This window comes from Microbispora bryophytorum, assembly GCF_006874465.1.
GTDB classification, from domain to species: Bacteria; Actinomycetota; Actinomycetes; order Streptosporangiales; family Streptosporangiaceae; genus Microbispora; species Microbispora bryophytorum.
Genome location: NZ_VIRL01000033.1, coordinates 1 through 54,250, shown reverse-complemented (window position 1 = coordinate 54,250; position 54,250 = coordinate 1). Strand labels below are relative to the sequence as shown.

40 protein-coding genes and 1 pseudogene are annotated in these 54,250 nt (G+C 71.0%); 15 read left to right on the top strand and 26 right to left on the bottom strand.

The genetic code is table 11. The annotated features are described in order from the left end of the window. The 4 genes from FLX07_RS34590 to FLX07_RS34575 all read right to left on the bottom strand — a co-directional run. A partial coding sequence (locus FLX07_RS34590; RefSeq protein WP_142575952.1) for a hypothetical protein occupies nt 1-304 on the bottom strand: 304 nt, incomplete at its 3' end. A gap of 852 nt (nt 305-1,156) precedes the next feature. Further along, on the bottom strand, nt 1,157-1,888 hold the full coding sequence (locus tag FLX07_RS34585; protein ID WP_142575950.1) for a YcnI family copper-binding membrane protein: 732 nt from the start codon (nt 1,886-1,888) through the stop codon (nt 1,157-1,159). A 102-nt stretch (nt 1,889-1,990) separates the two neighbouring features. Continuing rightward, the gene (locus FLX07_RS34580; RefSeq protein WP_142575948.1) at nt 1,991-2,581 is read right to left on the bottom strand and encodes an MFS transporter; all 591 of its coding nucleotides are present in this window, start codon (nt 2,579-2,581) and stop codon (nt 1,991-1,993) included. A 283-nt stretch (nt 2,582-2,864) separates the two neighbouring features. Next, entirely contained in the window at nt 2,865-4,613 is a 1,749-nt protein-coding gene (locus tag FLX07_RS34575; protein WP_142575946.1) for a glycoside hydrolase family 27 protein, read from the bottom strand. An 887-nt stretch (nt 4,614-5,500) separates the two neighbouring features. On the opposite strand from FLX07_RS34575, the gene FLX07_RS34570 reads away from it, so the two are divergent. Then, the gene (locus tag FLX07_RS34570; protein ID WP_142575945.1) at nt 5,501-7,366 is read left to right on the top strand and encodes a bifunctional copper resistance protein CopD/cytochrome c oxidase assembly protein; all 1,866 of its coding nucleotides are present in this window, start codon (nt 5,501-5,503) and stop codon (nt 7,364-7,366) included. A 32-nt stretch (nt 7,367-7,398) separates the two neighbouring features. On the opposite strand, the gene FLX07_RS34565 is transcribed toward FLX07_RS34570, so the two are convergent. Continuing rightward, nucleotides 7,399-9,117, bottom strand: a complete 1,719-nt coding sequence (locus FLX07_RS34565; protein WP_142575943.1) for a DEAD/DEAH box helicase — start codon at nt 9,115-9,117, stop codon at nt 7,399-7,401. Nucleotides 9,118-9,452: 335 nt separating this feature from the next. Here FLX07_RS34565 and FLX07_RS38180 point away from each other — a divergent pair. Further along, nucleotides 9,453-10,415 (top strand): annotated as a pseudogene (locus tag FLX07_RS38180) (MFS transporter); the annotation flags it as partial. Nucleotides 10,416-10,456: 41 nt separating this feature from the next. Here FLX07_RS38180 and FLX07_RS37290 read toward each other — a convergent pair. Both FLX07_RS37290 and FLX07_RS34550 read right to left on the bottom strand, forming a co-directional pair. Beyond that, on the bottom strand, nt 10,457-11,899 hold the full coding sequence (locus FLX07_RS37290; RefSeq protein WP_142575939.1) for an acyltransferase family protein: 1,443 nt from the start codon (nt 11,897-11,899) through the stop codon (nt 10,457-10,459). 80 nt (nt 11,900-11,979) lie between these two features. After that, nucleotides 11,980-14,667, bottom strand: a complete 2,688-nt coding sequence (locus tag FLX07_RS34550; protein ID WP_142575938.1) for a glycoside hydrolase family 3 protein — start codon at nt 14,665-14,667, stop codon at nt 11,980-11,982. A 331-nt stretch (nt 14,668-14,998) separates the two neighbouring features. Here FLX07_RS34550 and FLX07_RS38175 point away from each other — a divergent pair, with 331 nt between their 5' ends. Beyond that, the gene (locus tag FLX07_RS38175; protein ID WP_142575936.1) at nt 14,999-16,393 is read left to right on the top strand and encodes a lectin; all 1,395 of its coding nucleotides are present in this window, start codon (nt 14,999-15,001) and stop codon (nt 16,391-16,393) included. A gap of 59 nt (nt 16,394-16,452) precedes the next feature. On the opposite strand, the gene FLX07_RS34540 is transcribed toward FLX07_RS38175, so the two are convergent. The 5 genes from FLX07_RS34540 to FLX07_RS34520 are packed head-to-tail and all read right to left on the bottom strand — an operon-like array spanning nt 16,453 to nt 21,883. After that, nucleotides 16,453-17,271 carry a sugar phosphate isomerase/epimerase family protein gene (locus tag FLX07_RS34540; protein ID WP_229689981.1) on the bottom strand — a complete coding sequence of 273 codons (819 nt, stop codon included), beginning with the start codon at nt 17,269-17,271 and terminating at the stop codon, nt 16,453-16,455. Nucleotides 17,272-17,288: 17 nt separating this feature from the next. Further along, nucleotides 17,289-18,518: a substrate-binding domain-containing protein gene (locus FLX07_RS34535; RefSeq protein WP_142575932.1), complete on the bottom strand. Its 1,230-nt coding sequence runs from the start codon at nt 18,516-18,518 to the stop codon at nt 17,289-17,291. Beyond that, complete coding sequence (locus FLX07_RS34530) at nt 18,505-19,446, bottom strand: ABC transporter permease (protein WP_142575930.1); 942 nt, start codon at nt 19,444-19,446, stop codon at nt 18,505-18,507. The genes FLX07_RS34535 and FLX07_RS34530 overlap by 14 nt, the downstream gene beginning before the upstream one ends. Then, nucleotides 19,443-20,441, bottom strand: a complete 999-nt coding sequence (locus FLX07_RS34525; protein WP_142575928.1) for an ABC transporter permease — start codon at nt 20,439-20,441, stop codon at nt 19,443-19,445. Before FLX07_RS34525 ends, FLX07_RS34530 begins: the two co-directional genes overlap by 4 nt. Next, complete coding sequence (locus tag FLX07_RS34520) at nt 20,438-21,883, bottom strand: sugar ABC transporter ATP-binding protein (protein WP_142575925.1); 1,446 nt, start codon at nt 21,881-21,883, stop codon at nt 20,438-20,440. The genes FLX07_RS34525 and FLX07_RS34520 overlap by 4 nt, the downstream gene beginning before the upstream one ends. A gap of 272 nt (nt 21,884-22,155) precedes the next feature. On the opposite strand from FLX07_RS34520, the gene FLX07_RS34515 reads away from it, so the two are divergent. Then, nucleotides 22,156-23,319, top strand: a complete 1,164-nt coding sequence (locus tag FLX07_RS34515) for an ROK family protein (protein WP_142575958.1) — start codon at nt 22,156-22,158, stop codon at nt 23,317-23,319. 87 nt (nt 23,320-23,406) lie between these two features. On the opposite strand, the gene FLX07_RS34510 is transcribed toward FLX07_RS34515, so the two are convergent. After that, nucleotides 23,407-24,048, bottom strand: a complete 642-nt coding sequence (locus FLX07_RS34510) for a hypothetical protein (RefSeq protein WP_142575923.1) — start codon at nt 24,046-24,048, stop codon at nt 23,407-23,409. Nucleotides 24,049-24,138: 90 nt separating this feature from the next. Next, a complete protein-coding gene (locus tag FLX07_RS34505; protein ID WP_167748502.1) occupies nt 24,139-28,047 on the bottom strand; it encodes a ThuA domain-containing protein in 3,909 nt (1,302 codons plus the stop codon). A 358-nt stretch (nt 28,048-28,405) separates the two neighbouring features. Between FLX07_RS34505 and FLX07_RS34500 the strand changes: the two genes are divergently transcribed. Continuing rightward, entirely contained in the window at nt 28,406-28,810 is a 405-nt protein-coding gene (locus tag FLX07_RS34500; protein ID WP_142575919.1) for a hypothetical protein, read from the top strand. Beyond that, nucleotides 28,797-30,974 (top strand): MMPL family transporter, encoded by a 2,178-nt coding sequence (locus FLX07_RS34495; protein ID WP_142575917.1) that lies wholly within the window; start codon nt 28,797-28,799, stop codon nt 30,972-30,974. Before FLX07_RS34500 ends, FLX07_RS34495 begins: the two co-directional genes overlap by 14 nt. Here FLX07_RS34495 and FLX07_RS34490 read toward each other — a convergent pair. From FLX07_RS34490 to FLX07_RS34460, 7 genes are all read right to left on the bottom strand, one after another. Beyond that, nucleotides 30,961-31,707 carry an alpha/beta hydrolase gene (locus FLX07_RS34490; protein ID WP_208762544.1) on the bottom strand — a complete coding sequence of 249 codons (747 nt, stop codon included), beginning with the start codon at nt 31,705-31,707 and terminating at the stop codon, nt 30,961-30,963. The two genes, FLX07_RS34495 and FLX07_RS34490, sit on opposite strands and share 14 nt — an antisense overlap. A gap of 64 nt (nt 31,708-31,771) precedes the next feature. Beyond that, complete coding sequence (locus tag FLX07_RS34485; protein ID WP_142575913.1) at nt 31,772-32,518, bottom strand: copper homeostasis protein CutC; 747 nt, start codon at nt 32,516-32,518, stop codon at nt 31,772-31,774. 25 nt (nt 32,519-32,543) lie between these two features. Then, nucleotides 32,544-33,494 (bottom strand): asparaginase, encoded by a 951-nt coding sequence (locus tag FLX07_RS34480; RefSeq protein ID WP_208762543.1) that lies wholly within the window; start codon nt 33,492-33,494, stop codon nt 32,544-32,546. Further along, nucleotides 33,481-34,329, bottom strand: coding sequence for an amino acid ABC transporter permease (locus FLX07_RS34475; RefSeq protein WP_142575912.1), 849 nt, complete (start codon nt 34,327-34,329; stop codon nt 33,481-33,483). The genes FLX07_RS34480 and FLX07_RS34475 overlap by 14 nt, the downstream gene beginning before the upstream one ends. Further along, nucleotides 34,326-34,970, bottom strand: coding sequence for an amino acid ABC transporter permease (locus FLX07_RS34470; RefSeq protein ID WP_142575910.1), 645 nt, complete (start codon nt 34,968-34,970; stop codon nt 34,326-34,328). Before FLX07_RS34470 ends, FLX07_RS34475 begins: the two co-directional genes overlap by 4 nt. After that, nucleotides 34,970-35,899 (bottom strand): glutamate ABC transporter substrate-binding protein, encoded by a 930-nt coding sequence (locus FLX07_RS34465; protein ID WP_142575908.1) that lies wholly within the window; start codon nt 35,897-35,899, stop codon nt 34,970-34,972. Before FLX07_RS34465 ends, FLX07_RS34470 begins: the two co-directional genes overlap by 1 nt. 22 nt (nt 35,900-35,921) lie before the next feature. Continuing rightward, nucleotides 35,922-36,650: an amino acid ABC transporter ATP-binding protein gene (locus FLX07_RS34460; RefSeq protein WP_142575906.1), complete on the bottom strand. Its 729-nt coding sequence runs from the start codon at nt 36,648-36,650 to the stop codon at nt 35,922-35,924. 104 nt (nt 36,651-36,754) lie between these two features. Here FLX07_RS34460 and FLX07_RS34455 point away from each other — a divergent pair, with 104 nt between their 5' ends. The 3 genes from FLX07_RS34455 to FLX07_RS34445 all read left to right on the top strand — a co-directional run bounded on the left by FLX07_RS34455 (nt 36,755) and on the right by FLX07_RS34445 (nt 40,676). Further along, nucleotides 36,755-37,897 (top strand): ROK family protein, encoded by a 1,143-nt coding sequence (locus FLX07_RS34455; protein WP_223854366.1) that lies wholly within the window; start codon nt 36,755-36,757, stop codon nt 37,895-37,897. A gap of 27 nt (nt 37,898-37,924) precedes the next feature. Then, nucleotides 37,925-38,590 carry an HAD hydrolase-like protein gene (locus FLX07_RS34450; RefSeq protein WP_142575904.1) on the top strand — a complete coding sequence of 222 codons (666 nt, stop codon included), beginning with the start codon at nt 37,925-37,927 and terminating at the stop codon, nt 38,588-38,590. Between the two features lie 331 nt (nt 38,591-38,921). Beyond that, complete coding sequence (locus FLX07_RS34445; RefSeq protein ID WP_142575902.1) at nt 38,922-40,676, top strand: YncE family protein; 1,755 nt, start codon at nt 38,922-38,924, stop codon at nt 40,674-40,676. A 91-nt stretch (nt 40,677-40,767) separates the two neighbouring features. Here the strand turns inward: FLX07_RS34445 and FLX07_RS34440 are convergent, their stop codons facing one another. From FLX07_RS34440 to FLX07_RS34430, 3 genes are all read right to left on the bottom strand, one after another. After that, a complete protein-coding gene (locus FLX07_RS34440; RefSeq protein ID WP_142575900.1) occupies nt 40,768-42,498 on the bottom strand; it encodes a glycerol-3-phosphate dehydrogenase/oxidase in 1,731 nt (576 codons plus the stop codon). 87 nt (nt 42,499-42,585) lie between these two features. Beyond that, nucleotides 42,586-44,103: a glycerol kinase GlpK gene (gene glpK / locus FLX07_RS34435; RefSeq protein WP_142575898.1), complete on the bottom strand. Its 1,518-nt coding sequence runs from the start codon at nt 44,101-44,103 to the stop codon at nt 42,586-42,588. A 63-nt stretch (nt 44,104-44,166) separates the two neighbouring features. Then, complete coding sequence (locus FLX07_RS34430) at nt 44,167-45,000, bottom strand: MIP/aquaporin family protein (protein WP_142575896.1); 834 nt, start codon at nt 44,998-45,000, stop codon at nt 44,167-44,169. Nucleotides 45,001-45,288: 288 nt separating this feature from the next. Here FLX07_RS34430 and FLX07_RS34425 point away from each other — a divergent pair, with 288 nt between their 5' ends. The 4 genes from FLX07_RS34425 to FLX07_RS38625 all read left to right on the top strand — a co-directional run bounded on the left by FLX07_RS34425 (nt 45,289) and on the right by FLX07_RS38625 (nt 50,948). Further along, nucleotides 45,289-46,068, top strand: a complete 780-nt coding sequence (locus FLX07_RS34425) for an IclR family transcriptional regulator (RefSeq protein WP_142575894.1) — start codon at nt 45,289-45,291, stop codon at nt 46,066-46,068. Nucleotides 46,069-46,114: 46 nt separating this feature from the next. Further along, a complete protein-coding gene (gene glpK / locus FLX07_RS34420) occupies nt 46,115-47,638 on the top strand; it encodes a glycerol kinase GlpK (protein WP_142575892.1) in 1,524 nt (507 codons plus the stop codon). A 93-nt stretch (nt 47,639-47,731) separates the two neighbouring features. Then, the gene (locus FLX07_RS37280; protein WP_208762542.1) at nt 47,732-48,448 is read left to right on the top strand and encodes a TetR/AcrR family transcriptional regulator; all 717 of its coding nucleotides are present in this window, start codon (nt 47,732-47,734) and stop codon (nt 48,446-48,448) included. Nucleotide 48,449: 1 nt separating this feature from the next. After that, nucleotides 48,450-50,948, top strand: a complete 2,499-nt coding sequence (locus FLX07_RS38625) for a PEP/pyruvate-binding domain-containing protein (RefSeq protein ID WP_142575890.1) — start codon at nt 48,450-48,452, stop codon at nt 50,946-50,948. Between the two features lie 154 nt (nt 50,949-51,102). Here the strand turns inward: FLX07_RS38625 and FLX07_RS34405 are convergent, their stop codons facing one another. Next, a complete protein-coding gene (locus FLX07_RS34405; RefSeq protein WP_142575889.1) occupies nt 51,103-51,303 on the bottom strand; it encodes a hypothetical protein in 201 nt (66 codons plus the stop codon). Nucleotides 51,304-51,485: 182 nt separating this feature from the next. On the opposite strand from FLX07_RS34405, the gene FLX07_RS34400 reads away from it, so the two are divergent. Together FLX07_RS34400 and FLX07_RS34395 are read left to right on the top strand one after the other, a co-directional pair. Continuing rightward, on the top strand, nt 51,486-52,184 hold the full coding sequence (locus tag FLX07_RS34400) for a methyltransferase domain-containing protein (RefSeq protein ID WP_142575887.1): 699 nt from the start codon (nt 51,486-51,488) through the stop codon (nt 52,182-52,184). Nucleotides 52,185-52,279: 95 nt separating this feature from the next. Next, nucleotides 52,280-53,533 carry a PP2C family protein-serine/threonine phosphatase gene (locus FLX07_RS34395; protein ID WP_142575884.1) on the top strand — a complete coding sequence of 418 codons (1,254 nt, stop codon included), beginning with the start codon at nt 52,280-52,282 and terminating at the stop codon, nt 53,531-53,533. A gap of 64 nt (nt 53,534-53,597) precedes the next feature. Here the strand turns inward: FLX07_RS34395 and FLX07_RS34390 are convergent. After that, on the bottom strand, nt 53,598-54,250 hold a 653-nt coding region (locus FLX07_RS34390; RefSeq protein WP_142575882.1), incomplete at its 5' end, for an RICIN domain-containing protein.

Genomic DNA, 54,250 nt, shown 5'->3' with positions numbered 1-54,250 from the left:
ACGCCAGATCGAACGCCGAGTCCGCCCGGCGGCGCGACCACACCAGCGCCGCCCGCGCCTCATCGGGAGCGAACTCATCGGGCACGTGCAGGCGGACCACGCTGTCGCCGGTGAACTGCTCGCGCAGTCCGACCTCCAGCAGCGCGTGCAGGAAACGCGCCCGCTCGTGACAGGACTGCCGGTAGGCGGCCTTGAGCACCTCCACCGTGTCGAACCCCGACACCTGCTCCACATCGATCCCCGCCAGCACCCGGGCCAGCCCGGCCCCCGGCGGCATCACCGCCAGCCCTGCGGGAATCGCCACCGGCGCCCCGTCCGCCCCACACCAAGACGACCCCGCGGCAGCAGACGACGAACCCGGCCCGCACCCAGACACGCACCCAGGAGCAGACACAGGCCCGGACCCAGGAGCGGACACGGGTGCGGACACAGACGCGGACCCAGGCCCGGATCCAGGAGCGGACACGGGTGCGGACACGGGCGTGGACACAGGAGCGGATGAAGGCGCGGGCGAAGGCGCGGACACGGTGCGGGACCCCCGGGAGCGGAGACGAAGGCGACTGAACGACTCCCGGCCGCCCGGACCGGGACTTCCCTCACACAGACTCGGCTCAACACACGGCGTACGGCCACCAAGGGCCCGCCCACTAGGCTCACCTGTAACGGCTGCCCTCACCCTATCTCGAACAGACTATCGACTCCAACCTCCCACCAGTACAAACGTGGAGTCACAGCCACTTGCAAGGGATGGCGCCGGCCGCGAATGGAAGGGCGTTCTCTGAGGCAGCGTGCGACAGGCCGGCGTCGGCGTCAACGCTGACGTGGGCGCCGCGGGGCCTCAACGCAGACGTGGACGTGGGCCTCGACGCCGACGCTGACCTGAGCTGGCGTGGGCGCGGGCCTCAAGGCTGACGCCGACGTGGGCGTGGGCCTTAACGCTGACGCTGACGTGGGTGTCGGTGTGGGTGTTGGCGTGGGCGCGGGCCTCAAGGCTGACGCCGACGTGGGCATGGGCCTCAACGCTGACGCTGACGTCGGTGTCGGTGTGGGTGTTGGCGTGGGCCGGGGCGGCCGGGCAGCTCGGGCAAGGCACGCCCAGAGAAGAGGGAGCCCGTTCCGGGTCGCGTGACCCGGAACAGGCTCCCTGTAGGGCGGCTTAGCCGCGGGAACGGCGCAGGGCGGTGATGCCCGCTCCGGCTCCGACCAGGCCGGCGACGAGGCCGAGACCGCCGAGCACCAGGGCCGGAGTGGTGTCCCCGCCATCGTGATCGTCATCGCTCGCCGCGGTCGCCACCGTGGGAGCGGCGGCGGGCGAGGATGGGGCGGCGCCGTGCTGGTCGTCCTCCCCCTCCTCGGCGGCGACGAGCTTGAGCGCCGGCGCGGGGTGTTCGGGCTCGGACCCGTCGGCCTTCGGCGCGTCCGCCCACTTGACGATCTCACCGTCGGAGTAGGTCTGCGCCGTGGGGAACTCGAGCGCGTCCACGTTCTTCGGCAGCGGACCCACCGACGCCTCGAACTCCTGGAACTGGCCGGACTCGATCTTCCCGCCAGACCAGGTGATCTTCAGCACCGACTCGGTGATCGTGTCGCCGCTGTCGGAGACGACGGGCTTGGGCAGCTTGCCCCGGGTGAGCTTGACGTCCCAGCCGGGGACCGGGCGCACCGAGACGAACGGCAACGGGTGGTCGGTGGGGAACTCGACCTCCACCTTGGTGGTCGAAGCGCTGTCGCGCTCGTTGGGGACCCGGAAGGCGATCTTCGTCCAGGAGCCCTGCACGGCGGTGCCGGGGTTGACGGTGACGTGGGCGAGGGCGGGCACGGCGAGACCGATGGTGAGCGCGAGAGCACCGGCGGTGACGGTGGCCGCTCGACGGACATACGAGGTCATGGGGGTTCTCCAGTCGTCTGCGAGATTACGGAGGCGCGCGAGCACGGCCCTGCGGGGACAGGCAGGTCCCGCAGGGAGATACGCGCCGCTCGCGCGTGAGGCTCAGAAGACCCGGAGAACCGGTGGCCCGCGGCGGACGACCGCGTGCCGCAGCACCCCCGCGGTGTGCGGGATGCGCTCGGAGTTCGGCATCGGGCACAGGCGTGGCCGTCCGGTGCCCGCGAGATCGGACCCCTGCAGCGCCGGCAACGCACGCACCAGCGCGGCCACCGCCCGCAGGCAGCGGACCACACCGGCGCTGATCGCGCGCAGCACGGACCACAGGGCCTCCTCACCGCGTGCCAGCCACAATCCGGTGAGCGTCGCCGCGGTGAGGTGGGCGGTGAGCATGCCGGTCTGCGTGCTCAGGCCGCCGTGCCAGGTGGGGTGTGACGCGGCGGCGGACCCCGTGGCGTCGAGGAGAAAGTGCAGGAACACCTGGGCACTGACCAGAAGGCCGACGATCGCCTGGGGCGACCGTTCCCGGCCCGCCGCGACGGCCGCGCCGGCCGTCACCGTGAGCACCCCCGTGAGGAGCGCGGCGGGCGTCGGCCCGCCTCCGCCCGCGAACTGGTGCGCGCCGACGGCAAGCAGCACGCAGACGGCGGAGAACGCGGCCGACCGCGCGAGCCTGAAGGAGAGCGTGGCGCGCATGACGCCGGGATTGTCTCACACCCGGGCGTTCCCGGCCGGTCCGTCGCCGATCTTCCAGGCGACCGCAGAAGGCGCGCCGCGACCACCGAAAACACCCGTGACCACAGAAAGCGCCCCCGTGATCACAGAAGACGGGCCGCGACCGCGTCGGCCACGGGGAAGAGGCCGCTCTGCGCCGCAGTTCCGCCGCAGTCCGCCGCAGTCCGCCGCAGTGCGCCGCTGCCGCGTACGGCCTTCGCCGGGACGGATCGCGCCGTCCCGGCGAAGGGCATGTGCGGAGCGGTCAGGTGCGGGCCCAGCGCTGGTTGGACTGGCCGTTGCAGGTCCAGATGATGACCTTGGTGCCGTTGGCGGTGCCGTTGTTGTAGGCGTCCAGGCACTTGTTCGCGCCGACCGCGGTGATGCTGCCGTCGGAGTTGAACCGCCACTTCTGGTTGTTCTGCCCGTTGCAGTCCCAGATGAGCACGCTGGCGCCATCGGCGGTGCTCGCACCGTTGACGTCGAGGCACTTGTTGCCGTAGACCCGCAGCTCACCCGAGGAGGTCGGGGTCCACTGCTGGTTGGACTGGCCGTTGCAGTCCCAGATCTGCGCCAGGGCGCCGTTGGCCTGGGAGACGCCGGTGACGTCCAGGCACCGGCCCGACTGCACTCCCTTGATCGCGTTCGTTCCGGTGGGGGTGGGCGTGGGGGACGGCGTGGCGCCGCTCCCCGTGACGGTGAGGAGGACCGCTTCGCGGGCGGGCACGGTCATGGTGTAGCCGCCGTCGAACGTCCCGGAGTCGGTCCCCGCCCAGAGGTTCCGTACGGTCGCCGGCCCGGCGAGGCCGAGGTCGGACCAGCGGGCGGTGATGGCGGCGGCCGAGGTGGTCCGGTTGAGCAGGAGCACCGCGCGCCGGCCTGTCCCCGACAACACCTTGGAGTAGACCTGGCGTCCGCTCACGGCCTCGGCCACCTTCACCCCCTGCCTCCCGAGAGGATCCTGGTCGACCGCCAGCACCTCCCGATTGGTGAGGATCGCCCTGGTCTCGGCGCTCATCGTGGCGAGGTTGTTGCCCGCCAGCAACGGCGCCCCCGCGATCGCCCACAGGCCCATGTGCGTACGGTTCTGCGCGGCCGAGAAGCCGTTCATCCCGACGATGAGCATGTCGGGGTCGTTGTAGTGCCCCGGGCTCTGGGCGGCGGGATGCTGGGCGGAGTCGAAGTTGGCCAGCACCCGGTCCATCGACGCGGTCTGCCCCCAGTAGATGATGTCGCCGCTGGTCCGCCACATGGTGGACATGCTCGGCGCCCAGTCCCAGGGGCTCTGGACACCCCAGTTGCACACCGACAGCACCATCGGCCGCCCGGTCTGTGCCGTGGCCCGGTCTATCGCGTCGCTGATCGCCTGGTAGGCGGTGCGAGAGTTGAGACCCTCGGCATTCCCTCCGCACCAGTCGACCTTCACGAAGTCGAATCCCCACTGTGAGAACTGCAGGAAGTCCTGGTCGTAGTGGCCCTCGCTGCCGGTGTTCGGCGCGGCCGGACGCCCGGTCGGGTAGTAGTAGCCGCATCCGTTCCGACCGGCGTCGGTGTAGATGCCCGCCTTGAGACCCTTGCTGTGGATGTAGTCGGCGATCGCCTTCATCCCGCCCGGCCACTCCGCCGTGTCGACCGTGATGTTGCCGGACGAGTCACGCGTTCCCTGCCACCAGCCCTCGTCGATGTTGACGTACTGGTAGCCGGCGTCCTTCATCCCCGAGGACACCATCGCGTCCACCTGGGCTTTGATCACGTTGTAGTTGATCTGCGCCGCGAAGGTGTTCCACGACGCCCAGCCCATCGGCGGAGTCGTCACCGTCGCCACGGCCGCGGCGGCGGCCGTTCTCGTCGTGGCGGCGGCGGCGCCGTCCGCGACCACCCACCCCGCCGGCACCATCGTCACGATCGCGAGGTGTACGGCGGCGACCAGCCGCCGTAACCGCCGGACGCGGGGGGAGCGGCCATCCACGGTGTGGCCGGGGGACTGACGCCGGCCAGGACCGCGTAGTCGCATTCGTCTCTCCTTCTGGTTGGGGGCCCTCGACAGGCGCGGGCACGGCCGATCTCCGGAGAAGGAGGCCGGCGGATCCCGCGTCCAGGTCGAGCGGGGCATGGCTGCATGACAGGGAAGAAGCCGGAGACACCCGCGAGATTCACTGCGTGACGGATCGCCGGACGCGACGCGACCGACGGCACCGTCAGCCCCTGCCGCTCATCACCGACCCAGGCAGGAAGAAGCCGAACGCGAGATCAGTGTCGAAACCACCGTGAGATGTGTCAAGACCGTTGAGCGAATCGTTTCGCGCGGCGCACCTCTCGCACGACCCCAACTGTCCGACGAAACCAGGTGTCCAACGAACTCGCGCCGCCCGCACGCGCCCCGGCCGGTGAAACTTTCAGCGTGGTCTGCCGCCGAGAAGAAGCGTGTTCCCGCAGCAGGAGGAGCTGTGCGCACCGGCGGGCGGGAATCCCCTGATGCGGCCAGGACCCGGGCTCTTGACAGCGCTCGCCGCATCGTATGTGCTCCGCTGCAACCACCCCTCGGGCTGCCTTCGGAAGGAGAACCTCTCGGCCATTCGATTGTTAACGCTAACAATCACGGAGAACCATCGAGGAAGACCTCACCGCTCCGCGACCGCGCGGCATCTCACGCCCGACCCCGTGAGACAGCGCGAACGCACTGACTTCCCCCCACGCGGCTCGCACCTGACAAGAGGAAGGAGAACATGCCGGCACGTCGGCGCTGACCCACTCGGCCGGCTCTTGCACCGCTCTTCCCCTCGATGCGAGTGAGCGCGCCCTGCCGCCGACGGCCGATTCCGTCGCCGGGGACTCCCCCAATGACGACTTTTCGGTCATACTCGCACACGATCAACGGTGCCGAGCCGAGGAACGCCGACGATGACATCTCCCCAGCGCCGCCGCGGCGTGGTCGTCCCCGCCGTCGCCGCGACGGCGTTCGCCGTGCTGGCGCTCGCCCTGTGGTTCGGGGGCGGCCGACCGCAACCGGCGATTCAGGGCCTGCCCTCCCCCGGCACCCTGACCACCTGGGGTCTGCCGGTCGTGCGCCTCGTCCACGACGTCTGCGCCGCCGCCACGGTCGGTGTCCTGCTGGCGGCCGTCGTGCTGGCCCCCGCGAGCGGCCGGGCCGTCGTGCGGGCGGCCGGGGCCTGGGCGCTCGGCTGGGCGGCCAGCGCGGCGGTCACCGAGGCGCTGACGCTCTCGGACTTCCTCGGGCTACCCCCCGGCGGCGCGCTGCGCTCCGGCGCGCTGCCCGCCTTCCTCCTCCACATCCCGCAGGGTCAGGCGTTCCTGGCCGTGACGCTCGCGGCCCTGGCGGTCGCCGCCGGCTCGCTCCTGCCGGACGGCCCCCTGCTCCGGCTCACGCTGCTCGCGGTGGCGCTCCTCGCGGTGCTGCCCCCGGTGTACGTGGGCCACTCCGCCTCGGCCGCCGACCACAACCTCGCCGTCCTCAGCCTGATGGCGCACGTGGCGGCCGTCGCGCTGTGGACCGGCGGCCTGTACGCCCTCGTGGCGCACCTGCGCGCCGTGCCCGGGCTCGCCGTCGCCGTGCGCCGCTTCAGCACGCTCGCGCTCGGCTGCTTCGCCGCCGTCGGGGCGTCCGGCGCACTCAACGCCTGGGTGAGACTCGGCTCCCTGCCCCTGCTCTGGCAGTCGCGGTACGGCCTGCTCGTGCTCGCCAAGATCGCCGCGCTGGCGGTGCTCGGCTGGTTCGGCTGGCGGCATCGGCGCAGGACCATCGAGGCGATGGACTCCGGCGGGGCCCGCGCGCCGTTCCTCCGCCTCGCCTGTGGCGAGATCGCGGTGATGGCCGGCACGCTGGGCCTGGCCGTGGCGCTGGGACGCACGCCCCCGCCCGCGGAGACCGCGACCGCCATGCACCAGCACAACGCGCTGGGATACGCCCTGCCTCCCCTCTCCCCGGGCGCGCTCGTCACCGAGGTGCGGCCCGACCCGATCGCGCTGCTCCTGCTGGCCGCCGCCCTCGCCGCGTACCTGTCCGGCGTACGGCGGCTGTCGCGCGCTCCGGGGGGCGGCGAGGGGTGGCCGGCCGGGCGGACCGCCTCCTGGCTGGCCGGCCTGGCCGTCCTCGCCTACGCCACCTCGGGAGGTGTGGCGGCCTACGCGCCCGCGCTGTTTTCGGCCCACGCGGCGCAGTACGCGCTGCTCGGCGCCGTGGGCCCCCTCCTGCTCGTCTTCGGCGCCCCGGTGACGTTGTGGCGGCGGGCCCGTCCGGACGGGGATCCCGCCGGCGGTCCCGCCGGCCGCGCGCTGTCCCATCCGGTGACCGCGCTGGCCCTGTACGCGCTGCCGTATGCGGCGCTGTACCTGACCGGCCTGTTCGGATACGCCCAGCCGAGCCTCGCCCTGCGGCTGGCCGCGCAGACGGTGGTGACGGTCACCGCGGTGCTGTTCCTCGCGGTGGCCGCCGGCGTGGACCCGCTCCCGCGCGCGATCCGGCCCCAGGTCCGCGCCTGGATGCTCGCCGGGGCGATCGCCGTACGCGTGTGGACCGGCCTGGTGGTGCTGTCGGAGCCGCCGCAGGCGCCCGAGTGGTACGCGGCGCTCGGGCTGCCGTGGGCGCCGGACCGGGCGGGCGACCAGCGACTGGGGGCGCTGCTCGGCACCGGCGTGACCGTCGCCGTCCTCGCGGGCCTGCTCGCGCTGCTGCTCGCCCGCTGGCGCGCGGCGCGGCGCAGGACCGCCGCGGCCGTCCGCTCAGGAAGGTCCGTGGGCGCCCGCTGACCGGGCCTCCGGGCGAGATCCGCCCGGGACGGTCAGCGGCGGCCGCGGGGAGCGTCGTCGCGGTCCCTGCGCACGATCGGCTTCCTGCCCTTGATCGTGGTGTGGCGCAGCGCCGCGACCACCTCGTCCACGGCGCCGTCCGGGATCTCGACCAGGGTGAAGCGGTCGGCGATCTCGATCGCGCCGATCTCGCGCCCGCTGACCCGGGTCTCCCCGGTGATCGCGCCGACGATGTCCTGGGGACGCACGCCCGCGCTGCGGCCCGCGCCGACGAAGACGCGGCTCATCGCGCCGCCTCCGCGCCGCCCGCGCCGCTCGTCGCGGCCGAACCTGTCGTCGCGCGGCCCGCGCTCGGGCCGCTGCGTGCGCGGCGTGACCTCGGGGATCTCCTCCTCGTCGGCGGCGGCGCCGGTCGACTCGTGGGCGAGCTTGACCGCCGCGAGCGCGATGTCGACCAGATCGAACTCGTCGGCGAGCGTCTCGACCACCACCCGGAAGCGGTCGAGGTCGCCGTCCTCCATCAGGCTCTCCTGCAGGGCGGCCCTGGTGAGCTCCAGCCGCCGGGCGCGCAGGTCGGCGACCGTCGGCACCTTCTCGACCGCGATCTTGCTGCGGGTGACGCGCTCGATGGTCTTCAGCATGCGGTGCTCGCGCGGTTCGGCGAGCGTGATCGCCACCCCTTCGCGCCCGGCCCGGCCCACCCGGCCGATGCGGTGCACGTACGACTCGGGCGCGGACGGCACGTCGTAGTTGATGACGTGGGTGAGCTGCTCGATGTCGAGGCCGCGCGCGGCCACGTCGGTCGCGACGAGCAGGTCGGCGGTCCCGCTGCGCAGCCGGCCCATGACCCGGTCGCGCTGCTCCTGGCCCATGCCGCCGTGCAGCGCCTCGGCGCGGTAGCCGCGGCCGTTCATCGTCTCGGTGAGGCTGTCGACCTCCTCACGGGTGCGGCAGAAGACGATCGCCGCGGTGGGGGCCTCCACGTCGAGCACCCGGCCCAGCGCGGCCGGCTTGTACGCCCGGCTCACGATGTAGGCGCTCTGGCGGATGAGCGGGGCCTCGCCGGCGGCGGGCGCCTCCCGCTCGATCCTGATCCGCACCGGCTCGCGCAGGTGGCGGCGGGCGATCCCGTCGATGCGCGGCGGCATGGTCGCGGAGAACAGCACGGTCTGCCGGTTCTCCGGGGTCTCCTGGAGGATCGCCTCGATGTCGTCGGCGAAGCCCATGTCGAGCATCTCGTCGGCCTCGTCCAGGACGATCATGCGCAGGCCCTTGAGCGGCAGGGTGCCCCTGCCGATGTGGTCGAGCGCCCGCCCCGGGGTGGCGACGACGACGTCCACGCCGCGCTCAAGCGCCCGCAGTTGCCGCCCGATCGGCTGGCCGCCGTAGATGGGCAGCACACGCGTGCCGAGGTCGCGGCCGTAGCGGTGCATGGCCTCCGACACCTGCACGGCCAGTTCGCGGGTGGGCACCAGCACCAGCCCGCCGGACTCGCCGCCGCCGGCCTCCGTGTCCACCCGGTGGGGGTCGCCGTGCAGCCGCTGGAGCATGGGCAGGGCGAACGCGGCCGTCTTGCCCGTGCCGGTCGCGGCCTGCCCGAGGAGGTCGCGGCCCTCCAGCAACGGCGGGATGGCCTCCCGCTGGATGGGCGTGGGCTCCTCGTAGCCGAGACCGGTCAGGGCCTTGAGGAGCTCGGGGCCCAGCGCCAGGTCGGCGAATCCGGGTCCTTCATCGATCTCGTTCACGACCATGTCCTGCTCCTGGTCCTGCTCCTGGTCCCGGCTGTGGCGGGGCGAATGTGCACGGGACGACCCTATGGTCTTTCCGCCCTTACCCCGAACGCAGCCCCCGGCACGCGGCCCGGAGTTCCCCTGGGTTCCACCGCGCAGCGGGGCGCGGAGAGCCCGTCCGCATGCGAGTCGGGGCCACCGCGTCGACCCGGAGTCAACCCGGCGTCGGGCTGGAGGGGGCTGGAACATCATCCCACAGGGCTGGGACCAGCGCGTCTCAGCGGTCACCCCGCTGACATGGCCCGAGAGGACATGGCCCGCGAGTGACACGGTCCGCGAGGACATAACGTGTGATCATGGATCTTCGGGAGCTGAGGCGGGCCAGGTTCGCGGTGTCGGTCACCTTCGCCCTGCACGGGGCGGTGACCGGGGGCTTCGCCTCCCGCATCCCCTGGATCCAGGACCACGTCGGGGCCGGGCCCGGCCAGCTGGGGCTCGCCCTGCTCGCGCCCGCCGTCGGCTCCATCCTCGCGATGCCGACCGCCGGGCGCCTCACGCACCGGTTCGGCGGGCGGGCCGTCACCCGCGTCTCGATCGGCCTGTGGTGCCTGGTCCTCGTCCTGCCCCCGCTGGCGCCGAACCTGCCCCTGCTGTGCGCGGCGCTCATGCTGTACGGCGCGGTGGCCGGCATCGGCGACGTCGCGATGAACGCCCAGGGGGTGGTGGTCGAGCAGCGGCTCGGCCGTTCGATCATGTCCGGGCTGCACGGCATGTGGAGCGTGGGGACGCTCACGGGCGGCGCGGTGGGCACGCTGGCGGCGAGCGCGGGCCTCGACGCCCGGATCCATCTGGGCGGGACGGCGGTCGTGCTGTTCCTCCTGGCCCTGGTCGTGGGCCCGTCGCTGCTCGACGTGCGGGCGGGCGCGGACGAGCCGGCCCCGCCCCATTTCGTGCTTCCTCCGCGCGGAGTGCTGGTCATCGGGCTGGTGGGCTTCTGCTCGGTGTTCGGTGAGGCGGCCGCCCAGGACTGGTGCGCGGTCTACCTCCGGCAGGTCGCGGGCGCGTCCCAGGCGGTGGGCGCCGCGGCGTACACGGCCTTCGCCTGCATGATGGCCGCGGGCCGGTTGTGCGGCGACGCGGTGGTGCGGCGACTGGGGCCGGTGGCGACCGTGCGCGGCGGCGGGGTGCTGGCGACGCTCGGCGGACTGCTCGTCGTGCTCTCCCGGGCCCCGGTGCCGGCGATCGCCGGGTTCATGCTGATCGGCGTGGGGATCGCGGTGGTCATCCCGCTGGTGTTCGCGGCGGCGGGCAACGCCGCGCCCTCACCGAGCGAGGGCGTCGCGGGCGCGGCCACGGTGAGCTACGCGTCGGGGTTCGTCGCGCCGAGCGCCATCGGCGGCATCGCCGCGCTGGCCGGGCTGCCCGCCTCGTTCGCGCTAGTCACCGTGCTGCTGCTGGCGGTCCTGCTGGGCGCGGGAAGGCTCGCGCCCTGGCGTGCCCTGCGGGACAGGTGACGGCCCAGGGACTGGGCTGGGCGCTCGACGAACCGGTAGGTCAGCGTGGAGCAGGCGAGCACCACCGCGAGCAGTAGGACGGCCATGACCAGGCGTTCGGCGAGGGAGAAGCGGCCCGGGTCCGTCGTCAGCCGCCGGAGCACCTGCACGGCGAGGGGATGCAGCAGGTAGACGGAGTAGCTGATCAGGCCGAGCCCCACGAGGGCGCGGGGCATCGGCCGGCGCCGCAGCAGCCGGGCGGCCAGGAAGGTGGCCCACGCCGCGGCGACGGCCGTGGACCAGCCCCAGGTGAACGCCAGCGCCTGGTCGGCGGGCATGCCCCAGCCGGGGCCGAACGCCCACGCGGCGCCGATGGAGGCGACCGGGACGCACGCCAGCGCCCATCCGCTCCTCTTCCAGCGAAGTTGTCCCTGGTCCAGCCGATAGAGCACGGTGCCGGCGAACATCGTCGCGAGGATGGCGAGGCTCTGCCACGCACCGATCCTGCTGTTGGCGCCGAGCAGCACCAGAGCCAGCACGGCCGCGACGGCGGTGCCGCACACGCGCGGCCACCCGCGGCATGCCAGCGACGCGGCCGCCGCGAGCAACACGACCGCCGTGACCACCACGACCTGGGCGGTGCCCGCGCCACGCGACAGCGCGCCCGCGGGCAGCAGTCCGCCCACGGTGAGAGCCGCCGCGGCGAAGGCGAGCATGCCCGTGGTGCCGGCGCGGTGCACGCCCGCCACGAACATCGCCGTCACGAGCAGGTAGAAGACCATCTCGTACGACAGCGTCCAGAACACGTTGACGACGCTGACCACCTGGAGGAGGTCCTGCAGCATCGTCAGGTGCGCCAGGGCCGAGATGCCCGGGCTGTCGGCCAGCTGGCTCGGCAGCGTCGCGTACACGCCTTCGGCGCCGAACACCGTCCCGGCCGCCGCGGCGACCAACCACAGGGGATACAGGCGGAAGACCCGGTTGATCCAGAACCCGCCGACGCTGCCGCGGCGTTCCAGCGAGACCGGCACCACGTAGCCGCTGACGAGGAAGAACACGAGCACGCCGTACTGGCCGAAGTTGAACCACTGGCTCGCGCCCGCGCGCACCTCGGGAAACAGCGCGTCGACGCAGTGCTCGAACACCACGACGAGCGCGGCCAGGCCGCGCAACGCGTCCAGCCATCCCTGCCGCGACGACTGCGGCGGCGACTGCGGCTGCGGCTGCGGCTGCGGCTGCGGCTGCGGCTGGGCGGGCGACGCCTCCTCTCCGACACCGGTCCGGTTCGTTTCCACAACATCGACGAACATCCGGTCAGGGTAGGGGGTCAGCCTGGGAAAAGCGTAAGCGCCCCCTGGACCTCACGGCCTCAGAGGGCGCATACGCACCTCTATGTCAGGTCCGCACAGCTTCGGGCGTCGGCGTCCCCGGCCGCGCCCGGCACCCACCGGACGTTCGCGAACGACGCCGAGAACGCGCCGTCGGTGTAGACGAGGAACGGCGTGTTGACGTTCTCGAAGTCCAGGTTGGGCGAGAAGCAGGACACCGGGATCTTGACGGTCGCCTTCGTGCCCGCGGGCAGGTTCTGGAACAGCGACGTCGCCACGACCTCCGCGAAGCAGGGGTAGACGCAGTGCGCGCTGATCACCGTGCGGGCCGCCGGCGGCTGGTGGACGATCGTGTCGAAGACCAGCGCCGCGTCGGCGTTCAGGTAGCCGCGCAGGTCGCTGCCGCCCGCGGGGTCCTGCATGTAGAGCTGCGCCGCTCCGGCGCCGTTCCAGGTCGCCTTCAGCCCGTCGCCCTGCACGGCGACGTCCGACGGGACGACGGCGATCTCCGAGTGCGTCGCCTCGCCGTCCACGCCGATCTCCGTGCCGCCCCAGTTCTCGGCCGAGCCGATGTAGCTCTTGTACGGCGCCACGTCCTGGCGGTTGTAGACCTCCAGGTCCTCGGTCGCGGTGCCGCCGCCGCCCGTGCCGGAGCAGCCGGACCCGGGCGAGGTCTCGTCGAGCGTGCCGACCGACCCGGTCTGCCCGTAGCGCAGGCCGTAGCCGGAGGGGAAGAGCGGGTCGTAGCTCTCCTCACCCTGCTTCTGAGTGGAGGGATTGAGCGGCGACTGGCAGGCGCTCCTCGGCCACGAGTACGACAGCGTGCCGGTGTAGCCGGGGCCGCTGTCGCGGCTCCTGACCAGCAGGTCGGCCACGCCGCCGCCCTCGGTGCCGGGAAGCCAGGCGACCACGAACGCGTCCGACCGGTTGAGCTCCTTGTTCACGTGCAGCGGGCGGCCGGTGACGTAGACGGTGACGACCGGCGTGCCCTTGCCGGCGACCTTGCCGAGCACCGCGAGGTCGCCGGGGTAGAGCGCGGCGGCCTCCAACGAGCGCCGCCCGAGGTCGCCCACGCCCTCGGCGTACGGCGTCTCGCCGATCACGGCGATCACGGCGTCGTACCGGCTAGGGTCCACCCCGTCGGCGCTCTCACTGAAGGCCACGTTGTCCGTGCCGAGGACCTCGCGCAGGCCGCCCAGGATCGTCGTGCCGTTCGGGAAGTCGGCGTTCGTGTTGCCGGTGCCCTGCCAGGTCAGGGTCCAGCCGCCGGTCTGGTTCTGCATGCTGTCGGCGCTCTTGCCGACCACCAGCACCTTGGATCGGGGGGAGAGCGGCAGGACCTTGCGGTTGTTCTTCAGCAGGACCTGCGACTCCCGCACCGCCTTCCTGGCCAGCGCCCGCGCCTGCAGGGCCTTCGCGGAGCCCGCACCGGGGCGCGCGGAGGGCTTGCGCGCGTCGAACAGGCCCGCCCGCAGCTTCACCCGCAGGATGCGCGTCACGGCGTCGTCGATCCGGGACATCGGGATCTCCCCCGCCTCGACCTGGGCGATCGTGGTGGAGATGAACGCCTTCCAGTCATTGGGCACCATCACCACGTCGATGCCGGCGTTGATCGCCCGGGCGCAGTTCGAGTTCGTGCACCCGGCGACCTGGCCGATGCCGTTCCAGTCGGAGACGACGACGCCGTCGAAGCCCATCTTCTGCTTGAGCACCTCGGTGAGCAGTTTCCTGCTGCCGTGCACCTTGCCCTCGGTGATGCCGAGGTCCTCGTTGGTCCAGCTGTTGAACGACGCCATGACGGTCTGCGCCCCGGCGGCGAGCGCGCCGTAGTAGCCCTGGCCGTGGATGTTGATCATGTCGGCCTCGGACGAGGGGTCGACCCCCTGGTCCTGCCCGTTGAGCGTGCCGCCGTCGCCGATGAAGTGCTTGGCCGTGGCGATCACGCCCCGGTCGCCCAGCCTGTGGGAGCCGCCGTCCTGCAGGCCGCGGACGACCTCGTAGCCGTACGCGCGGGTGATGCGCGGGTCCTCCGAGTAGCCCTCGTACGTGCGGCCCCAGCGGTCGTCCCGCACGACGGCGAGGGTGGGCGCGAAGGCCCAGTCCTGGCCGGTCGCGCGGATCTGCGCGGCGGTGGCGGCGCCGATGTCGCGCAGCAGGCAGGGATCGTGGGCGGCGCCGAGGCCGATGTTGTGCGGGAAGAGCGTCGCGCCGAACACGTTGTTGTGGCCGTGCACGGCGTCGATGCCCCAGATGACCGGGATCTTGGTCCGCGTGCTCACCGACGCCTGCCAGTACGCGTCGGCGAGGGCGAGCCAGTCCTGCGGGGAGGCGTGCTTGTCGCGGCCCGGCCATGACCCGCCGCCGTTGAGCACGGAGCCGATGCCGTACTGTGCGACCTCCTCCGGAGTGATCGCGGAGATCTCCGGCTGGGTCATCTGACCGACCTTCTCGGCCAGGGTCATTCCCGCGACTATCTTGGCGACGCGCTTCTCGTCGGCCGGGTTCCGCTTGATCTCGCTCTTGACGGCCGGCCAGTCGGGCAGCGTGGGCAGGCGCTTGTCGATGCGCGCGCAGCCGTGGTCCGTGTCCGGCCTGCCGACCACGGGCCGGGCCGGGGGCTTGCCTTCGGGCTTCCCCGGCGGCCCGCCGGGGGCCGCCGCCGCCGCGGCGCCCGGCAGCAGGGCGAGGCCGGCCAGGGCCGAGAGCAGCCGCCGACGGCTCGGCGGGCGGGGGGTGATGACTGTGCGCATGAACGTCCGTTCTCGAGGGGCCACGAGGACCAGATCGGGTGTTACGGGCGTGTTGCGCAGATCGTCACCCCATACGGCCCATCGGTCAAGAGAGCGCTCTCCCGGATCTCACCGGCGCGGGGCGGGACGATGTCCTCCCGGGCGCCCTCGGGCCTGCGGCACCGCCTCGTGAAAGTTTCGGGACGGCCGGCCGCGGCGGACCGCCGAGGCCGAGGTCACCGCGGACGGCCGGCAGGCGGAGCGGACCGGGCATTGCTTCCGTCCCCGGACCATGTCTATGGTCCGGGGAGCCCGAAGCCAAGATCGACGCTCCGTCCCAGGTGAGGCACCCATGAGACGCACACGCGCCTGGTTCACGGCGCTCGCCGCAGCCGTCCTGATGATCGCCGGGCTGTTCGCGCCCGCCCCGGGGTTCGCCGCCGCCGCGACGCTCCACCCCGGCGTCCTGTGGTACGACACGGCGGGCAACCGGCTGCAGGCGCACGGCGCCGGAGTGTTCAAGGTCGGTTCGACCTACTACATGGTCGGCGAGGACAAGAGCGCCGGCGCCACGTTCACGGCGGTCGCCTGCTACTCCTCCACGGACCTGGCCACCTGGACCCGGGTGGGCAACGCGCTGAGCCGGCAGAGCAGCGGCGACCTCGCCGCCGGGCGCATCGTGGAACGGCCGAAGGTGATCTACAACACGGCGACCGGCCAGTACGTGATGTGGGTGCACATCGACAACTCCTCCTACAGCGACGCGCGGGCGGGCGTGGCCACCAGCCCGACGCCGTGCGGGCCGTACACCTACCGCGGCTCCTCACGTCCGCTGGGGTACGAGAGCCGGGATCTGGGCCTGTTCAAGGACGACGACGGCACGGCCTACCTGCTGACCGAGGACCGCAGCCACGGCCTGCGCATCGACCGGCTCTCCGCCGACTACACCCAGGCGGTGAGCACGACGGCGGTGCTCGCCGACCTGGAATCCCCGGCGATGGTCAAGGTGAACGGACGGTACTTCCTGTTCGCCTCGCACCTGACCGGCTGGTCCACCAACGACAACGCGTACGCCACCGCGACCTCCCTGTCCGGGCCGTGGAGCGGCTTCACCACGTTCGCCCCCGCGGGCAGCCGCACGTTCGACTCCCAGACCTCCTCCGTCGTGCCGGTGTCGGGCTCGTCGGGCACCACATACCTCTACATCGGCGACCGGTGGAACCCGGGCGACCTCAACAGCTCGACGCCCGTCTGGCTGCCGCTCACGATCAACGGCTCCACCGCCTCGATGAGCGCGTTCTACGACTCCTGGACCATCGACACGGCGACCGGCACCTGGGCGGCCGCGCCGCCGCCGCAGAACTTCACGCTCGTAGGCGGCCAGTCGGGGCGCTGCCTCGACGTCGCCGGCGGCGCCGCGACCAACGGCTCGACCATGCAGATCTACGACTGCAACGGCGGCGCGGGCCAGAAGTGGTCCCTCACCTCCTCCGGGGAGCTGCGCACGTTCGGCGGGACGAAGTGCCTGGACGTGTTCGACCAGCGGACCACGGCGGGCGCGACGGTGGGCATCTGGGACTGCAACGGCGGCGCCAACCAGAAGTGGACGCTCAACTCCGGCGGCACTGTGGTCGGCGTCCAGTCGGGCCTGTGCCTGGACGTGAACGGCAACCAGACGGCCAACGGCGCCAAGGTGCAGACCTGGACGTGCAACGGCGGCGCCAACCAGAGGTGGACCCGCGTCTGAGCTGGAGTCGACGGGCTCCCGCGGGTTCCCCGCCAATGGCGGGGGACCCGCGGGGCCGGCTACAGCGACCTGAGGAAGGCCAGGCCGTCCACGGCGAGGGAGTCCTGGCTTGGTGCGAGCGGCCGCCAGATGGAGGCCGCGGTGGCGATCGTCTGGTTGTGGGCGGTGAAGGATTCGATGACGAGGGGGCCCGCATAGCCCGCTTCACCCAGGGCCTGGGTGAAGGCGGGCCAGTCGAAGCGGTCGACGCCTGGTGTGCCCCGATCCGTTCCGCAGACCTGCACATGCGCGATCCGGCCCGCCGCGGCACGTACGGCTTGCGCCGGATCCTTCTCCTCGATATTCATGTGATAGACGTCGAGCGCCAGGCCGCATCCGTCGGGCAATGCCTCGAGAGCCTGCTCAACGGTGTTGAGCAGACTGGTCTCGTAACGGTTGAGCGGCTCGACCGCGATCGCCACACCGCGCTCGCCGGCGTAGTCGACCACGGGTTCAAGATTGTCCCGGAGCTCGGTGTAGATCGTCCGGCGCTCGTCGTCCGACATCCGCCAGGTCCTGCCGACGGAGGCGTAGGCGGGCCCGCCGATCACCGGGGAGCCCACGACCGCCGCCACGTCCACGCAGTGCCGCAGGTAGTCCTGGGTCTCCTCGACGACCCCGGCCGTGGCCGCCACGAGCTCCCGCCCCGGCGGCATGACCAGCACCACCGACGCCTTCAGCCCGTGCTCGGCCAGCAGCGCCGCGGCCTTGTGAGGATCCCAGTCGCCGGGCCGCTCCACCGGCAGCTCGATGACGTCGAACCCCCACGCCGCGACCCGGGGCACCAGGGACGCGAGGTCGTCGTCCGTCAGCGGCGACACCCACACCCACGTGTTCACTCCGAGAGGGAACGCGTTCACCCCTTCTTACCGCCCCACTTCTCGGGGAATCCCGGCATGCCCTCACAGCCGCACAGCGCGTAGTGCAGCGGCGGCATGTTCGGCTGCAGGTACCGGTCGAGGGTCTCCGCCGTGATCTTGGGCTGCGGAAGGTTCCACACCTTCGGCACCTCCTCACCCTTGAGGATCTTCAAGGCGGCGATGATCGGTGTGCGCCACTGGTAGGTGGGGTACGTGGGAGCGACGGCGGTGAGACCGTCGTCCTTCCACTTACGCAGGAAGTCCTGCTGGTCTTCACCGGTCATCGGCGGGACGGGCATGCCGGCGTCCTCGAACGCCTCAGCGACGGCCACAGAGGTGGCTCCCGAGTCCATCCAGACGCCGTCGAGCTTGCCGTTCCGCTGGATGTAGTCGTTGACGATGCCCTTGGCCTTGGCCGCGTCGCCGTCGGTGAACTCCACACCGACGACCTGGAGGCCGCTGGAGTCGAAGGCGGCCTTCGCCGCCGACCAGCGGGTCTCCAGCACATCCACCCCGGGGCTGATGCGCAGCGCCAGGATCTTCCCGCCCGCCGGCACCTTCTCCACGAGGAAATCGGCCGCGTCGGCACCGAACGCGTAGCCGCCGATCGGCTTGATGAACGTCACCGGGCAGTCGGTCTCCACGCCCCGGTCGAAGACGATGACCGGGACCTTGCCGCAGGCGCCCTTGACGGCTGGAGTGAGCGTCGCCGTGGTGTTGGGCGAGACGATCAACGCGTCGCAGCCCTTGGCCTGCAGCTCGGCGATGTCAGAGATCTGCTTGTCGTCCTTGCCCTCGGCGTCGAGGGCGGTGAGCTTGGAAATCTCCTTGTGCAACGCCGCCTCGGCCTGCATGGTCTTCCAGCCGACCTGCCGCCAGGGATTGTCGACCGCCGCGTTGGAGAAGCACAGGTTGTACGGCCCGTCCTTCTTGTACTCGGCGGTGGACACCATCTGCGGCGCGATGGCCTGCTCCCAGGGCTTGTCCGCCGGTCCCTCCGCCGTCTGCGAGCGCATCGCGAGCTGAGCGTCGTAGTCAGCCTGGACGAAGAACTTGGACTGCTCACCGGTTCCCGAGGCCGGCGCCGTCGAAGCGGCCGTGGTCGCCGCCGTGTCGGCGCCCGTGTCGGCGGCTGTGGTGGTGCTGGGCTTGTCGCTGGTGCAGCCGCCGACGGCGAACACCGTCAGAGTCGCAGCGGCGAGGATGAGCGGTCTATGAAACCGCATGGGCGTCTCCTTTTAATTTCGGGGCATCAAGGAAGGGAAGTCGGATGGCTCCGGCCGCTACGGCGGCGATGAGGACGACGCCCTGCACGGTGAACTTCAGCGCCCCAGAGACGCCGTACAGGTTGAGCAGGGTGAACAAGGCCTCCAGGGTGAACGCCCCCGCCATCGCGGCGATGACCGTGCCGCGACCGCCGCCGAGGACGACGCCGCCCAGGACGACCGCGGTGATTGCCTGGAACTCCAGTCCCTGGCCGACCTGAGCGGACACGCCGGCGAACCCACCGAGCAGGATTCCGGCCACTGCGGCGGACACGCCGGAGAGGGCGAAGGCGATGATCCTCACCCTGGTCACCCGTACGCCGGACAGGGCGGCCGCACGCTCGTTGTCGCCGATGGCGATGAGTGTCCTGCCGAAGTTCGCCCGCATCAGCAACACGACCGCGACGGCGACGACCACGAGGATGAGCACAGCCCATCCGGTCTGCCTGCCGAACATGCGGAAAGCCTGGGAGAGCGCGCCGCGCGGTGCGCCGCCCGTCCACAGGAAGACCGCGCCGGACAGCACGAGCATCATGCCGAGCGTGGTGATGAACGACGGCACGCGAAGGAGGGTCGTCACCGCACCGTTGACCAGACCGACGAACAGGCCTAGAACGATCAGCAGGGCCAGCACCGCCCAGGTCGCCGCCTCGTCCCCGTCGATCAAGCGGGCGGCGACGACCACCTCGACGGTGACCAGCGATCCGACCGACAGGTCGAACTCGCCCGCGACGATCACCAGGTACTGCCCGGCGGCGAGGATGACCAGGGGCGCGGCGCGCCTGACGAAGGACAGGAACCCGGCAGGCTCCAGGAAGAACGGGTTGACGATGGCGATGGCGGCCAGCAGCACCGCCAGCACCGCGAGAATCGGCAGCGCACGCTTCACGTCCGCCTCCTTCCGACCAGGCCCGTACGCCGGGCGTAAACGGCAACGGCGACGACGATCACCACGCCCCGCACGACGTCCTTGAAGAAGGAGTTCACTTCCAGCTGGTTGAACACGCTGTCCAGGACGGCGAGCAGCAGCACGCCGCCCACGGTGCCCGCGACTCCGCCTCTGCCCCCGGCCAGCGCGGCGCCGCCGAGGACGACGGCGGCGATGGACTCAAGGTCGTATCCACCGTCGGTGCCCACGGTCGGGGCTCCGGCGCCGAGCCTGCTGGCCAGCAGCAGTCCCGCGATGCCGGCACAGAGCGAGCACAGCACGTGCGTGATGATGATCACCCGGTCGGTGCGGATGCCGGACAACCTGGCGACCTCGACGTCACCGCCGACGGCGTACACCCTGTAGCCGTATTTGGTCCGTCTGAGCAGGAACCAGGCGACGAGTGCGACCGCGGCCCAGAGCAACGCCGAGACGGGCACGGGGCCCAACCGGTCGTAGCCGAGGTGCTGGAAGGACTCCGGCACCCGGCCGGCCGGGCCGTCGTAGAGGTCGCCCAGGATTCCCTTGATGATCAGTGAGACGCCGAGTGTGGCGATGAACGCGTGCACTCGCAGCTTGCTGATCATCAGGCCGTTGACCAGCCCGACCAGTGCGCTCACTCCCATGACGGCGCCGACCGCGAGCACGATGTTGGAGTCCTGGCCCGCCATGGTCACCGCCGCGACCAGCGAGGCGAGGCTGATCAGATAGGCGACCGACAGGTCGAGGGATCCCGCCAGGATGGCCAGCGTCTGGCCTACCGCGACGATCCCGAGCGCCGCCGAGCGCTGCTGCACCCCGACGACGGTCTCCATCGTGAGGAACTGACCACCGTCCACGGCTACCAGCGCCCAGCCCACGAGGATCACGGCGGCCAGTGCCAGGAAGACGACACTCGTGGGATTCACCAGCGCCGCGAACCTGGCCCTGCTGTCAGCAAGCACGTTCTGGCTCATGAGGACACCTCGCCCGCGGCCAGGCTCATGATGGCCTCCTCTGCGGAGCCCGAGGGAAGGGTGCCCGCGATGCGGCCCTCCCGGAGCACGACGATGCGGTCGCTCATGCCGATCAGCTCAGGAAGCTCGGAGGAGATCATCATGATCGCGACGCCGTCTTCGGCCAGCTCGCGCATCAAGTCGTGGATGGCCGCCTTGGCGCCCACGTCGACCCCACGGGTGGGCTCGTCGAACAGGAGCACCTTCGGGGCGACGGTCATCCACTTGGCGAGCACGACCTTCTGCTGGTTGCCGCCGGACAGGTAGCGAACCTCCTGCTCCTCGCGGGGCGGCTTGAGCCGGACGCGTTCCAGCAGTTCCCGCACCCCGCTGCGGCGAGCACCACGGCCCATCGCGCGGGTCACGAGAAGGGCGTTGTCGCGCACCGACTGGCGCAGGGCCAGGCCCTCGCTCTTACGGTCCTCTGTCACCAGGCCGACTCCGGCACGGATTCCCTCGCGGACCGAGCGCGGGCGCACCGGCGTCATCTCGCCCCGGGTGAACGGATCGGCACCGAACAGGGCCTTGGCCAGCTCCGACCGGCCGGATCCCTGAAGCCCGGCGATGCCGACGATCTCTCCCGCGTTCAGCTTCAGGTCGATGTCGTGCAGCCGGTCGTTGCCGCCGCCGGTGACCTGGAGCCGTGTCTCCCCAACCGAGGTGGAGCGTGGCGGGAAGTAACCGTTCAGATCGCGCCCGACCATGAGGCGGACCAGATCCTCGGAGGTGACGTCCTCGGTGGCGACCGTCGTGACCAGCCTGCCGTCCTTGATGACCGTCACGTGGTCGCTGAGGTCGAACACCTCGCGTAGCCGGTGAGAGATGTAGAGCACGGCGATGCCTCGCTCCTGCAAGCGCCGCACCAGCCGGTAGAGCAGTTCGACCTCGTGCTCGGCCAGCGCGGCGGTGGGCTCGTCCATCACGACGATCCGGGCATCGAGCGACAGCGCCTTGACGATCTCCACGACCTGCTGCTGAGCGACCGACAGGCGCTTGACCAGCCGTCGGGGGCCGAAGGAGGCCTCACCCAGTTCGGCGAGCAGCCGGGCGGTCGCGGTGTCCATCGCGGTCCGGTCGACCAGGCCGCGCCGTATGGGTTCCCTGCCGAGGAAGACATTCTCGGACACGGTCCGCTCGGGCAGCAGATTGAACTCCTGGTAGATGATCGCCACGCCGGCGCGCTGGGCGTCCAGCGGGTGGCCGAACGATACGCGCCGGCCGTCGATCTCGATCGTTCCCTCGTCGTGTGCGTGCACTCCGGCGAGGATCTTCATGAGCGTGGACTTGCCCGCGCCGTTCTCTCCCACAATCGCGTGGACCTCGCCCGGAACGACCGCGAGGTCGACGCCGGATAACACCCGCACGCCGAAGAAGCTCTTGCCGATGCCCGTCATGGTCAGCATCGGGTCTACTCCGCCGCGGGAACGGAAGAGAGAAAGGCCTCGCGGATTCGGCCGCACTGCTGTGCTCTCTGGATTCTCGGCTCGGGCACGCCGTTAATACAGGTCATAAACTCGCTCCCGACCCGGCACCCGGTCTGCTTGTCAGAACTTTAGGTGCGCCGCCACATATCGCCGTGAGCGTATACATGACTTATGACTTTGGTCAAGCAAAAGACGCGTAGAGTAAAACATAAGTAAACGCCGAGGAGGAAGGAGTGCCAGTGGCTCAGGGCATGCCCGGCGGGACCGGAGCGGGAGCACTACTCTCGATCCTGCGCGACGGGCGGGCGCGTACCCGCGCCGAGCTGGTCCAGCTCACTGGTCTGTCAAGGAGCGCGGTGTCCCAGCGGATCGACGCTCTGCTGCACCAGCGCTTGATCCTGCCCGGCGAGGGCACGACTCCATCGGGCGGCAGGCCCGCCACCGCCTTCTCCTTCAACCGTGAGGCCCGCGTGGTGCTCGCCGCCGACCTCGGCGTCACCCACGCCAGGATCGCCGCCAGCGACCTCGGTGGGGCGGTCCTCGCAGAACGTGCCGCCGACCTGCCCATCGACCGCGGACCTGAGCCGACGCTGAGCTGGGTTCTCGACACCTTCCGCGAATTGCTCGCCGAGTGCGGTCACCCGGCGTCAGACGTATGCGGAGTCGGCGTCGGCCTCCCCGGCCCTGTGGACCACGAAAGCGGCACGGCGGTCAACCCACCGATCATGCCGGGCTGGGACGGCTTCCCCGTACCTGACTGGCTCGGCGAGCGGCTCGGCGTTCCGGTGCTCGTCGACAACGACGTGAACATCATGGCTCTCGGCGAGCACTGGGCCGTCTACCCCGAGGTCGAGCATCTGATCTTCGTCAAGGCGGGCACCGGCATCGGCTGTGGCATCATCGCCGGACGCCGGCTACATCGCGGCGCCCGAGGCGCTGCAGGGGATATCGGCCACATTCGCATACCCACCGTCGACCAGGTGCAGTGCCGCTGCGGCTACGTCGGCTGCCTGGAGGCCGTGGCCGGCGGCGCGGCTCTGGTCGCCCGCCTCCGCGACGCGGGGCTCGACGTCGCCGACGGCCGGGATGTCGTCCGCCTCACCAAGGAAGGCAATCCTCTGGCCATCCGCCTTGTCCGGCAGGGCGGCAGAGAGGTCGGCAGCGCGCTCGCCTCGATCGTCAACTTCTTCAACCCCACGCTGATCGTGATCGGCGGCGACCTGGTCGAAGCGGGCGATCACCTTTTGGCGGGCGTCCGCGAAATGATCTACGGCCGCTCGTTGCCACTGGCCACCCAGAGTCTCAGCATCCGCGCCAGCGAGCTCGGTGACCGGGCGGGCGTCACCGGCGCCGCTGTCATGGTCATCGAGCGCATCCTGGATCCCGAGACCGTCGATCGGTCAGTCGCCACGTGACTTCTGTCGGATCAGGGTTCTTCTATGAATATGTGGGCCACCCCTACGGCGAAAGGGGTGGCCCGTTTCCTTTCTGGTCCCGCCGGCTCAGGACTGGTTGAACAGCGACAGCGTCAGCGTCGAGTGATACTCACCGGCGGCGACGTCGACCGGAGTGCGCAGGGCCAGATCGGCGTTGACCTCCGAAGTGCCGATCTCGTCCGCGGAGTTCGCGATCGACACGAGCAGCTCCTGGCCCTCCAGACCCACGGCGGGAGCGTCGCTGCCGTCGGAGATGACACTGGAGACCGGCTCACCGGCCGACACCGCCCCGGTTGAGGAGTCGGTGAGCAGGCGCGGCTTCCAGCCGAGGTATTCGGGGCCGATGGTCGCGGACGGGTCGTCGGCCGCGGTGAACTGGTCGGCCTGGCCGACGACCGCCCAGAACTCGCCGTCGGGGATGTCCTCGGGGTTGCGGGTGTCAGACACCGTGACCGTCGGCAGGGTGCCGGTGAACTGGCGGGCGGCGGCGTCCGAGCCGTTCTCGGTGAGGGACACCCCGCTGTTGTCGGCGACCGTCATCGACAGCTGACCGGGCGTGGTGGTGGGCTCGATGTTCACCGACACGTCGATGCCGTCGCCAGAGCCGTCGCCGGGTCCGTCGGCCGCCATCGCGGGACCGACCACACCCGAAAGCGCCAGGCCGAGCACCGACACGGCCAGTATCTGGGCGGTTCTCTTGGTCTTCACGTGATGACTCCATCTTTTGGGAGGCAGGGGGTGCGGGGCCGGCCGATCGTCCGGTCGGCCGGCCCCGGTCAGTACTGTTCCGTGCGGCGGTCAGGCGCAGCTGATCGCGTTGTAGGCGGCGTCGTAGGTCGTGGTGACCTGCTTGCCGTCGATCGTCGCGGTCCCCTTAACCGTCGCCTTGCCCGCGCCGATCTGCCCGGCACGCGCGTTGAAGGACTGGTACGCCTGCTTGCCCGGGGCCACGTCGGCCACGGTCGTCGAACCGTACGGAGTCGACAACGTCACGCTCGCCGGCCCGTCGCCGTCGTTGACCGCCGTCACCGCGACGTACGCCGACGTGCCCACGCAGCGGGACGAGGCGGTCACGGTCAGCGGAACGCCGGGAGAGGAGACCGGAGTGAAGCCGAACCGCTGGTTGTCGTCATTGCTGCAGGTCCACTGGATCAACGCGGCGCCGTCGGCGACGGACCTGCCGTTGATGTCGAGGCACAGGCCACTCACCGCCGAACTGACCTGGTAGGCATCTCCGGATGGGATGAGATAGAACCTCTGGTTGACCTGGTCCGCATTTCCGTCGGGATGGCAGGAGTACTGGACGAGCTGGGTGCCCGTCGAGGTCGAGCCGGTCGGCACGTCAAGGCACTTGCCGCTCTTGACGTTCTTGAGCTGGTAGGCGCCCGCAGTGAAGGGAATGGCCTCCCACTGCTGCTCGCCGCCCTCCGTCGCACTCATCTGAACGATCTTGGCGTCATTGGCGGTCGAGGCGTTCTGCGGCGCGACGTACTTGCCGCTGTGCTTGGGAGAGATGGTGTAGACACCCGCGGCCCCTCCTCCGACCGTGATCGTCGTGACCATGCCTGCCCACTTCTTGCCGTCGAAGCCGGAGTGGAACCTGCAGATGACCGTCCAGGTCCCTTCCTTGTTCAAGGTGTAGGAGACCGACGGACCCCCCGGCGAGACAGCGCCCTTGGTGACCTCGAAGATGTCGCCGCCGTTCGGGTCCGGATTGCCGCCGGGCGGCACGAGCCAGACATCGTGCGGCATCCCCGCATCCGGCGCGTTGAAGTGCCAGGTGATGGTGCCACCGCGGGCGATCTCGCAGTTGTCGGGACTCCACACCGTGCCCATGGCGAAGATGTCGCACGTCGTGGGGAGCGTCCTGCCGCCGTCGAGCACCGTGAAGACGGCGCTCTGCGAGCTGGAGGTGTTACCGGAGTAATCGGTGGCCCGGTAGTCGACCGTGTACTTCCCCGGGTCCTTGAACGGGACCGGCGTGCCGTAGGCGGTCCACTCTCCGCCGTTGACGCGATACTCGACCTTTTCCACGCCGGCACAACCGACATCGCTGGCGTTGAGCTTGAGCGTGGCCGAGTCGATGTAGGTGTTCTGCTGGCTGGGGTGGGCCCGGCCATCGATCTGGTGCGACGCCGTCGGTGCCTGGGTGTCCTCGGCGCACGTGGTCGCGGGCTTGAACTCGATCTTGACCAGCTCCATCTTCGCTGAGGAGTTGGCCTGGCTGCGGCAGCAGCCGAAGGTCCAGCGCCCCATGTAGAGGGCGCCGTCGGGCCCGAATCTGGTCGGGATCACAAAGCTGTTGTTCGGCGTGCCGAAGTGGTTGACCGGCAGCCAGTCATTGACCCGGAGCATCTGGTTGTTGTCCTCCCGCAGGCGGACCTCCTTCCAGAACCCGTTGTCGGCACCACGGTTGGTGATCAGCCACGAGCCGTCGTAGTAGGGCGGGAAGGCCCCGGGACCGTAACTGTCCTTGTATCGGTAGACCGGGCCGGTGACCGGCTGCATGCCCCCGGAGCCCAGGTCGCCGAAAGCCAACGGATCCTGACCGCCCGGGTTGCCGGGGTACTTGCGCCAGATCGTCGCCGGCTTCGCGGGGCCTGGGATTTCATCGAGGCCTTGGAATGTGGGTTGCGAGCTCTTGCCGCCCGGCGGAGCCCAGGCGAGGTCGGCCGGGATCTCGCCGAGCGAGCAGTCGTACTGCTGGCCGGTCGAGGAGTTGGTCTCGTAGTTCCAGCGCCACGTGGTGTTGGTCTTCGAGTTGTCGCCGACGCAGAACGGCCAGCCCTGGAAGCCGGGCCCGTCGACCAGATCCCACTCGCAGGTGCCGGCCGGGGCACGGTTGGCCTGGTCCACCGAGTTGTCGTGGCAGTACTCGCCGACGACGACCGTACCCGGGTTGGCGGGGTCGGTGTGCACCGTGAAGGGCTGCCGGAAGCCCATGGCATAGATCTCCGGCCGGGTCTTCGGGGTCCCCGGCGGGAACATGTTGCCCTTCGGAACCGTGTAGGTCTTGTCCAGGCCGGGGTCGGGGGCGCTCTCTGAGGTCGGAGGCGGAATGTCGTCGATCGGTGTGATGCGCAGGACCTTGCCGCGCAGGTCGGCGGTGTTGGCCGCCGTCTTGCGCGCGTCCCAGCGCTCGGAGGCGCGATGGTCCATCGGCGGGTAGGAGTTGTGGCCGGGCGCGTTCGGGGAGGTGTCGTCGCCGACGCCGAGGTACAGGTTGCCCTCGGAGTCGAACACCAGGCTCGCGCCGCCGACATGGCCGGGGCCGTTGTCGGTGGGGCCGCCCGGGAAGCCTGAGGGGTTGCCCGCGATCTTCGCCTTGGGCACGCGCAGGATCTGCCGCTCATCGTATGGATGTGCCGGGTCACCGGCTCCGCCCGCTTGTGCGGGCACGAACGCGGTGCCGGCCTCGTTCAGCGTGAAGCGGCTGATCAGGTTGTAGCCGACCGTCTGCTGGTTGCCCGTGGTCGGCCAGTCGGGGTTGCGCGGCGAGTAGTAGACGTAAATGTCGCGCTTGTCCGGATCCGACAGGTCGAAGCCCGGCTCCAGGCTCATCCCCAGCACGCCGTCCTCGGAGTTGCCGTGGTCGGCGCGCGTCGGGATCGTCGCGACCGTGGTCGAGTTGTTCGGCGGGCCGTTCGGGTCGTACATCTTCACGTAGCCCTGGGACTGGTAGCCCGTGGTGGGGCCGATCTCGGTCCAGTAGAGCTTGCCGTCCTTCGCCACGTCGAGAGCCATCGGGCCGTTCGCGTTGTCGACCAGGGTCGTGCGGGTGAAGTTCGACCAGACGGTGCCCGAGCAGTCGGTCTTGTCTCCCTCGCCGGCGACCCAGCGCACCCCTCCGACGATCTGCTTGACCAGCGGGTTGTCGCCGCCGTTCTCGCTGTAACGCACGCCGAAGTGACCCTGCGAGGTCACCCAGCTCCGTCCGTCGTCGTAGGACCGCGGAGTGGTGGTGCCGTCCTTGACCCTGTCGCCGTCGTAGAGCTTGCACCACGTCGTGGGGTGGTCCTGGCCCATCTTCTGGCTGCCGGTGTTGTAGGTGCGCTCGTCGAAGGTCTCGAGCACATGGTGGGTGCCCCGCACGCTGCGGACGAAGTTGTAGTGCTCGTCGGCGATCTGGTAGGTGTCGGGCAGGTCTTTGGTGGCAAGGTGGTTGTGGTCGGCGACCTGGACGGTCGCGGCGTTGCCGGTGGCCGACCCGTTCGAGTGGGCGGTCATCGTCGTGCCGATGAGGCTGTCCGGCCCGCCGTCCCACCAGTCCCACACGGAAACGCCGGCGCCGGCGTCGGTCATGTTGTGCACGGCCGCGATCCCGCCGCTGTTCTGGGTGAAGCGGATCAACGCATCGCGCTGGGCCTGGTCGAGGAGCGGTCCGGGCCGGCCGCCGCCGGCCCACGACCATGATGAGTTCAGGAACAGGATCGCGTTGTATCGGGCCAGGTTCTCGTCGGTGAAGATCCGAGGGTTCTTGTTCGGGTTGTCGCAGTTGTTCGCGCCGCCACCGTTGTTGTCGCAGTCCTCCCAGTCGACCTCGTAGCCCTCGGCCTCGAGAGCGGCCTGCACCACTGGGCGCCCGTTGTCGATCCCATCGGCGTGCCGGTATCCGGTCGTGCCGGTATAGATGAGGATTCTCTTGCCGTCCTCCGCCTTGGCAGGAGCCGCAAGGAAACCTCTGTTGGCCAGCCCTGTGCTCGTCACAGGGGCAGCAGCAGTCAGGTGGGTGCTCTTCGCTTGGGCAGTGGTCGCCGGGGTGAACATCTGAGCCCCAAGAGCGACCGCAGTCAGCGCGATTAAAGAACGCCTCACACTCCGCGCGGGCAGCGCGGCGTTCCGCATACCACTCACTTCCTCTCCCGATGCGGCGGCGACCAGCCCCGCGGCCGGAGCGATATGGTTCGACCGCCCGAGGTTCAGACGTAGCGTCCGCATCTTTTGTCCTTATGTCAAGAACTTTCGCTCCGAAATTAAAAAAGTCGGCTCCGATCTGCCGTTGGTTCCTTCGCCAAAGGCGTTAGTTGTCTTGAATCAGACGGTTTCGTCGGTTAACGTCCCCGCTATGAGCGGGCAGAGGGTTCACCGGCGGCTTCTCAGCGTCGCTGCGGCCGCGTTGTCGATCACCGTCGGAGCACTGGCTCTGACGGGATGCAGCGACGATTCCGGGGAGGCGAAGACGAAGGGGCGCGACCTGACCGCGCTTCAATGCCCGATGGAGGAGACCGGGGAGACCGGGGGTGCCAACGCGTACAGGCCCGCGAAGAACGCCTTCGATACGGCGGAGCTGCTCGGCCTGCAGCTCGCTGAGGCGCGTGAGAAGGCGGCCCGTCACAACTGCGAGATAATCGTTTCGCGCGAGGACGACAAGAGCCGGCCCGTGCCGATTGAGATCGACCCGACGAGGATCTACGTCTACATCGCGCATGGCGCCGTCAGCCAGATAGAGGGGGTCGGTGGTGGCCTCTGAGGCCGGCGACCCCATGCGACTTCTCACCAGGGCTTCGGTGATCGCCGCCGGCCGGCGGTCACGGTGGGTCGTGATCGCGGTGTGGCTCGCGCTCGCGATGCTCGCGCTGCCGCTACAAGCCAAACTCGACGAGCGCGCCGCCGACGAGAGCGAGACCTTCCTCGTCCGGGGATCGGAGTCGGCGGCGGTCAAGCGGATCGTCGACGAGCGGTTCCGGCGCGGCAGCGAGACAGCGGCGGTGATCGCCTACTTCCGCGAGGGTGGGATCACCGCGGACGACGGACGGCGCGCCGACACCGACGCCCTCGCGCTGTGCGGGTCCGGCGCGATCCCGAACCTGACGATGGTCGCCACCCCGTACCAACGCGCGTGCGGCGAGACCGATCCGCTCGACATGAGCGCGGGCGGTTCACTACTCACCTCACCCGACGACACCGTCATCTTGAGCACGGTCCTGATGACCGACGACTCGACGCCCGACGTCGAGCAGGCGGTCGCGGCAATCCGCGAGGTGGTCCCGCCGGCCACCGGCGACGAGAGCGGATTGAGGGCCTTCGTGACCGGCCGTGCCGGCTTCGAGGCCGATCGACAAGCCGCGCTCGGAGGGATCAACGGAACCCTTCTGGCGGTCACTGTCGCCGTGCTGCTGCTCCTGCTGCTCGTGACCTACCGCTCGCCGCTGGTCGCTCTGGTGCCGCTGGCCGTCGTCGCCCTCGCCTATCTGGTCACCTCCGGCCTCGCCTACGGCCTTGTCGCCGCCGACCTCACCGACATCAGCGGCCAGACAACCTCGATCCTGGTCGTGCTGATGTTCGGTGCGGGCACCGACTACTGTCTGCTGATCGTGGCGCGGTTTCGCGACGAGCTGCGCCGGACGCGGGACGTCGAGGAGGCGATGGTCGCCGCCGCCCAGCGCACCGCCCCAGCGATTCTCTCCGCCGGAGCAATCGTCGTCGGCACGATGATGGTCCTCGCCCTTGCCGACTTCAACGCCACACGCGAGATGGGCCCGATCCTCGCCCTCGGTGTCGCGATCATGGTCTGTGCCGGCCTGACGCTCCTGCCCGCGGTGCTCACCGCCCTCGGGCGACGGGCGTTCTGGCCCGCGGTTCCCCGCCTCGAGCCCGAATCCGCACCTGCGGTCACGTTCTGGGGGCGCGTCGCGGGCCTCGTTCACGCACGCCCGGGAGTGATCGCCGCGGCGGTCACCGCTGTCCTCGCCGCGGGCGCGCTGGCCGGCATCGGCGGGCGTCCGGCGCTCGACTTCTCCGAGTCCTTCCGCGAGGCGCCGGACTCGGTCCGCGGCCAGCAGGTGATCCGCGACCACTTCATCCCCGGCCGGGCGGCACCGCTTCGCATCGTCGTAGCCGACGAGGTAGGCGGGAAGGTCCAGAGCGCTCTCACCGAAGGCACGCACACACCGGTCGCCGACATGCACGCGGTGGCGAGATCGGCCGGGGCGGACGGCTTGCTCATCTTCGATGCGGACCTGCGGATGGATCCGTTCTCAGAGCAGTCCACCGACGCCGTCCCCGTGCTACGCGAGGTCGCCGAGCGCGCGGCCGACGGGCAGACCGTCCTGATCGGCGGGACCGTGGCCGAAAACTACGATGCCCGCCAGGCACTCGGCCGTGACACCAGGCTGATCGTCCCGGTCAGCCTTGCCCTGATCCTCGTCGTCCTCGCCGTGCTCCTGCGCGCGGTGGTGATGCCGCTCTACGTGATCGCGACCGTGATCCTCTCCTTCGGCTTCGCCCTCGGCGTCAGTTCTCTCATCTTCACCCACCTCCTGGGCCAGCCGGCCTCAGACCCAAATCTGCCGATATACGCGTTCATCTTCCTCGTCGCCCTGGGCGTCGACTACAACGTGTTTCTCCTCAGCCGGATCACCGAGCGGCGTCGACAGCACGAAACCCGCCGTGCGGTGACGGAGGCCCTCGAGCGAACCGGTGGCGTGATCACCTCCGCCGGTCTCGTGCTCGCCGCCACCTTCGCCACTTTGATGGTGCTTCCGATGGAGGCGCTGTTTCAGATCGGCTTCGTGGTCACCTTGGGCCTGCTCGCCGACACCTTCCTCGTCCGGGCCCTGCTCGTCCCCGCTCTCGCGATGATGCTCGGCGAGCGAAACTGGTGGCCGTTCAAGCAGACCGCTACCCCGGGCTGACGTCGCCGGTGCTGTGACCCGGGCGCTGCGAGATCCACCAGCGGACGGCCGCGGCGGCGGTCTGCGGCGGCACCTGGTGCCCGCCGCGGAACTCCTCGTACGTCACCTCGTAGCCGCTCTCCCTCAGCTCGGGCACGAGGCGCCTGCTGCATTCGTCGATCGGCAGCACGCGGTCGGAGACGCCGTGCGAGACGAAGATCCGGGGACGGCCATGCCGGATCATCGGGGCCATGAAGCCCGGGGAGAACGCGAGCACGGCGTGGAACAGGTCGCCGTTGGCCAGGCCCAGCGACAGGGCGTAGGAGGCGCCGTCGGAGAAACCCGCCACGGCCACGCCGTCGAGCCCGACGGCCGCACGGGAGAACACCTCCTCCAGCGCGGCGTCGACCCGTGACACGTCCGCCCCGTATCCGCCGACGATCATGTCCCAGGTGGCGGAGACGGCCTGCGGCGCGAGCAGCAGCACGCCGGACTCCTCGGCCTGGGGCAGCAGCCACTCCAGCGCCTCCTCCGCCGCGCCGCCCGCGCCGTGCAGCACGACGGCGAGCGAGGACGGCCCGGGTCCCCGGGCGGACGGCACGTAGAGCAGGGCGCGCCCGCCCAGGCGGTGCAGGCCCGGCACGAGAGGCTCGGCGTGCTGAGGCGGCACCGCGACGGGACGGGCGGACAGCCGGCCGTGCCGCACGCCCTCCTCGGGCGCCGGATGGGGCCGGCTCCGCTCCGGAGTGGCCATCGGCCTCACCCCCCCGCCCAGGGTCTACCCCTCCTGGCCGCCGGTCACCTCGTCGCGCGTGGCCTCATGCCCGGGTGGCGGCGATCACCTCGGTCACCAGGGCGGGCGAGGTGACCCGGCGGACGTACTCGGGCTGGCGCAGCTCACCGCCCATGAAGGGGTACGGGTTGCGGTGGACGGCCGGGCTGGGCTCGTCCACCAGGGCGGCGAAGTGGATCTCCCCGGCCCCGGTCGCCTCGACCACCCGGCCCACGTTGCGCGGCGTGATGCCACCCCCGGGCATGACGACCAGCCGGTCGCCGGCCCGCCGCACCAGTTCGGCGATCAGCGGCGCGCCCTCCAGGGCCGAGCTGTCCTGGCCGGAGGTGAGCACCCGGTCGATTCCCAGACCGGCCAGCGTCTCCAGCGCGGCGAACGGGTCGGCCGTCATGTCGAAGGCCCGGTGGAAGGTGACCGAGAGCCCGCCGGCCGCGTCGATCAGCCGCCTGGCCACCTCGGTGTCCACCTCCCCGTCCGGGGTGAGCACGCCGATCACGACGCCCTGCGCCCCGGCGTCGCGTACGGCGGCCACGTCGCGGACCATGGCCGCGACCTCGTGCTCGTCGTAGACGAAGTCGCCGCCGCGCGGCCGGATGATCACGTGGACCCGGATCGAGGAGACCGCCTCCAGCGTGGCCTCGACCGTGCCCAGGGTGGGCGTCAGACCGCCCTCGAACAGCGCGGCGCACAGCTCGACGCGGTGCGCGCCCGCCCGCTCGGCGGCCAGCGCCCCGGCCGTGCTGTCGATGCAGATCTCGTACGTCAGGCTCATGTCTCCCCTATCCGGCAACCGCCACTCAGAAAACGGCATGGATCTCGCCGACCGGGACGCCCCCGCCCAGCACCGGGACGGTCGCGAACTCGGCCGCCGCCGAGACGTCCGCGCCCGCGGCCCGCAGCGCGTCGAGCGCGATCGCGGTCGTCGCCCGGGGGCCGCCGTCGATCGCCTTGACGGCCGCCGCGTGCCCGGAGGCGAGCGCCACGACCAGCACTCCCTCGGCCCCGCCCTTCACCACGGCGCCGGGCAGCGCCCGCATCAGGCGGGTGTTCACGTGACCGGTCCCGCCGACGTACTCCGGGTGCGCCCGCATGGCGTCGGCGACCGCGCGCGGCGGCGTCCCCGGCGCGGACACGACCATGGCGCGCACGGCGCGGGCCAGGCCCGTGAGCGAGATCCCGAACAGCGGGGCGCCGCAGCCGTCGATCGCCACATGGGCGGTCTTCTCCCCCGACAGCTCCTCCACCACCGACCTGACCCTCTCCTGCACGAAGTGGCCGGGGTCGAGGTAGGTGGCGGTGGGCGCGCCCGCGGCGACGGCGGCGGCGAGCATCGCCGCGTGCTTGCCCGAGCAGTTCATCCGCTCCCGCGACGGCCCGAGGCCCGCCTTGACCAGGGCCCGCCGGGCGGTCTCGTCCTCCGGCCAGTCGGGCGGGCAGCGCAGGTCGGCGAAGCCGAGCCCGGCCGCGCCGAGCATCTCGGCCACGAGCCGCACGTGGAAGTCCTCTCCCGTGTGGCTGCCCGCGGCGATCGCGAGCGCGGGACCGTGCAGGTGGGCCCCGGCGAGCAGGCAGGCGAGGGCCTGGAACGGCTTCGCCGACGAGCGCGGCAGCACCGGCGCGTCCACCGGGCCGCGCGCGACGGCGACCTCGCCGCCCGCCGAGAGCGCGACCGCGCTGCCGAAGTGGACGCTCTCCACGAAGCCGGACCGCACGACCTCCGCGAGCGGGGCGTATTCAGCGATTGACACGGATGATTCTCCTGCCACGGGTGATCCTTCTGCGCGCGCCGCCCCTGCCCGCCGCGGAGCGGTCGAGGGAACGGGCGAGCGCGGACAGCGACGCGTTGACCACGAGGTAGACCAGCGCGACGACGATGTAGGTCTGGATGAGCAGGCCGTTGAAGTTGGCCAGGACCTTGCCGCTGTAGAGCAGCTCGGCGTAGCTGACGACGAAGCCGAGCGAGGTGTCCTTCAGCAGGCCGACCGACTGGCTGACGATCGAGGGCAGCACCCGGCGGGCCGCCTGCGGCAGCACCACCAGCCGCATCGACTGCCCCGGGCTGAGCCCGAGGGCCAGGGCGGCCTCCCCCTGCCCCCGCTCCACGGACATGATCCCGGCCCGGAAGACCTCGGCGAACAGCGCCGCGTTGGACACGGCCAGCGGCACCACGAGCTTCCAGAACAGCGGCAGGTCCAGGCCGTACCTCGGCAGGGCGAACAGCACGAGGTAGACCAGCAGTAGCGCCGGGACCGTGCGCACGGCCTCGACGTACGCGGCGGACGGCAGGCGGACCGCGCGGCGCCGCGACACCCGTCCGAGTGCGAGGGCGATCCCGGCCGCCATCGCGAGCGCGGCGGACACGACGGCGGCCAGCGCCGTGGACCACAGGCCGCCGAGCAGGTAGCGCCACATCGGCCAGGTCGCGTACGGCTGCCAGCGCTCGGCGGCGAGCTGCCCGTTCGCGGCGAACTGGCGCACGGCCAGGGCCAGCAGAGCGAGCAGCACCAGCACACCCGCGACGGTGGCGAGGCGGATGCGGCGGCGGGCGCGCGGGCCCGGCTCGTCGAACAGCAGGTTGCTCACCGCGCCACCGCCAGCCGTCGTTCGAGCCGCCCCGTCACGAACCCGGCGCCGGCGGCGATCGCCGCGTACGCCAGGCCCGCCCCCACGAAGATCGGGATGGGCTGCGCCTCCAGCAGGTTCACCCGGTTGGCGGCGGCGGTCAGCTCGACCACGCCGACGGCCGCCGCGAGCGAGGTATTCATCGTGAGCGCGATGAAGATGTTGCCGATCGGCTGGACGACGGTCCGCAGCGCCTGGGGCAGCACGACGTGGCGCAGCGACTGGCCGAACGTCAGCCCCAGGGCGCGGGCCGCCTCGCCCTGACCGGCGGAGATCGCGTTGACGCCCGAGCGGAGGGCCTCGGCGATGTAGGCGCCCTCGTACAACGCGATCACCACGATGGCCGTGGTGGTCAGGCCGGCCTTGAGCCCGATCTCGGGCAGGCCGAAGACCGCGAGCACGAGCAGCACGAGCAGCGGGAGGTTCTGCAGGGTCTCGACGTAGACGGTCGCGACCCTGCGCAGGACCGGGACCGGCCCGACCCGCATCGCCACGATCACGAGCCCCACGACCGCGGCGCCGGCGAACGACGTCATGGTCATCTGGAGGGTCACGACCAGCCCCTGCCAGAACTCGGGCAGGTGATCAAACAGCGCCGACATCAGGAACCCGGCACCGACCCGATCTCGGGCGGCGTGGGGGCCTCGCCCTGCACGACCGTGCCGAGGGAGTTCTTCCAGACGTCCTGCCAGACGCCGTTCGCCTGGATCTTCTTCAGCCAGTCGTTGACGAACGACTTGAACTGGTCGTCGCCGTGCCTGAGGCCGATGCCGTACGGGTCCTGGGTGAACGGCTTGGCCACGACCTGCAGCTCGGGGTCCTTCTTGGCGTCGGCGACCAGCAGCGTCTCGTCCTGCACGTAGGCGACGCCGCGGTCCTGCTTGAGCGCCTGGACGCACTCGGGGTCTCCGCCGAAGGTGACGATCTTCGCCTGCGGCGCGAGCTTCTTGATCTCGGGAATGGCGGGGGTGTTGGCCCCGGCGATGACGGTCTTGCCGTTGAGGTCCTGCGGCGAGGAGATCCCCGTCGTGCCCTTCTTGACGGCGATGGACAGGCCCGAGGAGTAGTACGGCCCCGCGAAGGCGACCTGCTCGGCCCGTTCGGGAGTGATCGTGTAGGTCTGGAAGACCACGTCGACGGTGCCGTTGCTCAGCAGCGCCTCGCGGGTCTCGGACGCCGCGTTGACGATCTTCACCTTCGGCTGCCCGATGATGTACTTGGCCAGCGCCTTGCCGAGGTCGGCGTCGAAGCCCTCCACCTCACCGGTGGCGGGGTTCTGCTGGGACAGCAGCGGCGCGTCGAGCGAGCCGCCGACGATCAGCTCGCCGCGCTGCTTGATCTTCTCCATCGTCGAGCCGGGCAGGATGTCCGCGGCGGCGGCCACCGGGGCCTTGGCGAGCACGCCACCGCCGCCGCCCTCGCTCGCGCCCCCGCCCGGCACGGCCGAGCCGGCCGAGTCCGTCCCGGCACAGGCCGTCAGGCCGGCCATCGCCACCGCGGCGACAGCGGCCACCCGCTTAACGGACACCATCGGGGTCCACCATCCTTTGCGATCAGTGCGTGAGTACCTTGGCCAGGAAGTCCCTGGCCCGATCGGTCCGGGGGGAGTCGAAGAAGGCGTTCGGCTCCCCCGTCTCGACGATCCGGCCGCCGTCCATGAACACCACGCGGTCGGCCGCGCGGCGCGCGAACCCCATCTCGTGGGTGACGACGACCATGGTCATGCCGTCGGCGGCCAGGCCCGTCATCACGTCGAGGACCTCGCCGACCATCTCCGGGTCGAGCGCCGAGGTGGGCTCGTCGAAGAGCATGGCCTTGGGCCGCATGGCGAGCGCGCGGGCGATGGCGGCGCGCTGCTGCTGGCCGCCCGACAGCCGTGCGGGCTGCTTGCCGGCCTGCTCGGCGATGCCGACCCGGGCCAGCAGCTCATGTGCGGTCCGCCCGGCCTCGGCCCGGCTCACGCCGCGCACCTTCATCGGCGCGAGCATCACGTTCTCCAGCACGGTCTTGTGCTGGAAGAGGTTGAAGCTCTGGAAGACCATCCCCACGTCGGCCCGCAGCCGGGCCAGCTCGCGGCCCTCCGCGGGCACGGGCACCCCGTCGACGAGGATCTCGCCCGAGTCGGCCGCCTCCAGCCGGTTGAGGCACCGGCACAGCGTCGACTTGCCGGACCCGGAGGGCCCGATCACCACCACGACCTCGCCGCGTGCCACGTCGAGGTCGACGTCGTGCAGCACGTGGTGCTCACCGAACCACTTGTTGAGGCCTCGTACCCGAATCATCGCCATCTTCCTTCGAAATCGAAGATACGGCGGACCGTAATGGATGATTCTGGTCGAAGTCAACGCGTTGGCGGACAAAGTCACGCCGTGGTATTCCTTCCTCCATGCCAGGCAAAGAGAGGTTGCCGGTGCGGGGGGCGCAGGGCGACCTCCTGCGCCTCGTCGCCGCCGGCCACGCCGAGTCGCGGGCGGAACTCGCCCGCCTGTCCGGCCTGGCGGCCTCCAGCGTCTCGCTGCGCGTCGAAGAACTGATCGGCAGCGGACTGCTGGTGGAGGAGGGCGCGGGCACCTCCCGCGGCGGGCGGCGACCCCGCCGGCTGCGGCTCAGCCCCAGCGCGGGACTGCTCGCGGTCGCCGATCTGGGCGCCCACCACGCGCGCCTCGGCCTCCTCGACCTCAGCGGCACCCCGCTGGTGGTCGAGGAGCGCCCCTGCGATATCGCGGACGGCCCCGAGGCGACCATCGACGGGATGGCCGCCGCGTTCGAGGACCTGCTGTCCGCGCACGGCCCGCCCGGGGTCCCGCTGCGCGGGGTCGGCACGGGCATCCCCGGTCCTGTGGACCCGGCGACCGGCCGGGTCGTCGCGCCCTCGCGCATGCCCGGCTGGAACAACTTCCCCGTCGCGGAGCGCCTCGGCGCGCACTTCGACCTGCCGGTGCTGGTGGAGAACGACGCCAACCTCATGGCGGCCGGGGAGGCCAGGTCGTGGCCCAAGTGCGAGACGCTGATGGTGCTCAAGGCCGGCAGCGGCATCGGCTGCGGCGTGATGGTGAACGGCGCGCTCCATCGGGGGCGGGGCGCGGCCGGCGACATCAGCCACGTGCGGGTCAGGAGCGACTCGTCGGTCACCTGCTCCTGCGGGCACGACGACTGCCTGGAGGCCTACGCCAGCGGCGCGGCCCTGATGAGCGTGCTCAACGAGCAGGGCATCCCGGTGCGGCGGCCGGCCGACGTCGTCGCGCTGGTCGAGGACGGGGTGCCCGAGGCCACCGCCCTGGTCCGCAACGCCGGCCGGCTCATCGGCGAGGTGCTGACCGTGCTGGTGAACTTCATCAATCCCGACGCGATCGTGGTCGGGGGCAGCCTGTCGCCGGCCGAGCCGCTGATCGCGTCGATCCGCGCGGCGGTGTACGAGCGGTGCCTGCCGCTGGCCACCCGCGACCTGGAGATCTCCACCTCCCGGTCGGGACCCGACGCCGCCCTGCTCGGCGCCGGTTCCCTGCTGCTCGACGCCGTGCTCGCCTGAACACCGACCCTGAACGGACAGCCGTACGTGACCCGATACTGCCTCTTCGACCTCGACGGCACGCTGACCGACCCCGAGACCGGCATCGTCGCCTCGCTGCGGCACGCCCTGTCCGCGGTCGGGATTATGGAGGTGGAGCACGAGCGACTCCGCGCCATGATCGGCCCTCCCCTTCCTGAGGGATTCCTCCTGCTCGGCGTGCCGCCAGAGCGTGTCGACGAGGCGATCCACGCGTACCGCGAGCGCTACACCGACGGGATGTACGAGAACGAGGTCATCGAGGGAATCCCCGCCGTGCTGGAGGCGCTCGTCGCCGACGGCTGGACCCTGGCGGTGGCGACGTCGAAACCGGCCGTCTACGCGGAGAAGATCCTGGTGCACTTCGGGCTCGACGGCTTCTTCGCCTACGTTGCCGGGGCGACGCTCGACGGGTCACGACGGCACAAGGCGGACGTCGTGCGGCACGCGCTCGACACCCTCGGCGCTGCGCCCGAGGCGGCCGTCATGATCGGCGACCGTAGGGAGGACGTCGCCGGCGCGGCCGCCTGCGGTGTGCGGAGCATCGCCGTGACGTGGGGGTTCGGCGAGGCGGCCGACTTCGCCGATCCCGGCCTCATCGCCGTGGTGGACACGCCCGAACGCCTTCTCCAGGTGCTGTCCCAGACCGCCGCGGCCACCCCTCCGAGGGACTGAACGCCGAAGACGTGCCCGGCGAACGTTGCTTGGCCAGGGAAATACCTCGGCTGCGGTAGCGGCGGTGCAGCTCCCGAATGAACAAGATGTTTTCCAGCTTGGCGGCGCCGTATGTGCGCCGCAGAGTGAAGTTTCGATCGCGAATTCACCCACATGGCGAGGCGCCTGAAACCGCACACCCTTCAAGGGCGCCCAGCGGGTCGTAATGCACGAATACGCCGGAGAACATGCCTCCGTCCGTTGAGCGTTCGGAACGCGGCACGGCCTTCCGCCAGCGTACGGGGCGATATTGCCTTGACGTGATCGGGATGGATATGGCTACATCACTGTCGTGATCATCGCTTTCCTTCGGAAACATCCCAGTCGTTCCAGCACATCCGAATCAGGAATTCACGAGCGCTCGTCGCCCCGCGAAGAGCGCCGCAGATTCCATAAGTCATCAATCACCCGGCTGCTGGCCTGCCTCGTAACCGCTTTGACGGTGACAGCCGGCCTTGTCGTCGTGCACACACCGGCTGCCTCGGCCGCCGACATCACGACCGACCTGGGCATCACGGGCGGCGGTGACGTGGTGGCGGGAGGAGGCAAGGCCTTCATCGCCGGGGACGACCAACTCCTCGTCGTCAACGCCAACGGCACGTTCAACACCGCTGTCGGCGGCCTGTCCGCGCGGAGCCTTGCCATCACGCCGGACGGCACACGGCTGTATGCGGCACTACGCGATCCGAACGAGGTCATGGAGCTCGACACCGCCACTCTCGACACCACCCGGGAAATCAGCCTGGCCGAATACCCATGCCCGACGAACTTGGCGCTGTCGGGCAGATGGCTCTGGGTGGGATACGGGTGCGACCAATGGGATGGCGGTGTCGTCGGCATCGACTTGTCGTCCGGATACCGATCACGACTGATCCGGGTGGCGGCGACCTATGCCAGCCCCAAGGTCGCCGCCGCCGGAAATACTCTGGTGGTCGGCGACTCAGGGCTCTCCCCGGCCAGCCTGAGGGTGTATGACGTGAACACGCTTCGGGCCACCCTGCGCGGCATCATCGACGGCCACGACTACCACACGGGCTTCCTGGGAGACCTCGCCATCACACCCGACGGCTCGACGATCATCGCGGCATTCCCCGATTCGGACGAATACTTCGCCTGGGACACGACCAGCCTCCAGAAGGTCCGCGCCTACGGCCCGGATCCGGACTCCGGCTACTACTTGCCGGTCGTCGCGGTCAGCGCGGACGGAACTCACGTCGCGGCCGGACGTGGGACCAAGTCCGGACTGGGTGTCACCCTGTACGACAGTGCGACGACGGCCCCGACCTACACCGGCACTCTCACGGATCATGGCGGTCTGATGGACCTGCGGAGTCTCACTTTCTCGGGTAACGACCTCTTCGCCGTGTGGAGAGACCTGGATAGCGACCACCTGCACCTGTGGCGGCTGGAAACCGGCACGCTCCCGGAAGCCACGTTGACCCTGACGGCTCCGTCCACCGGGACCGGGGCCGACATACTCACCCTGACCGGCCGGCTCACGCTGCCCGACGGGTCGGCTCCGGGCGAGCAACCGCTTTCGGTGACCCGCTACGTGAACGACAGCGCCGAACTCACCCGCGAAGTGACGACCGCGGAGGACGGCACGTTCACCTTCACAGACAGGCCGAGAAGCGCTGGGGTGATCAGATACGACGTGATCTGGAACGGCAGTCCGACCGTGCACTGGAGCACCGCCTCGGCGACCGTCACCTTGGTCAAGGCAGTGTCGTCGATCACCCTCTCCGGACCGGAGACGGGCGTCGTCGGCACACAGCTCAAGTTCAGCGGGGTACTCTCCCAGGGTGGTCAACCCGTGGGTTCCACCACCAAGTTGAGGGTCCTGCGCGAGGTCACCAACAGCAGGGGCACCGTGGTCACCGTGCTGCCGTCCGTGTCCGCGATCATCTTCGACGGACGATTCCGCTTCATGGACACACCCGCCGAGGCGGGCGAGTACTCGTATCGCGTTGAGTTCGACGGCGACCGGGCGAGCCTGCCGACGACGGCCACCCTCGATGTGACGGTCGAAGAAGCGGGACAGGGATGACCTGCCCGGCGACCGGACGAGGTCGATCAGGGCAGGCTGCCCCACGGACGCCGTCCCGTCCGTCCCTCCCCCGGCTCCCGGCCAAGGCTCGTCAGGCCACCTGGTCGGCCGGGGCGGCCGCCGCGAGCCGTACGGCGTTGGCCGCGGTGTCGTCGATCTCACGCTGCGCCGCGAGGTCGGCCTCCACGCCGGACCGGTAGGCGTCGATCTCCGCGCGCACCCGGTCGTCGTCCCAGCCGAGGGCGGGCGCGATCAGCGCGGCGACCACGGGGGCCGCCACGAGCCCGTGGTCCCGTTCCTCGATGAAGACCCGGGTGCGCCGGACCAGCACGTCCTCCAGGTGCAGCGCCCCCTCGTGGGTGACCGCGTACACGGCCTCGGCCTTGAGATAGCCCTCCGCGCCGGGGATCGGGTCGCCCAGCCCGGGGTCGGCCTCGACGAGCGCGAGCACCTCCTCGACGCAGGAGCCGTACCGGCCGAGCAGGTGCTCGACCCGCGCGACGGGCAGCCCCGCGCGCCCGGCCAGGCGGCGCCTGTTGTTGCGCAGCGCCTCGAACCCGGCGGCCCCGAGGACCGGGACGCGGTCTGTGACCGACGCGGGCACCTTCTGGCCGAGGCCGGCCACCGCGACGTCGACCGCGTCCTTGGCCATCACGCGATAGGTCGTGTACTTGCCGCCCGCGACGATGACCAGGCCGGGCTCGGGCCGGATGACCGCGTGCTCCCTGGACAGCTTGACGGTCTGCGACCGCGCTGCCGACCCGGCCAGCAGCGGACGCAGGCCCGCGTAGACGCCCTCGATGTCGTCGTGGGTGAGCGGCGTCCGCAGCACGGCGTTGACGTGCTCCAGGATGTAGTCGATGTCGGCCCGGGTGGGCGCCGGCTCGACCTTGTCCAGGTCCCAGGGGGTGTCGGTGGTGCCGACGATCCAGTGCGGACCCCAGGGGATGACGAACAGCACGCTCTTCTCGGTGCGCAGGATCAGCCCGGTGTCGAGGCGGATCTTCTCCCTGGGCACGACGAGGTGCACGCCCTTGGATGCCTGGACGGTCACCGACCCCCGCGAGCCCGGCGACGCCCCCGCGAGCCGCTGAATCTCGTCGGTCCACACACCGGTGGCGTTGATCACCTGACGGGCCCGCACCCGCAGCTCGGCGCCGCTCTCCAGGTCGCGCACCAGCGCGCCGACGACCTGGCCCCCTCCTTCCGAGAGCGTGTCGCGCAGGAACCCGGTGACCTTCGCGCGGGTGGTGACGCACGCGCCGTACTGCATGGCCGTACGGGCCACCGTCATCGTGAAGCGGGCGTCGTCGACCTGGGCGTCGTAGTACTGGATCGCCCCGACGAGCGCGTCGCTGCGCAGGCCGGGAGCCTCGCGCAGGGCCCGGCTGTGGCTGAGCTGGCGGTGCCGCGGCAGCACGCGGGCGCCGCCGAGCGTGTCGTAGAGCAGCACGCCCGCGCCGACGTAGCCGCGCTCCCACACGCGGTGACGCAGCGGCAGCAGGAAGGGCACCGGACGCACCAGGTGCGGGGCCAGCCGGGTCACCAGCAGGCCCCGTTCCCTGAGCGCCTCCCGCACCAGCCGGAAGTCGAGCTGCTCCAGGTAGCGCAGCCCGCCGTGGATCAGCTTGCTCGACCGGCTCGAAGTGCCGGCCGCGAGGTCACGGGCCTCCACCAGCGCGACGGACAGACCGCGCGAGACCGCGTCGAGCGCGACCCCGGCGCCGACCACCCCGCCGCCGACGACGAGGACGTCGAACTCGTCCTCGGCCAGCCTCCGCAGTGCCGCCTCCCGAGCGCGGGGACCCATGGGTACAGACATATCGGTGTTGACTCCCTCGTTCTTGTCAGCCGGCCCTGTTCTGCCAGGCGGCCTGTTCTGCCAGGCGGCCCTGTTCTGTCGGCCGGCTCAGTCGACGTCGACCCAGTCGAGCGTCCGCTGGACGGCCTTGCGCCATCCGGCGTAGCCGCGCTCGCGCTGCTCGTCGCTCCAGGTGGGCTCCCAGCGGCGGTCCTCGTGCCAGTTCCGCTTCAGGTCGTCGGTGGACTTCCAGAAGCCGACGGCCAGACCGGCGGCGTACGCGGCCCCGAGCGCGGTGGTCTCGGCCACCACCGGACGCGACACCGGGACGCCGAGGATGTCGGCCTGCATCTGCATGCACAGCTCGTTGGCCGTCACGCCGCCGTCCACCCGCAGCACGTCGAGGACGACGCCGGAGTCCTGCTCCATCGCGCCGACCACGTCCTTGGTCTGGTAGCAGATCGATTCGAGCGTGGCGCGGGCCAGGTGGGCGTTGGTGTTGTAGCGGGACAGCCCGACGATGGCGCCCCGGGCGTCGGACCGCCAGTAGGGCGCGAACAGGCCGGAGAACGCGGGCACGAAGTAGACGCCGCCGTTGTCCTCGACCTGCCGGGCGAGCGCCTCGCTCTGCGACGCCCCCGAGATGATCCCGAGCTGGTCGCGCAGCCACTGCACGGCCGAGCCGGTGACCGCGATCGACCCCTCCAGCGCGTACACGGGTTTGGCCGAGCCGAACTGGTAGCAGACCGTGGTGAGCAGGCCGTTCCGGGAGCGCACGAGCTCGGTGCCGGTGTTGAGCAGCAGGAAGTTGCCGGTGCCGTAGGTGTTCTTGGCCGTGCCGGGCTCGAAGCAGACCTGGCCGACGGTCGCGGCCTGCTGGTCGCCGAGGTCGCCCGCGAGGGGGACCTCCCCACCGAGCGGGCCGCCGGCGCGGGTCACGCCGTACAGGTCGGGGTTGGAGGAGGGCCGGATCTCCGGGAGCATCTGGCGGGGGACGCCGAAGAACGACAGCAGCTCGTCGTCCCAGTCGAGCGTCTCCAGGTTCATCAGCATCGTGCGGCTGGCGTTGGTGGGGTCGGTGACGTGGACGCCGCCGTCGACGCCGCCCGTCAGGTTCCACAGCAGCCAGGTGTCGGTGTTGCCGAAGATCGCGTCGCCGCGCTCGGCGGCCTCGCGGACGCCGGGGACGTTCTCCAGAATCCACTGGATCTTGCCGCCGGAGAAGTAGGTGGCGGGCGGCAGTCCGGCCTTGCGCCGGATCACCTCGCCCTTGCCCTCCCGCTCCAGCGCCGAGGCGATGCGGTCGGTGCGGGTGTCCTGCCAGACGATGGCGTTGTAGTACGGGCGGCCGGTGCGCCGGTCCCAGACGACGGCGGTCTCGCGCTGGTTGGTGATGCCGAGCGCCGCGAGGTCGGAGGCATGCAGGCCCGCGGTCCGCATCGCGGTCTCGACGACCGCCCGGGTGCGCTCCCAGATCTCGGTCGGGTTGTGCTCGACCCAGCCCGCCTGCGGCAGGATCTGCTGGTGTTCCAGCTGGTGGCGGGCGACCTCGTTGCCCCCGTGATCGAAGATCATGAATCGGGTGCTGGTCGTCCCCTGGTCGACCGCGCCGACGTAGTCTGCCATTCTCGTTGCGCCTCTCGTCTCGCGTGGGCTCGGGTGAGCTGGGACGTGGTGGGGCTCGGGTGATCAGCCGGCCCGCGCGGCGGCTTGCGGCGTGCGGGCGGGCTCGGCCGCGTCCGTACGCGGCAGGAAGCGGGCGACCAGGAGCTGGTACAGCCCGGCGCCGATGACGCCGCCGGCCAGCGGTCCGATGATCGGCACCCAGAAGTAGAGCCCACCGTACTGGTCGCGGAACGCCGAGCCGTACCCCGTGAAGAACGAGGCGAGGCGCGGACCGAAGTCGCGGGCGGGGTTGATGGCGTAGCCGGCGTCGGTCCCCCACGCCATGCCGATCGCGACCACCAGCAGGCCGATGATGACCGGCGCGAGGTTGGCGAGCGGCGCCGAGTTGCGCTCGTCGGAGATCGCGAAGATCAGGAACAGCAGGATCGCCGTGCCGATGATCTGGTCGCGCAGCGCACCCCACTGGGTGACCGGCAGCGTGCCGTTGCCGGGGAGGGTGGAGAAGACCCCCTGCGTCTTGATCGTGTGCCCGGGGTCCGCCTTGGCCAGGACCTCGGCGTAGTTCCAGCGGACGAGCAGTGCCGCCACGAAGGCGCCCGCGGTCTGCGCCAGCGCGTACGGCAGGACCTTCCGCCAGGAGAAGCCCTTGAAGACGGCGAGGGCGACCGTGACCGCCGGGTTGAGGTGGGCGCCGCTGACGCGGGCGGCCGTGTAGACGCCGAGGGTCACCCCCAGGCCCCACGCCCACGCGATGCTGTCGTGGTCGCCGATGCCGCCGGCCGAGACCTGGGCCACGACGCCGACGCCGATCAGGATGAGAATCGCCGTGCCCGCGAACTCGGCCGCGAGCTCACCGAACGGAGTGGGTGGCCGCCGGTCGCTTCGCCCTTCCGCCATGTGTCTCCTCCTTGACCACGCCCGTCGCGTCCCCCGAGGTGCTCGCTGTGAGCACCGCCGGTTGTCCGGACGTTAAACGTCGCCCAAGAGAGCGTCAACGAATGATCGTCGGCATTGTCGAACGCTGGTCCCATTGTGTGCCTCGCACTCCATCCCGGGTATGCCGCAAACTCACACATTTCACGCACACCCCTCCGTAGGCAAAAGATCTTCCAGAAGTACGCCACAGCAGGTTCGGTCAGGTGTCGACATTGTCGTACGCCTTCCGACATGGCTAGGATCCGGTGCGTGCCGGGTCCGATCCAGTCCATCGAGCGCGCCGCCGCGATTCTGCGGCTGCTCGCCCAGGGATCGGGGCGGCTCGGCCTCACCGAGATCGCGAACTCCCTGGGACTGGCCCGCGGCACGGCACACGGCATCCTGCGCACCCTCCAGCTCGTCGGCTTCGTCGAGCAGGACGAGGCGACCGGCAAGTACCAGCTCGGCGCGGCGCTGCTGCACCTGGGCACCAGCTACCTCGACGTGAACGAGCTCCGCTCGCGGGCGATCAACTGGGCCGACGCCCTGGCCGCGCGCAGCGGCGAGGCGGTGCGGATCGGCACCCACCTCCAGGGCAGGGTCCTGGTCGTCCACCACGTCTTCCGGCCTGACGACAGCCTGCAGACCCTCGACGTCGGCATGCTCCTGCCCCTGCACGCCACGGCGATCGGCAAGGTGCTGCTCGCCTTCGACGCCAACGCGGCCGCCGCACTGCACGACGCCGTACGGGACGGAGAGCTGGAGCAGTTCACCCGCCGCACCGCGCGCACGCAGCGGGAGATGTCGCGCATGCTCGCGACCGTGCGCGAGCACGGCTGGGCGTCGGACGCCGACGAGGCCGGCATGGGCGAGGCGGGGGTGGCCGCCCCCATCAGGGGGTACGGGGGACTCGTGGTGGGCGCGATGGGCGTCTCCGGCGCCACCGAGCGGATCTGTGACTCCGGCGGGCGTCCCCGGCCAGAACTGGTGGGCTACGTGCGCGACGCGGCGCGGGCCGTCTCCCGCGACCTCGGCGCCTCCCGCTGGTGACCCTCCCCACCCCCACACCGCATTCGCCGCCCGAAGGTTGACCGCCGTGACCCAGCGCTACGTGATGTCCATCGACCAAGGCACCACCTCGACCCGGTGCATCCTGTTCGACCAGCGCGGCCGGCTGGTCTCGGTGACGCAGCGGGAGCACAAGCAGCACTTCCCGCGTCCCGGATGGGTGGAGCACGACGCCGTCGAGATCTGGCGCAACCTGGAGCGGATCGGCCCGCAGGCGCTCGCCCAGGCGGGCATCGGGCCCGGCGAGGTCGCCGCCGTCGGCATCGCCAACCAGCGGGAGACGACGGTGCTGTGGGACCGGCGCACGGGCGTCCCGGTCACCCCCGCCGTCGTCTGGCAGGACACCCGGACCGGCACCCTGGTCGACGAGCTGTCCCGCCACCCCGACGCGCACGTGGTGCGTGAGCGCTGCGGCCTGCCTCTGGCCACCTACTTCTCCGCCCCCACCGTCCGCTGGCTGCTGGACGACACCGACGGGCTGCGCGAGCGCGCCGAGCGCGGCGAGGTCCTGTTCGGCACGATGGAGAGCTGGCTCATCTGGAACCTCACCGGCGGCCCGGACGGCGGCGTCCACGTCACCGACGTGACCAACGCCAGCCGAACCTTGCTGATGAACCTGCGCGACCTCGACTGGGACCCGGTCCTGCTCGGCTTCTTCGGCATCCCCCGCGCGATGCTGCCGGAGATCCGCCCGTCCAGCGAGACGTACGGCGTGGCCCGGCGGGTGCTGCCCGGCGTGCGGATCTCCGCGGCGCTCGGCGACCAGCAGGCCGCGCTGTTCGGGCAGACCTGCTTCCACCGCGGCGAGGCCAAGTGCACCTACGGCACCGGCGCCTTCCTGCTGCTCAACACCGGCACCGAGCCGGTCGCCTCCACCCACGGCCTGCTCACCACGGTCGGCTACCAGATCGGCGACCAGCCCGCGGTGTACGCCCTGGAGGGCTCCATCGCGATCACCGGCGCGCTCGTGCAGTGGTTCAGGGACGGGCTCGGGATCATCGGCACCGCGCCGGAGATCGAGACCCTCGCGCGCACGGTCGACGACAACGGCGGCTGCTACATCGTCCCGGCGTTCTCCGGGCTGTTCGCGCCCCACTGGCGCAGCGAGGCCCGTGGTGTCATCGTCGGGCTCACCTCGTACATCACGAAGGGCCACCTCGCCCGCGCGGTGCTGGAGGCCACGGGCTGGCAGACCCGCGAGGTGGTCGACGCCATGAACGCCGACGCGGGCATCGCCCTCACCACTCTAAAGGTCGACGGCGGCATGACGTCCGACAACCTGCTCATGCAGTTCATCGCCGACGTGCTGGACGTGCCGGTGGTCCGCCCCATGGTCGCGGAGACCGTCTCCCTCGGCGCGGCGTACGCCGCCGGGCTCGCCGTCGGCTACTGGCCCGACCTGGAGGGCCTGCGGCGCAACTGGCACCGCGCCGCGCAGTGGACGCCGGCGATGGACCCGAAGCGGCGCGCGGACGAGTACGACAACTGGCGGCGGGCGGTCGAGCGCTCCTTCGACTGGATCAAACCCACCGCGGGCCGGGCCGGCCCCTGACAGCGGCCGGTCGGCCCGATCGGACTCGCGGCACTCTTGCACCCAATTAATTGACCATATAGCGTCATCTAGTCAATCAATGAGGATGGGCGGATGACCAAAGTAGGACGGCCCCCGCAGGATCCGGCGCGCCAGGTGGAGCGGGCGAACCGCATCCTCGACGCCGCCGCGGAGCTGATCGGCCGGTGGGGCTACGACAAGACGACGATCGACGACGTCGCCAAGCAGGCCGGTGTCGCCAAGGGCACCATCTACCTGCACTGGAGAACGCGCGACGCGCTCTTCGCCGCGTTACTGCGCCGGGAGCGGGTGCGGATGCTCGAGGAGGTGCGGCGGAGCGGTCCCGCCACCCCGCGTGAACTGTTCGCCGGGATCGCCGCGGGCTTGCTGCGCCGGCCGTTGCTCAAGGCGGCGCTCGTCGGCGACTCGGAGGTGCTCGGCAAGCTCGTCCGGCAGAAGCGGCACGGCCCCGGCGCGGTGAACCCGGGCGAGGCGTTGGACGCCTACTACGCCGCGCTGATACAGGTGGGCGCGGCCAGGGACCTGTCGGGCGACCACGTCCTGGTGATCGGCTCGATCATTTACGGGTTCCTCACCGTGCCGTGGATGCTCCCCGGCGGGCCTCCCCCGGAGGAGCGACTCGCCCCGCTGCTCGCCGACATGGTCGAGCGCGCCATCGGCACCGGACGGGCGCTGCCGGATGACGCCGTAGACGCTGTGGAACGGGCCACCCTCGACTATCTCGACTCGATGACTTACGTCGCCCGGCGCAAGCTGGCGGACTCCCTGAGCTCTCCGAGGAGCGTGTGACATGAAGGTCGTCATCCCCCTGGACGACACCGGCGCCGACCTCGCCACCGTGGGCGGGAAGGGCGCCTCGCTGGCCACCCTCGCACGGGCAGGGCTGCCCGTCCCCGGCGGCTTCCACATCACCACCGAGGCCTACCGGGCCTTCGTAGCGGACTTCCGCGAGGAGACGCTGGCCGCCGCCGCGGCGGGCGACGCCGAGCGGATCGCCGCCCTGTTCGCCGGGCGCGAGCTTCCCGAGCCGATCGCCGCGGAGATCCGCGCCGCTCATGCGGCACTGGGCGACGACGTCCCGGTGGCCGTGCGCTCGTCCGCCACCGCTGAGGACCTTCCCGGCATGTCGTTCGCCGGGCAGCAGGACACCTTCCTCAACGTCAGAGCCGATGAGCTGCTCGACGCGGTCAAGCGCTGCTGGGCCTCCCTCTGGAACTCCCGCGCCATCGCCTACCGGGAGCAGAACGGCGTGCCACACGACGACGTCGCCCTGGCGGTCGTGGTGCAGGAGCTCGTGGACGCCGACGCGGCGGGCGTCATGTTCACCGCCGACCCCGTCACCGGCGCGCACGACAGGACCGTGATCAACGCGTCGTGGGGCCTGGGCGAGGCCGTGGTCGGCGGCCATGTCATCCCCGACACGGTCGTCGTCTCCGGCGCCGCGGTCGTCGAGGAGCGGACCGGCGACAAGACCGTCATGACCGTCCGCGCCCCCGGCGGCACCCGCGAGGAGCCGGTCCCCGAGGACATGCGCCGGGCTCCCGTCCTGTCCGGGGCGCAGGCCCTGGCGCTGGCCGAGCTGGGAGCGCGCGTCCAGGCCCTGTACGGCACGCCGATGGACGTGGAATGGACCATGCGCGCGGGCACGTTCGCCCTCGTCCAGGCCCGCCCGATCACCGCTTCCGGGTCACGGGTGGAGGAGTGGAACGACAGCCTCAAGCGCGACTACCTGTGGACGTCCGGCAACCTCGGGGAGGCCATCCCCGACGTCATGACGCCCATCACCTGGTCGTTCGTCCGTCTGTTCATCAACGAGGCCATGTCGGCCTCCGCGCTGCCCGGCTTCGACCTGGTCGGCAACATCGGCGGCCGTTTCTACATGAACCTGAGCATCGCGGTCTCCGTCGCCCGGGCGTTGGGCATGGGGAGCAGGCTCGGTGCGATCGAGCAGGTCTTCGGCAAGCTGCCGCCGGGCCTGGACGTGCCGCCGCTCGAGATGTCCCGGTGGCAGATCATCACAACGGTGGTGCCCTTGGCCGTACGCCGCCGGCGCAGGGTCAGGGCGAGCCTCGGAGGCATGCGGGCCTTCCTGTCCACCTCCCTGGAGCGATGCGAGGAACTGCGCGCCGCGATCCGGTCCACCTCGTCGGCGCCGGAACTGGCCGGCCTGTGGTCGCGGGCCGTCGAGCCGCATTTCCGCACGGCCTGCCGCATGCTGGAGGCCGCGGGCCGGCAGGACGGCGGCACGCTCGTCCTCACCCGCGGCAGCCTGCGCAAGCTGGTGGGCGAGACCGACGCAGACGCCATCCTTACGGGCGCGGGCGGCGAGGGCGAGCTGGCCAGCCTCGGCCTGATCACGGGGCTGGGCCGGCTGGCCTCCGGCGAGATCACCAGGGAGACCTTCACCAGGCTCTACGGCCACCGCGGCCCGCACGAGTTCGAGGTGTCCGTCCCGCGCCCCGGGGAGGACCCCGCCTGGATCGACGCTCAGCTCGCGGGGCTGCGGGACACACGGGCCGACGCGGACGTCCTGCTGGCCCGGCAGCGCGAGGCCAGGGAGGAGGCGTGGGCGCGGTTCGCCCGGCGCCACCCCCGCCGCGAGGCCGGGATGCGGGCCAGGGTCGCGCGCTGGGCCGGGGTGGTGCGCGACCGCGAGGCCACCCGGTCGGAGGTCATCCGCGCGTTCTGGGTGCTGCGGGACTTCGTTCTGCGGGCCGGCGAGCTGACGGGCCACGGAGACGACCTGTTCCACCTCTACCTCGACGAGCTACTCGCCCTGCTCCGCGGCGACGCCACGCCGCTGGAACGGGTGCCCGTGCGGCGGGCGACATACGAGATGTACGCTGCGCTCCCGCCGTACCCGACGCTCATCGTGGGCCGGTTCGACCCCGTTCGCTGGGCGACCGACCCCGGCAGGCGCGCCGACGTCTACGACGCCTGCGGCGCGGTCCCCCCGGCCGTGGACACCGTGACCGGCTTCCCCGGCGCGCCCGGCGTGGTCGAGGGAGTCGCCAGGGTGATCGCCCGGCCCGAGGACGGGGAACGGCTCCAGCCCGGCGAGATCCTGGTCACCACTCTCACCAACGTGGGCTGGACGCCGCTGTTCCCGCGCGCGGCGGCGGTGGTCACCGACGTAGGGGCGCCGCTGTCGCACGCCTCCATCGTGGCCCGCGAGCTGGGCATTCCCGCCGTCGTGGGCACCGGCAACGCCACCACGCGGGTCCGCGACGGCGACAGGATCAGAGTGGACGGCGCACGCGGCACGGTGGAGCTGGTCGGCCACCCGTGAACGCGCGGCCAACCGGCCGTACGCGTTCTCGGGATGGCATGTGCTCCCCGCAGCCGGTCTCACCTGCGGAGGGCTCGCACACCTGATCCTGAAGGCGAGCCCTGCCGCCGAGTCGGCCGAGACCGCCCTCCCACCCGCGCGGAGCCGGGACGGCTCAGGAGGTCGGGCCGATGTCGGGCTCTGGCTCGGGCATCGCCGACTCCTCCCCGGTCGCGGGCGGCGTCTCGGCGGCCGGCGTCTCGATGTCGGACACACCGCCGATCATCGTCTCCAGGCCCTCGTCGTCCGGTTCCGGTGTCAGCGGCTCGGGCGAGGCGCCCCTCGCGTCCCGTGCTCCGGATCTGTCCGCCACCACGTCCGCGTCTCCTCCCACGTGTCCTCGCCGCTGTCCGCCGGTCCCCCCGGCCCGCGGATCACCCATGACCGCTCACCTGCCCCCGTCGTACGGCCTTCATTCATCTTCGCAAAGGCCCCTCATGCGTACGCCCGGGCCTCCCGGGGGTAGACGACAGGTGATCGGAGCGAGGAGTGGACGGCATGGACATGCGTCGGCGTGGCCTGGTCGACCGGGACCTCGACGAGGCCGCGGCCGACCTCCTGGCGCACGATTCCCGGCTGCGCGGCCTGGACGTGCGGGTCCGTTTCGACGGCGGGGTGGCCCACGTCGAGGGCGACGTGCCGGCCACCGCCGACCTCGCCGTGCTGCGCGAGCGTCTCGGCCGCCTGGCCGGGGTGCTGGCGGTGTGGGACCGGGTGCGGGTGGCCGGCGCCCCGCCCCGGGTCGTCGATCTCGGCTGCGGCGGCACCAAGCAGCACCCCGGCAACATCGGCGTCGACCTGCGCCCCGGCCCGGTGATCGACGTGCTGGCCGACCTGGCCCACGGGGTGCCGCTGGCGGACGCGTCGGTGGACCAGATCTTCGTGGTGCACGTGCTGGAGCACCTGGCCGACTACCTGCCCCTGCTGCGCGAATGCCACCGCGTGCTGCGGCCGGGCGGCGTGCTGCACGTCCTCGCGCCCTGGTGGCGGCACGTCAACGCGGTGGCCGACCCCACGCACGTCCGGCTGATCGACGTGCAGACGTTCAAGCACCTGTGCCGGCCCGACGACGCGGGCCGATGCTGGTATCCGCTGCTGGTCACGCGCGACGAGTCCACGGTTTTCGCGGACCTGGTTCCGGCCGTGGACGGCCAGGAGCCCGCCTGCGAGCGGCGGCTGGCCCGGTTCTTCGACTGAACGTGCCGCCGGCTCGCCCGTTACTGCGGTAATTCGTTTCTCAAAATGTCATGGCATCGCGGCTCGCACCACGGGTAGGGGCCCATCGTGGGTAGGTGGTCAAGGACCACGGGGGTGGGCAGATGGAGCAGGGCATCCCCTCTTCTCACGGGCTGTCGCTCGCGTTGACGGGCATGCTGGAGGGCAGCCATCTGGTCGCGTTCGAGGACATCCCGTCGCTGATCGACCGCCACAGACGCGAGGCGGGGTTCAAGGGGATCGGTGTCTACCTGGCCGACCTTCAGCAGAGCGTGTTGCGCCGGCTGTGCGGCCACGGCGAAGCGGACGCCCAGCCGGAGGAGCTGAAGATCGACACCACGCTCGCCGGGCGCGCCTTCCAGGAGGTCCGCATGCTGCGGAACGGGCCGGAGGGCAGCGGTCCGCGCCAGTGGTGGGTTCCCCTGCTGGACGGCACCGAGCGCCTCGGCGTGCTCCACATGATCCCCGAGTCGGAGGGCGACGACGTCGAGGAGCGTATGCGGCACATCGCGTCCCTCCTCGCGCTGGTCGTCGTCAGCAAGCGCTCCTTCAGCGACTGCCACGCGCGCCTCGTCCGGAGCCGCCCGATGAACGTGGCGGCCGAGATGCAGTGGAACCTGATGCCGCCGATGACCTTCGCCACCCCCTCGGTGACGATCGGCGCGGTGCTTGAGCCGGCGTACGAGATCGGCGGCGACGCGTTCGACTACTCCACCTCCGGCGAGCAGGTGCACGTGGCGATCTTCGACGCGATGGGGCACGACGTGTCGGCCGGACTGACCGCGAACCTCGCGGTGGCCGCCTGCCGCAACCAGTGGCGGCAGGGTGCGAGCCTGGTGCGCAACAGCGAGGCGATCGAGCGGGTGCTGATCGACGAGTTCGGCCGGGGCGACCGCTTCGTCACGGCGATCATCGGCGACCTCGACCTCGCCACCGGTCTGTTCACCTGGGTCAACCGCGGCCACCACGCGCCGGTGCTGATCCGCCAGGGCCGCTGGATCTCCACCCTGCAATGCCCGCCCGCCCACCCGATGGGACTCGACCTCGGCCTGCCCGTCCTGCTCTGCCGGGAGCAACTGGAGCCCGGTGACCGGCTCCTGCTCTACACCGACGGCATCACCGAGATGCGCAGCCCCGACAGCGGCGAGTTCGGGCTGGGCCGGTTCGTCGAGTTCATGATCCGGCAGAACGCCGCCGGCCTGCCGGTGCCCGAGACGCTGCGCCGCCTGATCCGGACCGTGATGGAACATCACGACAGCCGGCTGCACGACGACGCCACCGTGCTGCTCGTCGAGTGGCACGGCACGGCCCACGAGCAGCTCAGCCCCTGAGCCCTCGGCGGGTCGAGACCTCCGGCGCGGCGGGGTGGCCGCACCGGAGGCGTGTCGAGTGGGGCTATCGGGCCCAGGTCCACTTCTGGTTGGTGCCGCCGTGGCAGGAGTACAGCTGGATCTTGGTGCCGTTGCTGTTGGCGGCGCCGACGGCGTCGAGGCACAACCCGGACTGGACGCCCTGGATGGAGCCGTCCGAGTTCACCCGCCACTTCTGGTTGTCGCCGCCCCAGCAGGAGTAGATCTGCACCTTGGCGCCGGTGCCGGCGCCGGCCGCGTCGAGGCACTTGTTGCCGTACACCCGGATCTCACCGGCGGAGGTGGAGGCCCAGGTCTGGTTGGTCTGGCCGTTGCAGTCCCAGATCTGCACCTGCGTGCCGTCCGCGGTGCTCGCGCTGGGCACGTCCAGGCAGCGGCCCGAGGCCACCCCCTTGATCGCCCCGCTACCGCCGCCGGAGGTCGGGGTCGCCGACGGACTGGGCGATGCGGGCGCCGACGGGCTGGGTGAGGGGGACGATGGTGTGGTGCCGTCGAGGCCGAGGAAGGAGATGGCGTAGGCGAGTTGGCCGTTCATCGGCAGTTGGTGGCCGACGCCGGAGATGCTGATGCCTTCGACGGTGGCCTGGGTGGAGGTGTTGCCGTAGCGGGTGCGGGTCCATGACGACTGTGGGTGGTCGGTGAAGGCGGGGGTCTGGCTCAGGCCGTTGAGGTTGGTCC

What these genes read in the sequence shown, in the direction of transcription:
- FLX07_RS34470 (WP_142575910.1), bottom strand. Translation starts at nt 34,970, where the DNA reads ATGTCGGCGCTGTTTGATCACCTGCCCGAGTTCTGGCAGGGGCTGGTC.
- FLX07_RS38625 (WP_142575890.1), top strand. Translation starts at nt 48,450, where the DNA reads ATGAAGGTCGTCATCCCCCTGGACGACACCGGCGCCGACCTCGCCACC.
- FLX07_RS34500 (WP_142575919.1), top strand. Translation starts at nt 28,406, where the DNA reads ATGAGCGGGCAGAGGGTTCACCGGCGGCTTCTCAGCGTCGCTGCGGCC.
- FLX07_RS34440 (WP_142575900.1), bottom strand. Translation starts at nt 42,498, where the DNA reads ATGTCTGTACCCATGGGTCCCCGCGCTCGGGAGGCGGCACTGCGGAGG.
- FLX07_RS34490 (WP_208762544.1), bottom strand. Translation starts at nt 31,707, where the DNA reads ATGGCCACTCCGGAGCGGAGCCGGCCCCATCCGGCGCCCGAGGAGGGC.
- FLX07_RS34430 (WP_142575896.1), bottom strand. Translation starts at nt 45,000, where the DNA reads ATGGCGGAAGGGCGAAGCGACCGGCGGCCACCCACTCCGTTCGGTGAG.
- FLX07_RS34570 (WP_142575945.1), top strand. Translation starts at nt 5,501, where the DNA reads ATGACATCTCCCCAGCGCCGCCGCGGCGTGGTCGTCCCCGCCGTCGCC.
- FLX07_RS34535 (WP_142575932.1), bottom strand. Translation starts at nt 18,518, where the DNA reads ATGCGGTTTCATAGACCGCTCATCCTCGCCGCTGCGACTCTGACGGTG.
- FLX07_RS34550 (WP_142575938.1), bottom strand. Translation starts at nt 14,667, where the DNA reads ATGCGCACAGTCATCACCCCCCGCCCGCCGAGCCGTCGGCGGCTGCTC.
- FLX07_RS34465 (WP_142575908.1), bottom strand. Translation starts at nt 35,899, where the DNA reads ATGGTGTCCGTTAAGCGGGTGGCCGCTGTCGCCGCGGTGGCGATGGCC.
- FLX07_RS37280 (WP_208762542.1), top strand. Translation starts at nt 47,732, where the DNA reads ATGACCAAAGTAGGACGGCCCCCGCAGGATCCGGCGCGCCAGGTGGAG.
- FLX07_RS34455 (WP_223854366.1), top strand. Translation starts at nt 36,755, where the DNA reads ATGCCAGGCAAAGAGAGGTTGCCGGTGCGGGGGGCGCAGGGCGACCTC.
- FLX07_RS34575 (WP_142575946.1), bottom strand. Translation starts at nt 4,613, where the DNA reads ATGCGACTACGCGGTCCTGGCCGGCGTCAGTCCCCCGGCCACACCGTG.
- FLX07_RS34460 (WP_142575906.1), bottom strand. Translation starts at nt 36,650, where the DNA reads ATGATTCGGGTACGAGGCCTCAACAAGTGGTTCGGTGAGCACCACGTG.
- FLX07_RS34585 (WP_142575950.1), bottom strand. Translation starts at nt 1,888, where the DNA reads ATGACCTCGTATGTCCGTCGAGCGGCCACCGTCACCGCCGGTGCTCTC.
- FLX07_RS38175 (WP_142575936.1), top strand. Translation starts at nt 14,999, where the DNA reads ATGAGACGCACACGCGCCTGGTTCACGGCGCTCGCCGCAGCCGTCCTG.
- glpK (WP_142575898.1), bottom strand. Translation starts at nt 44,103, where the DNA reads ATGGCAGACTACGTCGGCGCGGTCGACCAGGGGACGACCAGCACCCGA.
- FLX07_RS34485 (WP_142575913.1), bottom strand. Translation starts at nt 32,518, where the DNA reads ATGAGCCTGACGTACGAGATCTGCATCGACAGCACGGCCGGGGCGCTG.
- FLX07_RS34525 (WP_142575928.1), bottom strand. Translation starts at nt 20,441, where the DNA reads ATGAGCCAGAACGTGCTTGCTGACAGCAGGGCCAGGTTCGCGGCGCTG.
- FLX07_RS34580 (WP_142575948.1), bottom strand. Translation starts at nt 2,581, where the DNA reads ATGCGCGCCACGCTCTCCTTCAGGCTCGCGCGGTCGGCCGCGTTCTCC.
- FLX07_RS34520 (WP_142575925.1), bottom strand. Translation starts at nt 21,883, where the DNA reads ATGCTGACCATGACGGGCATCGGCAAGAGCTTCTTCGGCGTGCGGGTG.
- FLX07_RS34515 (WP_142575958.1), top strand. Translation starts at nt 22,156, where the DNA reads ATGCCCGGCGGGACCGGAGCGGGAGCACTACTCTCGATCCTGCGCGAC.
- FLX07_RS34565 (WP_142575943.1), bottom strand. Translation starts at nt 9,117, where the DNA reads ATGGTCGTGAACGAGATCGATGAAGGACCCGGATTCGCCGACCTGGCG.
- FLX07_RS37290 (WP_142575939.1), bottom strand. Translation starts at nt 11,899, where the DNA reads ATGTTCGTCGATGTTGTGGAAACGAACCGGACCGGTGTCGGAGAGGAG.
- FLX07_RS34400 (WP_142575887.1), top strand. Translation starts at nt 51,486, where the DNA reads ATGGACATGCGTCGGCGTGGCCTGGTCGACCGGGACCTCGACGAGGCC.